At 70.6% G+C, this 46803-nt stretch carries 43 protein-coding genes, 1 tRNA gene and 3 pseudogenes; 30 read left to right on the top strand and 17 right to left on the bottom strand.

Translation table 11 applies throughout. The annotated features are described in order from the left end of the window. The 4 genes and pseudogenes from K2X24_RS19290 to K2X24_RS19275 form a co-directional block, all read left to right on the top strand. Positions 1-702: pseudogene (locus tag K2X24_RS19290) on the top strand (dimethylmenaquinone methyltransferase); the annotation flags it as partial. Positions 703-726: 24 nt separating this feature from the next. Further along, a complete protein-coding gene (locus K2X24_RS19285; RefSeq protein ID WP_292500124.1) occupies positions 727-1656 on the top strand; it encodes an alpha/beta hydrolase in 930 nt (309 codons plus the stop codon). A gap of 87 nt (positions 1657-1743) precedes the next feature. Beyond that, positions 1744-4020 (top strand): xanthine dehydrogenase family protein molybdopterin-binding subunit, encoded by a 2277-nt coding sequence (locus K2X24_RS19280; RefSeq protein ID WP_292500123.1) that lies wholly within the window; start codon positions 1744-1746, stop codon positions 4018-4020. 102 nt (positions 4021-4122) lie between these two features. Next, positions 4123-4653 carry a phosphate-starvation-inducible PsiE family protein gene (locus tag K2X24_RS19275; protein ID WP_292500121.1) on the top strand — a complete coding sequence of 177 codons (531 nt, stop codon included), beginning with the start codon at positions 4123-4125 and terminating at the stop codon, positions 4651-4653. A gap of 94 nt (positions 4654-4747) precedes the next feature. Here the strand turns inward: K2X24_RS19275 and K2X24_RS19270 are convergent, their stop codons facing one another. The 3 genes from K2X24_RS19270 to K2X24_RS19260 all read right to left on the bottom strand — a co-directional run bounded on the left by K2X24_RS19270 (position 4748) and on the right by K2X24_RS19260 (position 6954). Beyond that, positions 4748-5260, bottom strand: coding sequence for a winged helix DNA-binding protein (locus K2X24_RS19270; RefSeq protein WP_243915487.1), 513 nt, complete (start codon positions 5258-5260; stop codon positions 4748-4750). A gap of 165 nt (positions 5261-5425) precedes the next feature. Beyond that, on the bottom strand, positions 5426-5884 hold the full coding sequence (locus K2X24_RS19265; protein ID WP_292500119.1) for a DUF6163 family protein: 459 nt from the start codon (positions 5882-5884) through the stop codon (positions 5426-5428). 14 nt (positions 5885-5898) lie between these two features. Next, on the bottom strand, positions 5899-6954 hold the full coding sequence (locus K2X24_RS19260) for an enoyl-CoA hydratase/isomerase family protein (RefSeq protein ID WP_292500117.1): 1056 nt from the start codon (positions 6952-6954) through the stop codon (positions 5899-5901). Positions 6955-7180: 226 nt separating this feature from the next. On the opposite strand from K2X24_RS19260, the gene hemB reads away from it, so the two are divergent. The 4 genes from hemB (at position 7181) to K2X24_RS19240 (ending at position 10208) form a co-directional block, all read left to right on the top strand. Then, complete coding sequence (hemB, locus tag K2X24_RS19255; protein WP_292500115.1) at positions 7181-8239, top strand: porphobilinogen synthase; 1059 nt, start codon at positions 7181-7183, stop codon at positions 8237-8239. 11 nt (positions 8240-8250) lie between these two features. Next, positions 8251-8673 carry a hypothetical protein gene (locus K2X24_RS19250; protein WP_292500113.1) on the top strand — a complete coding sequence of 141 codons (423 nt, stop codon included), beginning with the start codon at positions 8251-8253 and terminating at the stop codon, positions 8671-8673. A 100-nt stretch (positions 8674-8773) separates the two neighbouring features. Beyond that, positions 8774-9262 (top strand): RDD family protein, encoded by a 489-nt coding sequence (locus K2X24_RS19245; RefSeq protein ID WP_292500112.1) that lies wholly within the window; start codon positions 8774-8776, stop codon positions 9260-9262. Between the two features lie 199 nt (positions 9263-9461). Then, positions 9462-10208 (top strand): arginyltransferase, encoded by a 747-nt coding sequence (locus K2X24_RS19240; protein ID WP_238282435.1) that lies wholly within the window; start codon positions 9462-9464, stop codon positions 10206-10208. 39 nt (positions 10209-10247) lie between these two features. Here the strand turns inward: K2X24_RS19240 and K2X24_RS19235 are convergent, their stop codons facing one another. Further along, entirely contained in the window at positions 10248-12389 is a 2142-nt protein-coding gene (locus tag K2X24_RS19235) for a TonB-dependent siderophore receptor (protein WP_292500110.1), read from the bottom strand. A 380-nt stretch (positions 12390-12769) separates the two neighbouring features. On the opposite strand from K2X24_RS19235, the gene purB reads away from it, so the two are divergent. The 5 genes from purB (at position 12770) to K2X24_RS19210 (ending at position 18627) form a co-directional block, all read left to right on the top strand. After that, a complete protein-coding gene (gene purB / locus K2X24_RS19230) occupies positions 12770-14071 on the top strand; it encodes an adenylosuccinate lyase (RefSeq protein ID WP_292500108.1) in 1302 nt (433 codons plus the stop codon). Between the two features lie 66 nt (positions 14072-14137). Continuing rightward, entirely contained in the window at positions 14138-14998 is an 861-nt protein-coding gene (locus tag K2X24_RS19225; RefSeq protein WP_292500107.1) for a D-amino-acid transaminase, read from the top strand. A 195-nt stretch (positions 14999-15193) separates the two neighbouring features. After that, on the top strand, positions 15194-15544 hold the full coding sequence (locus K2X24_RS19220) for a hypothetical protein (RefSeq protein WP_292500104.1): 351 nt from the start codon (positions 15194-15196) through the stop codon (positions 15542-15544). Between the two features lie 145 nt (positions 15545-15689). Next, positions 15690-16982, top strand: a complete 1293-nt coding sequence (locus K2X24_RS19215; RefSeq protein WP_292500102.1) for an adenylosuccinate synthase — start codon at positions 15690-15692, stop codon at positions 16980-16982. Between the two features lie 139 nt (positions 16983-17121). Then, positions 17122-18627, top strand: coding sequence for a histidine kinase (locus tag K2X24_RS19210; RefSeq protein WP_292500101.1), 1506 nt, complete (start codon positions 17122-17124; stop codon positions 18625-18627). 100 nt (positions 18628-18727) lie between these two features. Here K2X24_RS19210 and rpoH read toward each other — a convergent pair whose 3' ends face one another. Both rpoH and K2X24_RS19200 read right to left on the bottom strand, forming a co-directional pair. Continuing rightward, the gene (gene rpoH / locus K2X24_RS19205; RefSeq protein WP_238282426.1) at positions 18728-19618 is read right to left on the bottom strand and encodes an RNA polymerase sigma factor RpoH; all 891 of its coding nucleotides are present in this window, start codon (positions 19616-19618) and stop codon (positions 18728-18730) included. 231 nt (positions 19619-19849) lie between these two features. Next, a complete protein-coding gene (locus K2X24_RS19200; protein WP_292500126.1) occupies positions 19850-20827 on the bottom strand; it encodes an RluA family pseudouridine synthase in 978 nt (325 codons plus the stop codon). A gap of 197 nt (positions 20828-21024) precedes the next feature. Here K2X24_RS19200 and K2X24_RS19195 point away from each other — a divergent pair. Together K2X24_RS19195 and K2X24_RS19190 are read left to right on the top strand one after the other, a co-directional pair. After that, positions 21025-21099: transfer RNA gene (locus K2X24_RS19195), tRNA-Glu, on the top strand. 365 nt (positions 21100-21464) lie between these two features. After that, on the top strand, positions 21465-21617 hold the full coding sequence (locus tag K2X24_RS19190) for a hypothetical protein (protein WP_292500099.1): 153 nt from the start codon (positions 21465-21467) through the stop codon (positions 21615-21617). Between the two features lie 26 nt (positions 21618-21643). On the opposite strand, the gene K2X24_RS19185 is transcribed toward K2X24_RS19190, so the two are convergent. Beyond that, positions 21644-22543 (bottom strand): metallophosphoesterase, encoded by a 900-nt coding sequence (locus K2X24_RS19185; protein WP_292500097.1) that lies wholly within the window; start codon positions 22541-22543, stop codon positions 21644-21646. 90 nt (positions 22544-22633) lie between these two features. Further along, a pseudogene (locus K2X24_RS19180) lies at positions 22634-23116 on the bottom strand (VIT1/CCC1 transporter family protein); the annotation flags it as partial. A 356-nt stretch (positions 23117-23472) separates the two neighbouring features. Here K2X24_RS19180 and K2X24_RS19175 point away from each other — a divergent pair. The 3 genes from K2X24_RS19175 to lpxK are packed head-to-tail and all read left to right on the top strand — an operon-like array spanning position 23473 to position 26535. Continuing rightward, complete coding sequence (locus tag K2X24_RS19175; RefSeq protein WP_292500095.1) at positions 23473-24231, top strand: lysophospholipid acyltransferase family protein; 759 nt, start codon at positions 23473-23475, stop codon at positions 24229-24231. A gap of 5 nt (positions 24232-24236) precedes the next feature. Beyond that, complete coding sequence (locus K2X24_RS19170) at positions 24237-25544, top strand: 3-deoxy-D-manno-octulosonic acid transferase (RefSeq protein ID WP_292500093.1); 1308 nt, start codon at positions 24237-24239, stop codon at positions 25542-25544. Between the two features lie 10 nt (positions 25545-25554). Continuing rightward, on the top strand, positions 25555-26535 hold the full coding sequence (gene lpxK, locus K2X24_RS19165) for a tetraacyldisaccharide 4'-kinase (protein WP_292500091.1): 981 nt from the start codon (positions 25555-25557) through the stop codon (positions 26533-26535). On the opposite strand, the gene K2X24_RS19160 is transcribed toward lpxK, so the two are convergent. Next, positions 26532-26753, bottom strand: coding sequence for a DUF2093 domain-containing protein (locus K2X24_RS19160; protein WP_238277932.1), 222 nt, complete (start codon positions 26751-26753; stop codon positions 26532-26534). The two genes, lpxK and K2X24_RS19160, sit on opposite strands and share 4 nt — an antisense overlap. A 195-nt stretch (positions 26754-26948) precedes the next feature. On the opposite strand from K2X24_RS19160, the gene K2X24_RS19155 reads away from it, so the two are divergent. The 4 genes from K2X24_RS19155 (at position 26949) to deoA (ending at position 30404) form a co-directional block, all read left to right on the top strand. Further along, positions 26949-27359 carry a cytidine deaminase gene (locus tag K2X24_RS19155; RefSeq protein ID WP_292500089.1) on the top strand — a complete coding sequence of 137 codons (411 nt, stop codon included), beginning with the start codon at positions 26949-26951 and terminating at the stop codon, positions 27357-27359. Then, on the top strand, positions 27352-28221 hold the full coding sequence (locus K2X24_RS19150) for a purine-nucleoside phosphorylase (RefSeq protein ID WP_292500087.1): 870 nt from the start codon (positions 27352-27354) through the stop codon (positions 28219-28221). Before K2X24_RS19155 ends, K2X24_RS19150 begins: the two co-directional genes overlap by 8 nt. Before the next feature lie 78 nt (positions 28222-28299). Further along, positions 28300-29094, top strand: a complete 795-nt coding sequence (deoC, locus tag K2X24_RS19145) for a deoxyribose-phosphate aldolase (protein ID WP_292500125.1) — start codon at positions 28300-28302, stop codon at positions 29092-29094. After that, positions 29091-30404, top strand: a complete 1314-nt coding sequence (gene deoA, locus K2X24_RS19140) for a thymidine phosphorylase (protein WP_292500085.1) — start codon at positions 29091-29093, stop codon at positions 30402-30404. The genes deoC and deoA overlap by 4 nt, the downstream gene beginning before the upstream one ends. A 12-nt stretch (positions 30405-30416) precedes the next feature. Here deoA and K2X24_RS19135 read toward each other — a convergent pair whose 3' ends face one another. The 4 genes from K2X24_RS19135 to dnaK form a co-directional block, all read right to left on the bottom strand. Next, positions 30417-30776, bottom strand: coding sequence for a hypothetical protein (locus tag K2X24_RS19135; RefSeq protein ID WP_292500083.1), 360 nt, complete (start codon positions 30774-30776; stop codon positions 30417-30419). Positions 30777-30889: 113 nt separating this feature from the next. Continuing rightward, complete coding sequence (locus tag K2X24_RS19130; RefSeq protein ID WP_292500081.1) at positions 30890-31525, bottom strand: rRNA adenine N-6-methyltransferase family protein; 636 nt, start codon at positions 31523-31525, stop codon at positions 30890-30892. Between the two features lie 194 nt (positions 31526-31719). Beyond that, positions 31720-32880, bottom strand: coding sequence for a molecular chaperone DnaJ (dnaJ, locus tag K2X24_RS19125; RefSeq protein WP_292500080.1), 1161 nt, complete (start codon positions 32878-32880; stop codon positions 31720-31722). Positions 32881-33047: 167 nt separating this feature from the next. Beyond that, on the bottom strand, positions 33048-34961 hold the full coding sequence (gene dnaK / locus K2X24_RS19120) for a molecular chaperone DnaK (RefSeq protein WP_292500079.1): 1914 nt from the start codon (positions 34959-34961) through the stop codon (positions 33048-33050). Positions 34962-35397: 436 nt separating this feature from the next. On the opposite strand from dnaK, the gene K2X24_RS19115 reads away from it, so the two are divergent. Further along, a complete protein-coding gene (locus K2X24_RS19115) occupies positions 35398-36369 on the top strand; it encodes a hypothetical protein (protein ID WP_292500077.1) in 972 nt (323 codons plus the stop codon). Positions 36370-36400: 31 nt separating this feature from the next. Here the strand turns inward: K2X24_RS19115 and K2X24_RS19110 are convergent, their stop codons facing one another. Continuing rightward, on the bottom strand, positions 36401-37039 hold the full coding sequence (locus tag K2X24_RS19110; RefSeq protein WP_283205863.1) for a YqgE/AlgH family protein: 639 nt from the start codon (positions 37037-37039) through the stop codon (positions 36401-36403). A 172-nt stretch (positions 37040-37211) separates the two neighbouring features. Between K2X24_RS19110 and K2X24_RS19105 the strand changes: the two genes are divergently transcribed. Next, positions 37212-37694: a peroxiredoxin gene (locus tag K2X24_RS19105; RefSeq protein WP_238277539.1), complete on the top strand. Its 483-nt coding sequence runs from the start codon at positions 37212-37214 to the stop codon at positions 37692-37694. Positions 37695-37818: 124 nt separating this feature from the next. On the opposite strand, the gene thrB is transcribed toward K2X24_RS19105, so the two are convergent. From thrB to K2X24_RS19090, 3 genes are all read right to left on the bottom strand, one after another. Continuing rightward, complete coding sequence (thrB, locus tag K2X24_RS19100) at positions 37819-38784, bottom strand: homoserine kinase (protein ID WP_292500074.1); 966 nt, start codon at positions 38782-38784, stop codon at positions 37819-37821. 87 nt (positions 38785-38871) lie between these two features. Then, positions 38872-39888, bottom strand: a complete 1017-nt coding sequence (gene ispH / locus K2X24_RS19095; RefSeq protein ID WP_238277543.1) for a 4-hydroxy-3-methylbut-2-enyl diphosphate reductase — start codon at positions 39886-39888, stop codon at positions 38872-38874. Between the two features lie 157 nt (positions 39889-40045). After that, on the bottom strand, positions 40046-41461 hold the full coding sequence (locus tag K2X24_RS19090) for a PLP-dependent aminotransferase family protein (protein ID WP_292500072.1): 1416 nt from the start codon (positions 41459-41461) through the stop codon (positions 40046-40048). Positions 41462-41593: 132 nt separating this feature from the next. On the opposite strand from K2X24_RS19090, the gene K2X24_RS19085 reads away from it, so the two are divergent. The 6 genes and pseudogenes from K2X24_RS19085 to K2X24_RS19060 form a co-directional block, all read left to right on the top strand. Further along, entirely contained in the window at positions 41594-41911 is a 318-nt protein-coding gene (locus K2X24_RS19085) for a DUF1127 domain-containing protein (protein ID WP_292500070.1), read from the top strand. A 116-nt stretch (positions 41912-42027) separates the two neighbouring features. Further along, positions 42028-42273: a DUF4926 domain-containing protein gene (locus K2X24_RS19080; RefSeq protein ID WP_292500068.1), complete on the top strand. Its 246-nt coding sequence runs from the start codon at positions 42028-42030 to the stop codon at positions 42271-42273. Beyond that, complete coding sequence (locus tag K2X24_RS19075; protein WP_292500067.1) at positions 42270-42623, top strand: DUF6883 domain-containing protein; 354 nt, start codon at positions 42270-42272, stop codon at positions 42621-42623. The genes K2X24_RS19080 and K2X24_RS19075 overlap by 4 nt, the downstream gene beginning before the upstream one ends. Before the next feature lie 298 nt (positions 42624-42921). Continuing rightward, positions 42922-44841 (top strand): monovalent cation:proton antiporter-2 (CPA2) family protein, encoded by a 1920-nt coding sequence (locus K2X24_RS19070; RefSeq protein ID WP_292500065.1) that lies wholly within the window; start codon positions 42922-42924, stop codon positions 44839-44841. Next, on the top strand, positions 44834-46270 hold the full coding sequence (locus K2X24_RS19065; protein WP_292500064.1) for an MATE family efflux transporter: 1437 nt from the start codon (positions 44834-44836) through the stop codon (positions 46268-46270). The genes K2X24_RS19070 and K2X24_RS19065 overlap by 8 nt, the downstream gene beginning before the upstream one ends. A gap of 118 nt (positions 46271-46388) precedes the next feature. After that, positions 46389-46803 (top strand): annotated as a pseudogene (locus tag K2X24_RS19060) (hypothetical protein); the annotation flags it as partial.

The following is a 46803-nucleotide window of genomic DNA, read 5'->3' as shown; positions in this document are numbered from 1 at the left end:
GGCACCCGCGAAGCGGGCGAGGACCCGATCCTGGCGGCGCTGGTGACGGCGGTGGACGCCGTCGACCTCTGGCGCAAGGACCGCCCGGAATTCCGGGCGGGCCTGAGCCTCGACGAGATGTTCTGGGACAACGTCTCGAACCTCGTACCCATCGGCCATCCCTGGCACGACCGCTTCGTGAGCGACCTCCTCCTCGGCGTGGCGCGGCTCCTCGGCGACGGGGCCACGCCGGCGGGCATCGAGGGGCAGGTCGGCGCCCTGCGCACCGCCATCCTCGACCGCTACCTCGCCGACGATGCCGGCGACGACCGCACGCTCACCACCCGCATGCGGATCGCCCGCGTGCTCGCCCGCTCGGATCTGTTCCATCCCCTCTCCGACGGCACGCTGATGTCCTTCGGCCTCGATTCGGGCACCTTCCAGCGGGTCTCGGACCTCATCATGGAGAGCGGCCGGGCAAGCCGCGTCCTCAACGTGCAGCGGGCCGGCACCATGTCGTTCCGCTCCAACAACGAGACGGCCCTGGAGGGCGCCCGGCGCTTCCGGGGCGGCGGCCACAAGGATGCGGCCGGCGGCAAGCTGACCAGCGGCACCGCCTTCTCGCTGGCCGACGCCATCGCGCAGGTGGAGCCGGTCCTGAACCCGCCCGCCCCCGACCCCTCGGCGAGCCCGTTCGGGGCCCTGAAGAACTGGAAGGGCTGAGATTCCTCGCGAAGGCGCGTCCCGATGACGATCACCGAGCGCGGGCCGAGCCCGTTCCTGGCCGGCTTCACCCTGGCCGATATCGGCCTCGGCGACGTGACCCTGCGGGTGGCCCGCTCGCCCGGCGGTTCGGGCCTGCCGGTGCTTCTCCTGCACGGGCATCCGCAGACGCACGCCACCTGGCACGCGGTGGCGCCCGCCCTGGCGGCGGCCGGGCATCCGGTGTTCGCGCCGGACCTGCGCGGCTACGGCGATTCGGACCGGCCGGTCTCGGACGACGCGCACGCCCCCTATTCCAAGCGCGCCATGGCGGCCGACGCGGTGGCGCTGATGCGGGCCTGCGGTCACCCGCGCTTCGCCGTGGTCGGACACGATCGCGGCGGGCGGGTCGCCCACCGCATGGCCCTCGACCACCCGGAAGCGGTCGATCGCCTCGCCGTCCTCGACATCGCCCCGACCCTGACGATGTACGAGACCACGGACCGCGCCTTCGCCACCCGGTACTTCTGGTGGTTCTTCCTGATCCAGCCCGCCCCCCTGCCCGAGCGCATGATCGGCGCCGACCCGGAGGCCTACCTCCGGCACCACCTCGCCGGGCAGAGCCGGACGCGCGGCGTGCCGAGCGAGGCGATGGTGCAGGAATACCTGCGCTGCTACCGGGCCCCCGGCGGCATCCACGCGATCTGCGAGGATTACCGGGCGGCGGCCGGGATCGACCTCGACCACGACCGGGCCGACGCGGCGGCCGGCCGCCGGGTCACGGCCCCGCTCCTCGCGCTCTGGGGCGGCCTCAGCACCGTCGGCGCCCTCTACGACGTCACCGCCACCTGGCGCGCCAAGGCCGACGCGGTCACGGGGCAGGCCCTGCCCTGCGGGCACCTCCTGCAGGAAGAGGCCCCGGGCGCCGTGCTGGAGCACCTGTTGCCGTTCCTGCGTCGAGCGGCTCGAGACTGAGCGCCCCGAGACCGAGCGACCCTGCGTCGCGCCCGGATCGGGCGCGTCCGATCGCCGGTTGTCTCCACGAGGAACGAGGGACACCCCATGGCGATACCGGCTGACGCGCTCGCGCACCCGACCCGGCTCGGGCAGCCGCATCCGCGCGTGGAGGGGCCCGCGAAGGTGACGGGCGCGATTCGCTACGCCTCGGACGTCCCCCTGCCCGGTCTCGCGCATGCGGCCCTCGTCACCAGCACGATCCCGCGCGGGCGCATCGCGGGGTTCAGCCTGGAGGCCGCGCGGGCGGTACCGGGCGTGCTCGGCATCTTCACCCACCGGGAGTTCGCCGGTGCGATCCGCCCTGTGAAGCATCTCATGGCGGGGGGCTACGCCAATAGCGGGCACCTGCCCCTCGGATCGGACGCGGTGGCCTATGCGGGCCAGGTCGTCGCCCTGGTGGTGGCCGAGAGTCGAGAGGCGGCCCGGGCGGGGGCGGCCCGCGTCGGCGTGCGCTACGCCCCTACCTCCTTCGCGGACGGATTCGACGCGTCCGGCGCCGAAACGGTGCGGCTGGCCGACCTCAAGCCGAAGCATCACGACCCCGTCCGGGGCGACGCCGACGCGGCCCTGGCGCGGGCGAAGGTGACGGTCTCAGGCCGCTACCGCACGCCGATCCAGCACCACAACCCCATCGAGCTCTACACCACAACCTGCGCGTGGGACGGCCCCCGGCTCACGGTCCACGAGCCCTCGCGCTACATCGGCGCCGTGCGGCACGGGCTTGCGGCGCAGCTCGGCCTCGACCCCGCCGACATCCGCGTGGTGTCCGGGCCGATCGGCGGCCATTTCGGTGCCAAGCTGGCGCTGGCGCAGTACACGGCGCCGGTGGCGCTGGCGGCCCGCATCCTCGGCCGGCCCGTCTCCCTGGTGGCGAGCCGGCGCGACGGCTTCACCATCGCCAACTACCGGCCCGAGAGCCGGCACGACATCCGCCTCGGCGCGACCCGCGATGGGCGCTTCACCGCCCTGGTGCACGAAGCGGAGGTGATCGCCTCGCGCTTCGATCCCTTCGCCATGGAGGGCACCGACGTCACCGCGAGCCTCTACGCCTGCCCGGCCGTGCGCACCGACGAGCGCGCCGTGCGGGTCGACCGCAATACCCCGGGGCCGATGCGGGCGCCCCCCGAGGTGCCCTACCTCTTCGCCCTCGAGAGCGCGGTGGACGAGATGGCGCACGCGCTGCGCCTCGACCCCATCGAACTGCGCCGCCGCAACGACACCGCCACCGACCCGATCTCGGGCCGGCCGTTCTCCTCGCGTCCGCTGATGGCCTGCTTCGAGGCGGGCGCCGAGGCTTTCGGCTGGGCGGAGCGCGACCCGGAGCCGGGGCGGATGCAGGACGGCCCCTGGCGGATCGGCCTCGGCTGCGCCGCCTCGGCCCGGCCCGTGAAGATCTCGCCGGCCACCATGCGGGTCGCGCTCGCGGCCGGGGGCCGCGCCACCGTCGAGACCGCCCACCACGAGATCGGCAACGGCATCACGACGCTGCTCGCCCTCGGCGCCGCCGAGTGGCTCGGAATCGCCCCCGAATCGGTCACGGTCCGGCTCGGCGACACCGACCTCCCCGCGGCCGGCCTCTCGGGGGGCTCCGCCACCACCACGAGCCTGATCCACACCCTGGCGCAGGCCTGCGAGACCCTGCGGAGCCGCCTCGCCGGGGCCTCCGTCGCCGAGGGCGGCCCGCTTTCGGGGGCCGACCCGGCGACCTGCCGCCTCGCGGACGGGTCCCTCGTCGCCGCGGATGGGCGCCGCGCCCCCCTCGACCGCTGCCTCGCGCGGCTCGGTACGCAGGAGGTCGAGACGACGACCGCCTTCACCCCAGAGGGCGCGGAGCCGGACGCCCTGGCGGCCATCGAATCGGGCCGGATGGCCCTGGCCACCGGCGGCGAGTCCGTGTCCTGGGCCTTCGGAGCGCAGTTCGCCCGGGTGATGGTCCATGCGGAGACGGGCGAGATCCGGGTGCCGCGCCTCCTTGGCGCCTTCGCGGCCGGGCGGGTGCTCAACCCGCTGACGGCCCGGAGCCAACTCACCGGCGGCATGGTCTGGGGCCTCGGCTCGGCGCTCCTCGAGGAGACGATCCTCGACAGGGGGCATTACCGCAACGCGGATCTGGCCGAGTACCTCGTCGCCACCGCCGCCGACGTGCCCGGCATCGAAGCCCTGTTCGTCCCCGATCCGGACGCGGCCGTGAACCCCCTCGGTCTCAAGGGCCTGGGCGAGCTCGGCATCATCGGCGTCAACGCGGCCATCGCCAACGCGGTCTTCCACGCCACCGGCCGGCGCATCCGCAGGCTGCCGATCCGGGTGGAGGACCTGCTCTGACGCAGGCGTGATCGCGCAGGCGGGTCCGGTCCGGAAAAGCTGCGCTGGACGACCGCCCTGCGATCCTGTCTGATCGGGTCAATCAGAGGGGGGCAGCGCGTCATGTCCGACGACCGCGATGATCAGGGCCGGCTCACGCGCGCGGCGAGCTTCGTTTTCCTCCACACCGAACACGCGATCTACGCCGCGCTCGGGTTCCTCCTCGCGCTGACCGCCCTCGTCGCGCTGATCGACGCCTCAGCGCTAACCTGGGAAGCCTTGCGCCACCTCGGCGGGGCCGACCAGATCCTGGAGGTGGTGGACCGGCTGCTGTTCCTGCTGATGCTCATCGAGATCCTGCACACGGTGCGGGTCTCGATGCGGTCGGGCAAACTGACCTGCGAGCCCTTCCTCATCGTCGGGCTCATCGCCTCGATCCGGCGCGTCCTGGTGATCACCCTGCAATCGTCGGAGATCACCCACGCCAAGGACTGGTCGCCGGAGAAGCAGGCGCTGTTCCAGGCCTCGATGATCGAGCTCGGCGTCCTCGCCGGCCTGATCCTCACGATGGTGTTCGCGATCTTCATGCTCCACCGCGCCCGCGACGACGGCAAGCCGGCCGGCGAGGAATCCGCCGAGCACGCCGGCTCCTGACCGGCGCCGCGCCCGCGCCTCGAGGCCCTCGAACGCGAACAAGCCCGGCGAACCGGGCTTGCGCTTCTCAGGCAGGACTCGAGCGCCTCCCCACTCAGAGGCGGTAGCGGATCTGGTCGGTCCAGAAGCGCTCCAGCCGGCTCAGGGCCACGTTGAGGCGTCCGAAATCGTCGTCCGAGATGCCGCCGATCGGCTGGATGGTGCGGGCGTGCTTGTCGTAGAGGCTCTGGATGATGTCGTGGACCTGGCGGCCCTTGTCGGTGAGGCTGATGCGCACCGAGCGGCGATCCGTCTTCGAGCGGGCATGGTGCAGGTAACCGGCCTCGACGAGCTTCTTCACGTTGTAGGAGACGTTCGAGCCCAGGTAGTAGCCCTTGGTGCGCAGCTCGCTCGCGGTCAGCTCCTTGTCGCCGATGTTGTAGAGCAGCAGGGCCTGGACGCTGTTGACGTCCTCGCGCTCGCGGCGCTCGAACTCGTCCTTGATCACGTCGAGCAGGCGGCGGTGCAGGCGCTCGACGAGGTGCAGGGCCTCGAGATACGAGCCGTGCGCCGGAGCGGTCTCGGGAGCGTTGTCGGTCTTGCTAACCTTGGCAGCCTGGGACTTCATCATGGGCCTCGTCAGGTCTCTGTGCTTTGCGGGCCGGTGTTCTTCGCCACCGCTCATGAAGCCAACCTAGGAGTCGCAGATGAAAGACGGTTTAAGCGATAGGATGAATTTGCGATTTACCTCTCTCGGTAAATGCAAGATGAAGCGATCGACGTAACGCCGCGTTTACCGGCTTTCCCGGGCCGCGAGGAAGGACAAGATAAAATACAACGCAATAATTCCGGCTTGTGCTGCCAGGTAAGGTATCGTCATCGGCAGAAGTTGGGGGGTCAATACCGCGAGGGTCAGCGCGCTGGTGGCGGCGAGCAGCCAGACCACGCCGCCCCAGGCGCTGGTGAGCCACAAGCCCACCGCCGCCATAGCGTCGATCACCGCGAAGTAGACGATGACGCTCTGGCGCCCGATCGGCTCCGATTCGAAGGGCCGCGCCCCGGGCAGCACGTCGAGGATGCTGGCCCAGCTGGCCACGGCCTTGGCCAGCCAGAACAGGGCGGTGAGGCGCATGAACCAGATCAGCACCACGTCCCAGCCGGTCTGCGGGGCCTGCGGGCTCCGCTCGATCCGGTCGCTCCCGCCCGCGCCCCGCGCCTCGCGGGGGCCGCCCAGCTTGGTCAATCCACGCACCTTTTAGGCTCCCATCATGGATCGAATCGCGGTTCCGGCGCCGGACCCGGCGCGAAGGCGGCCGCGATGGTACCGGGCTCGACGCCGTCCAGGATGGCGGGGTTCCAGGCCGGCGCGCCATCCTTGTCGATGACGGCGGCGCGCACGCCCTCGAAGAAGTCGGGCCCGCGCATCAGGGCGCTGACCATTCGGTATTCCGTGAGCATCGCTTGTGGGAAGCTCAGGGTCGCGCCCCGGCGCATCTGCTCGCGCACCAAGGTCAGGCTGGTGGGCGAGCGCGTGCGCATCAGCGCGGCGGTCTCGGCCGCGAAAGTAGATCCGTCCGCGTCGAGGCGCGCCAGGATCTGCGCGACGGTGTCGGCGGAAAAGCAGGCATCGATGCGGGCGCGCTCGGCCACCAGCACGCCCGGCTCCGGTACCGGCCGGGCATGGTCCGCCAGTACCGCGTCGACGGCCGCTCCGTCCGCGAGGGCCTCGACGAGGGCGTCGAAATCGCCCGCCGGGACATGGTGGGTGGCCAGACCCACCGCGTGGGCGTCGCCCGGCCCGATCCGCGCGCCGGTCAGCGCCAGGTAGGTCCCCGTCAGACCGGGCAGGCGCGGCAGCACGTAGGTCATGCCGACATCGGGAAACAGGCCGATCCCGACCTCCGGCATCGCGAAGCTGTAGGTCTCCGACGAGACCCGGTGGCTGCCATGGACCGAGATGCCGTTGCCGCCGCCCATGACCAGGCCCTCGATCAGGCTGATGACGGGCTTCGCGAACCGCTTCACGCTGGCGTCGAGACCGTATTCGGCCCGCCAGAACGCATCGACGCCGGCATGATCGCCGGCCGTCGCGAGGGCGTGGATCTGCCGGATGTCGCCCCCGGCGCAGAAGGCGCGCCCGCCCCGCCCGCGCAGCACCACCCGCGTCACCGCGGCGTCGCCGGCCCAGGCGTCGAGCTGCGCCTGCATCGCCGTGAGCATCGCGAGCGTCAGGGCGTTGAGGGCGCGCGGCCGGTTCAGCGTCACGAGGCCCAAAGCCCCGCGCCGCTCGAACAGGATCTCCGCTTCGCCCGAATCCGCCATCGTCGTCCCCGCTAGGATCGCCCGCTTAGACGAGGTTTTGGCGCGCGGCGTCAATCGCAGCGGCCCGCGCGCATGCCGGCTCCGCCGTGACGGGGGGGCGGCCGTCCCTGCGTCGGCATCACGGGTTTCGAAGGCTTTTGCCGATGTGTTAGGCCCGTGCTCGCCCGCCCTGGCCCAGGCCCATATCTCTCATGGCCCGGGCCGAAAACCATCGAGTTCGAGCACGATGACCCACGAACCCGCCACCCCGCGTCCCCTGGCGGTCGAGACGGCCCAGGAGGCCGCCCGCCCGGCGGCCCTGGGGCTCACTCAGCGCCCCCGCCGCAACCGCAAGGCCGAGTGGTCCCGCCGTCTCGTGCGCGAGCATACCCTGACGGTGGACGACCTGATCTGGCCCCTCTTCGTCATCGAAGGCTCGGGCCGGCGCGAGCCCATCGCGTCGATGCCCGGCGTCGAGCGCTTGAGCGTCGACGAGGTCGTGCGCGACGCCGAGAAGGCCGCCCGCGCGGGTATCCCGGCGATCTCGTTCTTTCCCTACACCGAGCCCGGCTTGCGCGATCCCACCGGCTCGGAGTCGCTCAATCGCGAAAACCTCGTCTGCCGGGCGGTGCGCGCCGTGAAGAAGGCGGTGCCGGAACTCGGGATCATGACGGACGTCGCCCTCGATCCGTATACTAGCCACGGCCATGACGGCCTCCTGGAGGACGGGGCGATCCTCAACGACGAGACCGTGGCCCTCCTCGTGGAGCAGAGCCTGATCCAGGCCGAGGCCGGCACCGACATCATCGCGCCGTCCGACATGATGGACGGGCGCGTCGGCGCCATCCGGGCCGGGCTCGACCGGGCGGGGTTCCGCGACGTGCAGATCATGGCCTACGCGGCCAAGTACGCGAGCGCCTTCTACGGCCCGTTCCGGGACGCCATCGGCACCCAGGCGGCGCTGGTCGGCGACAAGCGCACCTACCAGATGGACCCGGGCAATTCCGACGAGGCCATCCGCGAGGTCGCCCTCGACATCGCCGAGGGCGCGGATTCCGTCATGGTGAAGCCCGGCCTGCCCTATCTCGACATCATCCGCCGGGTGAAGGACGAATTCGCGGTGCCGACCTTCGCCTACCAGGTCTCCGGCGAGTACGCGATGATCGAGGCCGCCGCCCGCAACGGCTGGCTCGACGGCGAGCGGGCCATGGTCGAGAGCCTGCTGGCCTTCAAGCGTGCCGGTGCCGACGGCGTGCTCACCTACTACGCGCTCCGGGTCGCCGAGCGGCTGCGCGCCGGCGCGTGAGCCTTCGGCGCGTGAGCCCTGGGCACGTCGCGCGCGGTCTCGTCGTCACCCTCGCGCTCGCTCCGGCCCTCCTCGGCCTCGGCGCCTGCGAGAGTTCCGTCGACCGCCAGCGCGCCATGATCTGCCGGCGGGCCGTCCCGGCCCTGGCGCCACCCGACGCCGAGGTCAGGCTCCTGCGCATCGGCGCGGGCGCGACGCCGGACGAGATCCGGGTCGATTACGCGGTGGCGGGCCGGTCCGGCCAGGCCGCGCGCCAGCGCTGGGTCAGCTGCCGCTTCGGCCCCGGGGCCGAACTGCTCGGCCTCGCCACGGAGGGCGGTCCGGTCAACGGCGCCCGCCTGTTCCTCCTGCGGCAATACTACCTCGACACCCCGGAGGCCGCGGCCGACGACCCGGGGAGCCGGGCGGCACCGGCCGACCGCACGGCGCGGTGAGGCGCCGGCGCGGCGATCTTGAGAGTCGCGCGGGCCGCGCCCATCTCTCGCGGGAGACGCCGGCCGCTCCCGTCCGCCGGCGTCATTCGAGGAGCGCCCCATGCGCGAGACGCAAAGCCCCTACGCCGATCGCTTCCAGACCGGCTACGCCCCCCAGTTCCCCGTGCCCTACGTCCGGGGCAGCCTCGGCGCGCGCTTCGTCGCCTACCTTCTCGACATCCTGTTCATCTTCGGCTTCACGGCCTTCCTCATGCTGGCGATCACGGTGATCGGCGTCCTGACCTTCGGCCTCGGCTGGACCCTGTTCGCGATCCTGCCGGCGAGCGGCATCCTCTACAGCGCCATCACGGTGGGCGGGTCCGGCCAGAGCACCTGGGGCATGCGGATGATGGGCCTGCGCGTCGTCACGCCCGAGACCGGCGCCCGGGTCGACTACCTCACCGCCGCGATCCACGCGCTGCTGTTCTACGTGGCGGTCGCCTCGGCCTTCCTGCTCTGGATGCTCGATGTCGGCATCGGCCTCGTGCGCGCCGACCGCCGCCTCGGCCACGACCTGCTCCTCGGCCTCGCGGTGGTCCGCGTCGCCTGAAGCGTCCGTGCTGAAGCGTCCGTGCTGAGATAGGACCGCTCCGGGCCTGGCCGGAGCGGCGCGGGGATGCGGCGGAGGACGGTCTCCGACGAAATCGTCGCGGAACCCTCACAGGGTGTTGAGCCGGCCCGCGTTGCGGATACACTCAAGTCTTGGGGTGCGCGGAGCGCGCGCTCCGCGCGGCGGGCGACAGACGAGCGTGACGAGCCATTCCCGGGACACCCCGCAATTCTACCTGACGGCGCCCTCCCCGTGCCCTTACCTGCCGGGCCAGGAGGAGCGGAAGGTCTTCACCCACCTCGTCGGCCGCCGGGCGCGGGACCTCAACGAGATCCTGACGCAGGGGGGCTTCCGCCGCTCGCAGACCATCGCCTACCGGCCGGCCTGCGAATCGTGTCGCGCCTGCATCTCGGTGCGGGTGGTGGTGGCCGATTTCCTGCCCTCCGGCAGCCAGCGCCGCATCCTCCAGCGCAACGCCGACCTCGTCGGCAACCCGGAGCCCAACCGCCCGGCCTCCGAGCAATACGCCCTGTTCCGGCGCTACCTCGATGCCCGCCACGGCGACGGCGGCATGGTCGACATGACCGTGCTCGACTACGCCATGATGATCGAGGACAGCCACGTGGACACCCACCTGGTGACCTATCGCCGGCGCGGCCCCGACACCGCGATCAACGGGCGCGGCACCGGGCCGATCGTCGCCCTGTGCCTGACCGACGTCCTCGCCGACGGCCTGTCGATGGTCTACTCGTTCTACGATCCGGCCGAGGCGCATCGCTCGCTCGGCACCTACATGATCCTCGACCACATCCGCCGCGCCGCCGATCTCGGCCTGCCCTACCTCTACCTCGGCTACTGGGTCGAGGGCTCGCGCAAGATGGACTACAAGGCCCGCTTCACCCCCCAGGAACGCCTGATGGGGCCGGGCTGGCAGCGGGTGGAATAGTCCACCCGCCCGGTGGAATAGGGCCACCCGCCCCCGCCGTCAGAACTTGGCGATGATCTGCGCCCGGATCGTGCGCGGCGCGCCCGGCGTGATGTTCTGGTTGTTGTCGGCCGTGTAGATGTAGCGCCGGTCGAACAGGTTCTCGATGTTGACCTGCGCCCGAACCGACTCGCTGACCTGATAGAACAGTCCGAGATCGACGCGGGTGTAGCCCGGCAGCCGCACGGTGTCGTCCGAGGTGGCGAAGGTGTGGGTCTGGTGGATCACCCCGATGCCGATGCCGAGTTCCGGCGTGATGTCGAACTTGTTCCAGAGCGAGACGCTGTTGAACGGCACCAGCCCGACGGTGTTGCCCTTCACGATGGTGGCCGACACCGCGCTGTCGATCCGCGCATCCGTGAAGGCGTAGCCGCCGGCGATCTGCCACCAGTCGGTGAGGTAGCCGTTGGCGCCGATCTCGGCGCCCTGCGTGTTGGTCCGCCCCGACAGGAGGAAGAAGCCCGCCCGGTTGGGATCGGGAAGGCGCTGGTTGGTGCGGTCGAGGTTGTAGAGGGCGCCGGTGACCTGGAAGGTCGGGGTGACGTCGTACTTCACGCCCACTTCCAGGTTCTGGAACCCCTCCGGCTTGGCGATGGCGAGGCCCGGCGTGAAGACGCCGATCTGGTCGCCCGAGGAGGGCAGGTAGGACACGCTGTAGCTGCCGTAAAAGGCGAGGTTGGCCAGCGGCTTGATCACGAGGCCGGCGCGCGGCGAGACGAGATTGTCGACGCGCTCGTTGGTCAGGCCCGTGACCCGGCCCCGCGAGGAGAAATCGAAGTAGTCGTAGCGCAGGCCGCCGACGATCTGGACGTACTCGTTCAGGTCGATCTGGTCCTGCGCATAGGCCGCGGCGAGACCGAGATCGTAGCGGAAATTGGCGTCCGTGGTGCCGTTGTTGCGGAAGGTGACCGGGGCCCGGGTGATCGGCGACATCGGGTTCACCACCACGCTGGTGACAAGGCTGTTGCCGGTTTGGAAGAACGCCGTCTGCCGGAAGGCCAGACCCTCCTGATAGCCGAGCTCGAAGCCGGCGAGCAGGGTGTGCTTCACGTCGCCGGTGAGGAACTTGTAGGTGAAGTCGTTCTGGCTGAAATAATTGGTCCGGTCAGTCTCGTTGCGGTAGCCCGAGATCGGCACCTGCGTGCCGGCGGCGTTGACCGGCGCGCCCGGCAGGGTGTTGGCGTAGAAGCGGTTGTAGTCGGCAAAGCGCAGCTGGTTGCGCATCTGCACGCCGGACTCGAAGACGTGGTCGAGGGTCGCCGTGGCGATGTTGGCGTCGACCCGGGTGGTGTTCACGTCCGGGTTGCCGAAGAAGGTGCGGATGTTGTTGCGGTAGTTGTAGGGCCGGCCGTTCTGCGAAGGGATGCCGCGATCGGGGAAGCGGTCGTCGTGGAAGTACTCGTAGGAGAGCTTCAGGGTCGTCGCCGGTCCGAGCAGGAACGTCATCGTCGGGTTGATGCCGTAGCGCTGCAGCTCCCCGAACTGGCGGTAGGTCTGGCTGTCCTCGAACACGCCGTTGAGGCGGAAGAACACGCTGTCGCTGATGCGGTCGCCGACATCGACCGCCACGCGCTTCTGGTTGAACTGGCCCACACCGGCCACGATCTGGCGCACGCGCAGGCCGTCCGCCTCCTTCAGGACGCGGTTGATGACGCCGCCGCCGCCGCCGCGTCCGAAGACCAGGGAATCGGGACCCTTCAGCACCTCGATCCGCTCGATATTGTAGAGATCGCGAAAATACTGAACGTCGTCCCGCACGCCGTTGACGAAGAAATCCGCGTTGGTCTTCTGCCCGCGGATGACGACCTCGTCACGGTTGCTCTCGCCTTGCGCCGGGATCACCCCGGGCACGTAGCGCAGCTGGTCGGTGAGGTTCTGGAAGTTCTGGTCCCGGATCTGCTCCTGACTGACGACGGTGACCGATTGCGGGGTGTCGAGGAGCGGGGTGTCGGTCTTCGTCGCGCTGCGGGTGGCGCGGGTCAGGTAGCCCACCGTGTTGCCCCGCACGCCCTCGACGCTGAGCTGGTCCAGCGTCACGTCCGTGCCGTCGGGCAGCCGCGCCGGCTGCGCCCAGGCGGACGTCGCCAGCGCGGTTCCACACAGGAGCGGTGCGAGGATCCACGAGGCTGCCCCAATGTTCATGATCGTATCGCCCGCTCAAGAGTTGGTGTCGTGTTGATTTTGCGCCCCAAATTCAGATCAGGGGCATGGCGGATCCCTTGAGGTGGGTCTATGAAACGATCAAGCGAGCGAGGCGGGCTTTCCTGATCTTTGTTTTACAGTGCTTCTAAGAAGCGCTCGAAACATCGCGCCAACGCCTTCGGAACGTTCGGCAAACCGGGTTCGGATTTTAATCCTGGAAACGTTCCAGATTGGGATGATCTTGGCCCGTGTGTTGCCGCGATGCCACGGTGCGGGATGGAGGGGGCGGGCACCGCCCGCGTTGAGCGCCATCGCCGCGCATGCTAGGCGCGCCTGACCCCGCTGCCCCTTTTTTCCGACGCGTAGACCGAGGCGCCCGCATGATCCCCCGCTACAGCCGCCCCGAGATGACCGCGATCTGGTCCCCCGAATCGCGCTTCCGGATCTGGTTCGAGATCGAGGCCCACGCCACGACGGCGCTCGCCGAACTCGGCGTCGTGCCCAAGGAGGCAGCCGACACGATCTGGGAGAAGGGCCGCGACGCGGTCTTCGACGTGGCGCGCATCGACGCCATCGAGGCGGTGACCAAGCACGACGTCATCGCGTTCCTGACGCATCTGGCCGAGATCGTCGGCCCCGAGGCGCGCTTCGTCCACCAGGGCATGACCTCGTCGGACGTGCTCGACACCTGCCTCAACGTGCAGCTCGTGCGCGCCGCCGACCTCCTGATCAAGGACGTCGACGCCCTGCTGGCCGCCCTCAAGCGCCGGGCCTTCGAGCACAGGATGACCCCGACCATCGGCCGCTCGCACGGCATCCATGCCGAGCCGGTGACCTTCGGCCTCAAGCTCGCCGGGGCCTACGCGGAGTTCGAGCGCGCCCGCGCCCGCCTCGTGGCGGCGCGGGAGGAGATCGCCACTTGCGCGATCTCGGGCGCCGTCGGCACCTTCGCCAACATCGACCCGCGGGTGGAGGAATACGTCGCCAAGGCCATGGGCCTGACCCCCGAGCCGGTCTCGACACAGGTCATCCCGCGCGACCGCCACGCCATGTTCTTCGCCATCCTGGGCGTGGTGGCCTCCTCGGTGGAGCGCCTCTCCATCGAGGTCCGCCACCTCCAGCGCACGGAAGTTCTGGAGGCGGAGGAATTCTTCTCGGAGGGCCAGAAAGGCTCCTCGGCGATGCCGCACAAGCGCAACCCCGTGCTCACCGAGAACCTGACGGGCCTCGCCCGCATGGTGCGCAGCTACGCCCTGCCCGCCATGGAGAACGTGGCCCTCTGGCACGAGCGCGACATCTCGCACTCCTCGGTGGAGCGCATGATCGGCCCCGACGCCACCGTGACCCTCGACTTCGCCCTCGCCCGCCTCACCGGCGTCATCGACAAGCTGCTGATCTATCCGGACAACATGCAGCGCAACCTCGACAAGCTCGGCGGCCTCGTCCACTCGCAGCGGGTGCTGCTGGCCCTGACCCAGGCCGGCGTCTCCCGCGAGGATTCCTACCGTCTCGTCCAGCGCAACGCGATGCCGGTCTGGCGCGGCGAGGGCGACTTCCTGAGCCTCCTCAAGGCCGACGCCGACGTCACCGCCGCGCTCACCCCGGAGCAGATCGAGGCCTGCTTCGATCTCGGCTACCACTTCAAGCACGTGGACACGATCTTCGCGCGGGTGTTCGGCTAAGGCCTGAGCCCGCGCACGAATCCTGCCTGACCCTACCCGACTCATCCGGCCCGAAGAGGTAAACCCGTGTCCCAGGCCCGCATCGTCTACCTGAACGGCGACTTCCTGCCCTTCGCCGAGGCGCGCGTGCCGATCATGGACCGGGGCTTCCTCTTCGCGGACGGGATCTACGAGGTCTCGGCGGTCCTCGACGGCCGCCTCGTCGACAACGAGGCGCATCTGGCCCGCCTCGACCGGTCGCTGGGCGAGATCGACATCGCCAACCCGCACACGATCCCGGAGTGGATCGGCCTGCAGACCGAGCTCGTCGCCCGCAACGGGCTGACCGAGGGGCTGGTCTACATGCAGGTGACGCGCGGCGTGTACGAGCGCGATTTCGCCTATCCGCCGGCCGGCACCGCCCCCACCGTGATGATGTTCACGCAGGCCAAGACGATCGCGGCCAATCCGCTGGCCGAGACCGGCGCCCGGATCATCACGGTGCCGGATCTCCGCTGGAAGCGCCGGGACATCAAGTCGGTGGCCCTGCTGGCCCAGGTGCTCGCCAAGCAGCAGGCCGCCGCGGCGGGCGTCGCCGAGGCCTGGATGGTGGAGGACGACGCGGTCACCGAGGGCTCGTCCTCGACGGCCTTCATCGTCACGAAGGGCGGCGCCCTCGTCACCCGTCCCCTGTCCACGGCGCTCCTGCCGGGCATCACCCGCAAGGCCGTCCTGCGCCTTGCCGAGGAGGCCGGCCTCGCCCTGGAGGAGCGGCTGTTCAGCGTCTCCGAGGCATTGGGGGCGGCCGAGGCCTTCTACACCAGCGCCTCGGCCTTCGTGATGCCGGTGGTCGCGATCGACGGCCGGACGGTCGGCGAGGGGCGCCCCGGCCCGCACACCCGGCGCCTGCGGGAACTCTATCTCGACATGGCGCGTGCCGGCGTCTGAAGCGGACGGACCGAACGAAACGGAGCCCCGCCTAGGCTTTCCCTCTCCCGCAAAGGGAGAGGGAAAAACCCGCGGCACGAGCCCCTGCCGGTTCCATCCCAGGACCATCGTCCCATCACAGGACCGATGGAACAGGAACGCTTCGGCCCCGGGGCTGTTCTCCCCCAAACCTCGCATCCGAGACAGGGAGACCCTATGCGCTCGATCCTCACCCTCGCGGTCGGCTTCGGCCTGATCGCCGGCGCGGCCTTTGCCCAGTCCCCCGACGCGCCCCTGAAGGGCCGGGACACCGACCCGGCCCTGCCGCCGCCGAACCAGACGATTCCCGACAAGATCCGCCCCTCCGAGGGAGCCGCCGACCAGGGCACGTCCTCGGACAAGGGCACCTTGAGCGACCGCCTCGAGAAGAGCGACGGTGTGATCAAGCCGCCGGGCATCACCGCGCCCGGCATGGTGGTGACGCCGCCCGACCCGAACCCGGGCGGCATGCCGGTGATCAAGCCCGGCGATCTTCCCGGCCGCCAGCCCGGCACCGAGGCCCGCTGAGGGGGCATACCCGCCCATCCGGGTCCGGATCGGCGCCTTGCTTGATTTCCGCGCACGGATCGCGGAAAGACCCGAAGACAGCGAGAGCGGTCCGCCCGACGGGTCGGGCCGTTTTCGCGCGGGTTACGGCACAGGTTTTCAGTGAATGGCAAACGTCGTCGTCGTAGGCGCCCAGTGGGGTGACGAAGGCAAGGGCAAGATCGTCGACTGGCTCTCCGAGCAGGCCGACGTGGTTGTCCGCTTCCAGGGCGGGCACAATGCCGGCCACACGCTGGTGATCGATGGCGTCACCTACAAGCTCGCGTTGCTGCCCTCCGGCGTTGTGCGCGGCGGCAAGCTCTCGGTCATCGGCAACGGCGTCGTCGTCGATCCCTGGCACCTCGTCGACGAGATCGCCCGGCTCCAGGCACAGGGCGTCGAGATCTCGCCCCGCACCCTGCGCATCGCCGACAACGCCACCCTGATCCTGCCCCTGCACCGGGAACTCGACCATTTCCGCGAGACCTCGAATGCGGGCCTCAAGATCGGCACGACGAAGCGGGGCATCGGCCCGGCCTACGAGGACAAGGTCGGCCGGCGTGCCATCCGGGTCGTGGATCTGGCCGACGAATCGACCCTCGAGGCCAAGATCGAGCGGGTGCTGACCCACCACAACGCGCTCCGCCGGGGCCTCGGCATCGCCGAAGTCGATGCCGGCGCGCTCCTCGCCGAGCTGAAGGCCATCGCGCCCACGATCCTGCCCTACGCCGACACGGTCTGGAAGCTCCTCGACGACGAGCGTCGCGCCGGCAAGCGCATCCTGTTCGAGGGCGCGCAGGGCGCGCTCCTCGACGTCGACCACGGCACCTACCCGTTCGTGACCTCGTCCAACATCGTGGCCGCCCAGGCGGCGACGGGCTCGGGCATGGGCCCCTCGGCCATCGGCTACGTGCTCGGCATCGCCAAGGCCTACACCACCCGCGTGGGCGAGGGGCCTTTCCCCACCGAACTCTTCGACGAGATCGGCGAGACCATCGGCGCCAAGGGGCGCGAGTTCGGCGTGAACACCGGGCGCAAGCGCCGCTGCGGCTGGTTCGACGCGGTTCTCGTGCGCCAGACCGTGCGGACCTCGGGCATCGACGGCATCGCGCTCACCAAGCTCGACATCCTCGACGGCTTCGAGACCATCAAGGTCTGCACGGGCTATCGCCTCGACGGACAGGTGGTGGACCACTTGCCCGCCAACCAGGCGGCGCAGGCCAAGGTCGAGCCGATCTACGAGACCATCGAGGGCTGGTCGGGCACCACGGCGGGCGCCCGCTCCTGGGCGGATCTGCCGGCCCAGGCGATCAAGTACGTGCGCCGGATCGAGGAGCTGATCGGTGCCCCCGTGGCGCTGCTCTCGACCTCGCCGGAGCGCAACGACACCATCCTCATGCACAACCCCTTTGAGGACTGACGCGATTTCTCCTTGATGGCGGCGCGGCCGCACGCGGACAATGCGACCGCGTTCACGATGGCCGCGCGGCTTCCCGTCCCGTGGATGGGCGGGACGGGGCGGCCGACCGGCCGCCGGGACGAGGCGGACCTGAGGCACGATGGCCGACTATTACCCACTGCTGGCACGGGCACTCGACGCGATGCCGGACCGCTCGCCGGCCCTGCGCCAGGCGGTCTACGAACGCGCGCGCGGCGCACTCATCGGGCAATTGCGCTCCCTCGACCCGCCCCTGTCGGAAGACGACATCGACCTGGAGCGCAACGCCCTCGAGGCCGCCATTTTGCGCCTCGAGCAGGATCACGGCGCGCCATCGGCACCTGAGCCTTCGCCCTTCGTCCCGAGCCCGGCCAACGACGTCGCCGACCCACCCGCGCCGCCGCCCGGTGTTCCCGAGGCGGCACCCGAGCCGTCGCCGCCCGAGCCGAGATCCTCGGCGGCCGATCTGCCGGAGCCGGGGCCGCCCGAGCCGGCCGCGGAGCCGGCGAACCTGCCGAAGGCGGATTTTTCCAAGGCAGACTTTTCCACGGCGGATTCGCCCGGCGAGCCGCTATCGCCGGCAGCACCCGTCCCTCCCGTCGTCCCGGAGCCCTCCTCCGATCTCGCGGCGGAGCCGGCCGTGCGGATCCAGGCGCGCAAGGGCAAGGCGCCTCCCTTCGTGGCGGTGAACGCGGAGGAGGCCGGCGCTCCGCAGGCCGAGCCGGTGGTTGAGAGCTCCGAGCCGCCGGTGCAGGACGGGAACGGCCAGCGCCAGCGCCCGCGCATCGACGTGGTGGCGCCCCGCGAGGGTCGTACCCGGCTGCTGCGCAACCTCTTCGTCGGCAGCATCCTCGTCGTGGTGATCGGGCTGATCGCCGTCGCGGCCTTCCTGCTCCGTGACAAGCCGGCCGACCTGCAGCCCGTCGCGACCGAGATGCAGGACGGCGGCCAGGACGGGACGGATTCGAAGTTCGCCGACCGGGTCGGCGGCGAGGCGGCGCCGGCCGAGCGCCCGGCTCAAGTCCGGCGCCCGGTGCCCATTCCGGCGGCTCCCACCGCGAGCGAACCGGACCTGACCGTCGCGCAGCGTGGCGTCCTCTACGAGGAGAACACCGCCGCCGGCGCCAATGCGGCGCCGAACGCCACGCAGGGGCGGGTACTGTGGCGCCTCGATACGGTGCCGGGCGAGCAGGGCCAGCAGCTCGAGACGGTGGTGCGCGCCACTGCTGACTTCCCCGATGCCGGGTTGGCGCTGGCCATGACCCTGCGCCGCAACCTCGACGCCACCCTGCCGGCCTCGCACACCATCGAACTCGTCTTCACGCCGAGCGGGCCGAACGCCGCCCGGCACGGCGTCCAGGACATCGGCCTGCTTCAGGGCAAGGACGAGGAGGGCGCGCGCGGCTCGCCGGTCTCCGGCCTGCCGGTGCGGGTCCGCGAGAACCTGTTCTTGATCGGGCTCTCGTCCCTGCCGAGCGACGTCGAGCGCAATACCGATATCCTGCTGCGCAAGAACTGGTTCGACGTGACGCTCAAGTTCAGCGCCGGGCAGCGCGGCATCGTCGCCTTCGAGAAGGGCAGCGCCGGTACGCAGGTGCTGCAGAAGGCCTTCGACCAGTGGCGCTGAGGGCCTGAATCCGCGCGTTGCTCATCTCGAACGGAGAACGGCCCCCGAGATTTCCCTCGGGGGCCGTTCTTGTTTCAGGTCGCGTGTGTTTCCCGGCGCCTCAGGCGTGCGCCTCGGCGCGCGGGGCCTCGCGGGTGGCTAGGTTGCGCTTGACCGCCTCCTGGATCTTCTCGAAGGCGCGGACCTCGATCTGGCGGACACGCTCGCGGGAGACGCCGAACTCGCCGGAGAGGTCCTCCAGGGTGATTGGGTCGTCAGCGAGACGCCGCGCCTCGAAGATCCGCCGCTCGCGCGGGTTGAGCACCGAGAGTGCGTCCCGCAGGGCGGAAAGGCGGTTCTGCCCCTCCTCCTCGCGGGCGAGCACGGTCTCCTGGCTCGGACTGTTGTCCACGAGCCAGTCCTGCCACTCGCCCTCGCCCTCCTCGCGCAGGGGCGCATTGAGGGAGGTGTCGCCCGAGAGGCGACGGTTCATGTCGATCACCTCCTGCTCGGGCACGCCGAGCTTGACGGCGATCTGCGCCACCTGGTCCGGCTTGAGGTCGCCCTCGTCCAGGGCAGAGATCCGTCCCTTGGCCTTGCGCAGGTTGAAGAACAGCTTTTTCTGGTTGGCGGTGGTGCCCATCTTCACGAGCGACCACGAACGCAGGATGTATTCCTGGATCGCGGCCTTGATCCACCACATGGCGTAGGTGGCCAGCCGGAAGCCCTTGTCCGGTTCGAAGCGCTTGACCGCCTGCATCAGGCCGACATTGCCCTCCGACACGACTTCGCCGATCGGCAGACCATAGCCGCGGTAGCCCATGGCGATCTTGGCCACGAGGCGCAGGTGGGACGTGACGAGTCGGTGGGCGGCGTTACGGTCACCCTTCTCGCGCCAGTCCTTCGCGAGCGTGAACTCCTCGTTCGGCTCCAGCATCGGAAACTTGCGGATCTCGTCGAGGTAGCGCGAGAGGCCACCTTCGGTGGCGAGCACTGGCAATGCGCCGGCCATGATCTTACCTCCTTGTAAGGACCCCCGAACGGGCGGTCGCAAGCGGACCGCCGCTCCCTTGAGCCGGCCGCCCGATTCCCCATCTTAGCGGGAAAGCGGGGGGCTCGGAAAGGCGACGCGCAGGACCAAGTGAGCGTCAACGCGCGGGATCTCGCTTGGCTCACTCATGACACGAAAAGCCGCATGCCGGCGTGTCCTGGCGCACGCATGGGCTTGACTGTGGCGCGCCCGCTACGGGCCGGCCCTCAGCTTCGCGATTAGATCGCGCATGTCCGGCGGCAACGGACTCTCGAAATGCAGCGTCTCCCCGGTGCGCGGATGCGCGAAGCCGAGCACGCTGGCGTGCAGGGCCTGCCGGCCCAAGGTATCGAGGGCACCGCGTGCGGCCTCCGACAGCCGGCTCGCCTTGGTCTTGAAGGCGCCGCCATAGACCGCGTCGCCGAGGAGCGGATGGCCGCGATGGCTCATGTGCACGCGGATCTGGTGCGTGCGCCCCGTCTCCAGGATGCAGCGGACCAGCGCGACGGTCCCTTCCTGTCCCAGCGCCGCCTCCGTCCGGTAATGCGTGATCGCGTGCCGGCCGGTCTCGCCGCGCACCACGGCGATCTTCTCGCGGTTGCGGATGCTGCGCGCGAGCTTCGCCTCGATCGTGCCGGTGCGCGGCTCCGGCACGCCCCAGACCAGGGCCAGATAGGCCCGTTCCAGGGGGCCGGTGCGGCCGTGATCGGCGAACTGCGCCGTCAGCCCCGCATGGGCGAGATCGTTCTTGGCCACCACCAGGAGGCCACTCGTGTCCTTGTCGAGGCGGTGGACGATGCCGGGCCGACGCACCCCGCCGATGCCCGACAGGCTGGCGCCGCAATGGGCGATGAGCCCGTTCACCAGTGTCCCGGAATCGTGGCCCGGGGCCGGGTGAACCACGAGCCCCGCCGGCTTGTCGATCACGATGAGGTCGTCGTCCTCATGGACGATCACGAGGTCCAGGCGTTCGGCCGCCGGCTCCGGCGCCACCGCCTCCGGCATCGCCACCGCGAGTTCGGCGCCGGGCCCCACCTTCACCGAGGGGTCCAGACTGACGATGCCGTTCCGGAGCACGTGCCCGGCCCGGATCAGGTCCTGCAGCCGCGAGCGCGAGACCTCCGGGAAGGCCCGGGCCAGGGCCCGGTCCAGGCGCTCCGTGACCGCGTCGTCGTCGAGGATCGCGTGCAGGGCCCGGGGCCCGTCCGCGTCCGTCAGCTCATCGTGCAGTCCCGGCAAGGAAGTGGTCCTTCGATTCAAAAATGTCGGTCGGGCGGCGATCCGGTCATTTCGGGTCTTGTGGCGCCGCGCGACCCTCGCTATACGATCGCCCATCGGCCGGGAAGCACTGATCGCAGCAGCGGTCGGCCAATGCTTCCCTCCGGTCCGCGCCCATCGTCTAGCGGTTAGGACAGGTCCCTCTCACGGATCAGACCGGGGTTCGATTCCCCGTGGGCGCGCCAAGCCTCCACCTGCAGGCTTAACTCCCGTCTCCTAATTGATTCAGTGCCGCGTGAAGTGTTCGCATCGCGCGTCTTCCCGTGTTCGGCATCATCGTGTTCCGCGATGGTGCGAAGCCGCCGGTCCGCGCGCCGGATGAAATCGCCCGGCATCCTCAGAAAATTATATTGCGGTGCAACCGGGTTGGTTCGTTGAAACTTCGGGCTATTCCCGTCGAACGCCCTGAAATACTGAATATAGCGCTGCGTTGCGGGACAAATTTGTCCTGCGTAGTCGGGCGAGGCACTTGCGTAGTCTGAAGACCGCGTTAAGGATTGGTCTCCGCCGAAACACTTCGCGTTTTAACCTTCTCGACAGGGTGACAGCCATGTCCAACGTGATTCGCGTGAAGCCGACCCATGACGGCACCTACACGGTCTATCGCGGCGAAGCCGTCCTCGTCAGCGGCCTGACGCGCCTTCAGGCCGAGCGTTACGAGGCGAGCCTGAGCTTGCGCCCCGGCATCCTCGCATACGCCTGACTGCTTACGAACTCGCCCGGCTCGGCTCAGGGCCGGGTGAGCTTGAGCGGACCCAGATCCGCGATGTTGCCGGTCTCCGTGAGACCGCGCTCAACACCCGCGACGGCGTATCCCGTCCCTTCGCGGGTGATAGTATAGAGGTGATAGCTCGCGCGGTGGTGCCGCGCGTCCCCCCGCGCCGAGGCGGAGGCGGCCCCGACCACCGGGATCGCCGCCCCGTCCGGCCCCGGCACGAAGGCCACGCTGCGCACGTGGTTGTGGCCGTGCAGGATCAACTCCGCCCCCACCCGTCCGATCATCGCCGTGAAGGTCCCCGCGTCCATGAGGGCGCGCGCCGGCGTCGTCCCGCCGGGATGCGATGGGTGGTGGATCATCACGACGCGGCAAGGCGGCTCCGGCTCCGCCGCCAGGGCGACGAGCAAGGCCTCGGCCGCCGCGATCTGTGCCGGTCCGAGTCGGCCGGTGGCCGCGAAGGGCTTGGTGGGAATCGCCGAGGACAGGCCGACCAGGGCCACGGGTCCGCGCCGGCGCAGATAGGGGAAATGGCCCTGGAGGCCGTCATCGCCGGAGGTCCAGGCACCGCAGGCATGGAGCAGGCCTTCCAGGGAGCCGCGCACGTAGGCATCGTGGTTGCCGGGCACGAAGCTGACGGTATCGGGCGCCCCCAGGGCCTCCAGAAAGACCTTCGCGGTGGACCATTCGCTGGGCAGGCCGATGTTGCAGAGGTCGCCCGTGCAGGCCACGTGGTCGTGTCCCTGGGCGCGCAGGTCCGCCACGAGGGCGGCGAGAACCTCCATGTCGTGCGCGTCCTTGCGGCCGCGCTGCCAGTTCACGTAGCCGGTGGCGCGCTTGCTGAGGAGCTGGCGCAGGCGCGGCCGCGTCAGGGGTCCCACATGCGGGTCTGTCAGATGGGCGAGGCGGAACATCGTCCTCCGGTTGGGGTCGGCGGGTGATCGGGCGCGTGGCGCCCGCCATCGCCCCTTCCGGGCCCGGGGGTCAACCCGCGGGCCCAATCCTCACGCGCTTCCGATGACGATGCCGGCCACCAGAACGAGGGCGCCCCCGAGCACCACCTGCAGGGTCGCGCGCCAGAACGGAGTGGCCATGTAGCGGGTCCGGATCGCCGAGATCGCGAGGAGTTCCACCACCACCACCAGCATGGCGAGCGCCGTCGCGAGCCAAAAGGCGTTCGGCCAGTGATCGGGGATCGCGTAGGGCAGCGTGTGCCCGAGGCCGCCGAGCGTGGTCATGATGCCGCAGACGAGCCCACGCATCCACGGCGTGCCCCGGCCCGTGATCGCCCCGTCGTCGGACAGGGCCTCGGTGAAGCCCATGCTGATGCCCGCGCCGATGGACGCCGCCAGGCCGACCAGGAAGGTCGCGCCGTTGCTGTGGGTGGCGAAGGCGGCGGCGAAGATGGGGGCCAGCGTCGAGACCGAGCCATCGATCAGCCCGGCAAGGCCCGGCTGCACGTAGCGCAGCACGAAGGCGCGCCGCGCCTCCGCATCGGGATGGGGCGATGGACCCGGGAGATCCGGGTGGGCCGGCAGATCCGGGGAGCCTGCGGAGGCGTGGGCGGGATGTCCGATCATAGTGGGGGCCTTCTTTGGAGCTATTCCAATCTACAGACTGGAATAGCTCCAAACAAGGGCCTGATGGCGACATGTAGGTCTTCCTGTCCGCGCCGGGCGCGGGGCGGCGTTGCGCCGGGTCCCGGATCGGAGATAGACAGCGCCCGACCGAAATCGGCGGCGGCCCGCGGGGGGCCGGGCGCCAGAAGGCCCCGCGGCCATCGCCGGAGTCCGGCCGCGACGGGGCCGGCACCCACGAGGGGCCGCGACGCGAAAGCGATGGCATGAGCCTCATCAAACGGATCGGCCGCTCAGCCGCGGTCCAGCAGGCCCTCGGTGTCGTGGCCGGCGGCTACCTGCGCCTCGTGCGCCGGACGAACCGCTTCACGGTGGAGCCGACCGACCCCGATCCCTGGCTCGACGGCCTCGGCCCGTTCATCGCCGGCATGTGGCACGGCCAGCACACGATGATCTCGTTCATGAAGCGACCGCACGACCGGATCGCCACGATCATCTCCCGGTCGGCCGACGGCAACGTAAATACCATTGCGCTGACCCGCATGGGCGTGCGCGTGATCCGGGCCTCGGGGGCTCGCGGACGCGTGGTCCGGGACGCGCGGGCCAAGGGCGGGGCCGAGGGCTTGCGCGCCATGCTGCGCGCGCTCAAGGACGGCGAGACCGTGGCCTTCAGCGCGGACGTGCCGAAGATCTCGCGCCGGGCGGATGCGGGCATCCTCACCCTCGCGCGCTTCTCCGGCCGGCCCATCGTTCCGGTCGCCGTGGTGACGAGCCGGCACTGGCGCTTCAATTCCTGGGATCGGGCCTGCCTCGGCCTGCCCTTCGGGCGGGGCGCGATGGTGTTCGGAACGCCGATCCGCGTCCCCCGCGACGTCGCGCCCGAGGCCTTCGAGGCCTTGCGCCAGCAACTCGAGGCCGAGATGAACCGGGTCCACGATCGCGCCTACACCCTGGTCGGCCGTCCCGACCGTGTCGGGAGCCCCGACCCGGTCCCCGGCCCCGACCGTGTGGGCAGCCCGGCGTGAAGACCATGCGCAAGGCTCCGCCCCTCACCACGATCCTGAGGACGTATCGCTACGGGCTCTATCTCGGGGAGCCGGCGCTGGCCGGCCTGCTCGCCTGGCGCTCTCGGCGGGGCAAGGAGGATCCGGGCCGCCTCGCCGAGCGCCGCGGCCTGCCCGGCCGAGCCCGTCCCTTCGGGCGCCTCGTCTGGATGCACGGGGCCAGCGTCGGCGAGGCGCTCTCCCTCGTCGGCCTCGTGGACGGGATGATCGCGCGGGGTTTCTCGGTCCTCGTCACCACGGGCACGCGCAGCGCCGCGGAGCTGATCGGCCGGCGCCTTCCGGCCGGGGCCGTGCACCAGTACATGCCCCTCGACGCGCCCCGCTGGATCGGGCGCTTCCTCGACCACTGGCGCCCGGACCTCGCCCTGGTGGCCGAATCCGAGATCTGGCCCAACACCGTGGTCTCGTTGCACGCGCGCGGCATCCCCATTCTCGTCGTCAACGCGCGGATGTCCGAGCGCTCGGCCCGGGGCTGGGCACGCGCGCCCCGCACCGCCGAGGCGCTGCTGGCGCGCATCACGATCTGCCTTGCCCAGACCGACGACGATGCCGACCGCTTCCGGCGCCTCGGGGCACCGCGTGTCAGCATCGCCGGCAACCTGAAATACGATTCCGAGGTGCCTCCGGCGGACGGCCAGCAATTGGCCCATCTGCGCGACCTCATCGGCGACCGCCCCGTCTGGGTGGCGGCGAGCACCCATCCGGGCGAGGACGCCATGGCCGCCCGCGCCCACGCCACCCTGCGGGCGCGCTGGCCGCGCCTGTTAACCATCGTGGTCCCGCGCCACCCCCATCGCGGCGGCGACGTCGCGGCCTGCGCCGCGCGGGAAAGGCTCGCGACCGCCCGCCGCTCGCAGGGCGGGCGTCCCCATGGCGGCGTCGATGTCTACGTGGCCGACACCCTGGGCGAGCTCGGCCTGTTCTACCGGCTCGGCCGCATCGTCTATCTCGGGGGCTCCCTGGTGCCCCATGGCGGCCAGAACCCGATCGAGCCGACCCGCCTGCGCGCGGCCGTGCTGCACGGGCCGCACATCCACAACTTCACCCAGGTCTACCGTGCCCTCGACGCGGCCGGCGGTGCCCTCTCGGTGGCCGATGCCGACGACCTCGCCGCGACCCTGAACGACCTGCTCGGGGATCGCCCCCGCATCGAGGCGATGAACCGGGCGGGCGCGGCCGCCCTCCGTCCCCTGGAGGGCGCGGTCGCCCGTACCTTCACGGTGCTCGATCCCTTCATCGCGCAGATGAATCTCCGGGCGATGGCGGCCTCGTGAGGCGGGCCTGATGCGCGCGCCCATCTTTTGGGACGGGCCGTCCGCTCACCCCCTCGCGCGCCTCCTCGGGCCCCTCGGCGCTCTCTACGGGCGCCACACCGCCGCGCGCATGGACCGGGCCGGTGCCCGGGGCCCCTGCCCCGTCCTCTGCGTGGGGAACTTCACCCTCGGCGGCGCCGGAAAGACCCCGACCGCCATCGCCCTCGCGGCCCTGCTGCGCGAACTCGGCGCGCGCCCTGCCTTCCTGACCCGCGGCTATGGCGGGCGCCTGTCCGGCCCCGTACCGGTCGATCCGGACCGGCACGGCGCGGACGAGGCCGGCGACGAGGCGCTGGTCCTGGCCCGGGCCGGCCCGACAGTCCTGTCCCGGGATCGTCCGGCCGGGGCCCGGCTCTGCGCGGAGCAGGGCGCCGACATCGTGGTGCTGGATGACGGCCTGCAGAACCCGAGCCTCGCCAAGGACCTCGCCTTCGCGGTGCTGGATGCCGGCGCCGGGATCGGCAACGGGCGGACCTTCCCCGCGGGACCCCTGCGGGCGCCCCTCGCCCGGCAATGGCGCCACGTCCACGGTCTCGTGCTCGTCGGCGACGGGCCGAAGGCCGAGCCCGTCGCGGAGGCGGCTCGCGCCCGGGGCCTGCCCGTCCACCGCGCGCGTCTCGTGCCCGGTGGCGATTTTAGCCAGCGGCGCGTCCTGGCCTTCGCGGGCATCGGCCGCCCGGAAAAATTCTTCGCGAGCCTGCGCGAGGCCGGGGCCGCGATCGTCGCCACCCGCGCCTTCCCGGATCACCACCCCTACACGACCCGCGACACCGACCGGCTCGCCCTCGAGGCACGGAGCCTGGGGGCCGATCTCGTCACCACGGCCAAGGACCATGTCCGCCTCGCCCGCCCCTTCGCGGAACGCGTAGCGGTGCTGCCCGTGCGCCTGGACTTCGCCGATCCGGCCGCCCTGCGCACGCAGCTCGGCGCGGTCCTGGGACGCTCCGTCTAGGCCGGGCGCCCGAACTCGGCGAGGCGCTTCATCACCGCCTCGGGGCTGACATAGGCTTCCTGCCGCGCCGCGCTCCAGTAGCGCAGGGCGTCGAGGGCGATCGGCTCGCCCGTCACCGCGCAGCGCACGAAGCTGCCGGGCTTGACCACCCGCATGGTGCCGTCACCGTACTCGACCACCGCCTCGCCGGAGGCTCCCCGCTCGAATCGTCCCAACATGATTCCCGTCGCCTCCCGCTCGGTCCCCTCCCCTCATATGGGTGCCACCGCCCGCTGTCGATCAGCGCGCGCGAGACCTTCGCGCAACACCCTCGACAGGTCCGGCGCTTGGTGCCTTAAGCTGCGGGATGCCGCAGCGTCGACACTCCGCATGATCCTGACCCGCATGATCCTGACCTGCATGAACCCGTCCGCATGAGCCCGGAACTCGCCCGGTTGTTCGAGGCCGCGCGCGTTGCGCAGGTGCGGGCCTACGCGCCCTATTCGGGCTTCCCGGTGGGGGCCGCCCTGCGCGACGCGGACGGCGCGGTCCATGCCGGCTGCAATGTCGAGAACGCGGCCTATCCGGTCGGAACCTGCGCCGAGGCCGGTGCCATCGCCGCCATGGCAGCGGCGGGCGGGCGGGGGATCGCCGAGATGCTGGTGCTCGGTCCGGGGCCCGGCCTGGTGACGCCCTGCGGCGCGTGCCGCCAGCGCATCCGCGAATTCGCCGGGCCCGACGTCATCATCCACGTCGCCGACGGCGCGGGTGTGCGCGCCGCCTTCACCCTCGCGACCCTGCTGCCGGAATCCTTCGGTCCGGAGAACCTCGGCCGTCATGTCTGAACCGGAGTCGCCCGAGCCCGATCTGCCCTCTTCGGGCCCACGCGCACCCGAGCCCGCCGTCGAGGCCGCGGCCGGACTCCTGCGGGCGCGGGGCCTCGGCAGCCCCTTCGCCTGCGCTGTCGTCACCGGCACCGGCCTCGGCGGGCTCGCGCGCCGGCTCGCGGAGACGGTCTCGGTGTCCTACGCGGAGATCCCCGGATTTCCGCGTCCCGGCGTCAGCGGCCATGGCGGCGCCCTGCATGCGGGACTGCTCGCCGGGCGGCGCGTCCTGGTTCTCGAAGGTCGGGCCCACGCCTACGAGGCCGGCGACGCCGCCGCGATGCGCGTGCCGGTCGGGGTCGTGCGTGCCCTCGGGGCGGAGGCCCTGCTCCTCACCAACGCCTCCGGCTCGCTGATGCCGGCCGCCGGGCCGGGCAGCCTCGTGGCTTTGAGCGACCACATCAACCTCTCAGGCCTCAACCCGCTCGTCGGCGAGGCCAGCGACGCCCGCTTCGTGCCGATGGTCGGGGCTTACGACCCCGCCTTGCGGGCGCATCTGGCCGCCGCCGCCGCCGAGGCGGGCATCCCGCTGCACGCGGGCGTCTATGCTTGGTTCTCCGGCCCGAGCTTCGAGACGCCCGCTGAGGTTCGCATGGCCGGGTGCCTCGGGGCTGACCTCGTCGGCATGTCGACGGTGCCGGAGGTGATCCTGGCCCGCTTCTACGGCCTGCGGGTCGCGGCCCTCTCGGTGGTGACCAATTTCGGGGCCGGCGTCGGCGAGGGCGATCCCCATCATGCGGAGACGAAGGCCGCGGCCGCCCGCGCGGGCGACGACCTCGCCCGCCTCGTGACCGCCTTCGTCGCCCGCCTGCCCGTGCGTTGAGCCCGGAAATCCCGAACCCAGAGATCCCGAGTCCAGGAATTCGATGACGGGGACGCCCACCACATGAAGACCGACGACATGACCCTGCCCGACGGGACCCCGCACGGCTCCGGCCCGGATGCCGCGACCGCCCGGCGTGCCCTGCCCCTCCTCGACCTCACCGATCTCGGCGAGGCCTGCTCCGAGGCCGCCATCGACACGCTCTGCCGCGCGGCCCGCGCCAGCGCCGTGGCGGCGGTCTGCGTCTGGCCGCGCTATGTCGGCCGCTCGGCCCGCCTCCTCGCGGGTACGCCCGTGCGAATCGCCACGGTGATCAATTTCCCCGACGGGGGCACGGACATCGAGCGGGCGGTGGAGGACACGACGGAGGCGATCGCGGACGGTGCCCACGAGATCGACCTCGTGCTGCCCTACCGGGCGTTCCTGGCGGGCGACATCGCCACGGCGCGCGCGATGGTGGCGGCGGTACGGGAGGCCTGCGACGGAGAGCGCCTCCTCAAGGTGATCCTGGAGACCGGAACCCTGGCGAGCCCGGACGCGATCACCGGCGCGAGCCGTCTCGCCATCGAGGCGGGGGCGGACTTCATCAAAACCTCCACCGGCAAGAGCCCGGTCTCGGCGACACCCGAGGCGGCCGAGGCGATGCTGCTCGCCATCCGTGACCACGCGGGCGAGCGCGGCGTGGGGCTCAAGGTCTCGGGCGGCCTGCGCGATGTGGCGGATGCGGCCCGCTACCTCGACCTCGCCGACCGCATCATGGGGCCGGACTGGGTCTCGCCCCGTACGTTCCGCCTCGGGGCGAGCAGCCTGCACGCCGCCCTGGTGGCGGCCGCCGGCCCGATGACGATCGCCGGCCCGAGGACGGCCCGGTGAGGCTGCCGCAGGAACTCATCCGGACCAAGCGCGACGGCGGCGAACTCGCGCCCGACGACATCGCGGCCTTCGTCGCCGGCTTGACCGAGGGCAGCGTCACCGAGGGTCAGGCGGCGGCCTTCGCCATGGCGGTGTTCTTCCGGGGCCTCTCGCTCGGCGAACGCGTGGCGCTGACCCGCGCCATGACCGATTCCGGCACCGTGCTGGCCTGGGACCTGCCCGGCCCCGTCCTCGACAAGCATTCCTCCGGCGGGGTCGGCGACGCGGTCAGCCTCGCGCTCGCCCCCATGGTGGCGGCCTGCGGCGGCTACGTCCCGATGATCTCGGGGCGCGGCCTCGGCCATACCGGCGGCACCCTGGACAAGCTCGGCAGCATCCCGGGCTACGACGCGACGCCGGATCTCGATCGGTTCCGGCGCGTCACGGCGCAGGTCGGCTGCGCCATCATCGGCCAGACCGCCGACCTCGCCCCGGCGGACCGGCGCCTCTACGCGATCCGCGACGTCACCGGCACGGTGGAGAGCCTCGACCTCATCACCGCCTCGATCCTTTCCAAGAAGCTCGCCGCCGGCCTCGATGGCCTGGTCATGGACGTGAAGACGGGCTCCGGCGCCTTCATGGCGCTGCGCGCGCAGGCGCGGGATCTCGCCACCAGCATCGTCGGCGTGGCGCAAGGCGCGGGCCTGCGCACGGTGGCGCTGATCACCGACATGGATTCCCCCCTCGCCTCGGCGGCCGGCAACGCCCTGGAGGTGGCCTACACCCTCGACTACCTCACGGGCCGCACCCGCGAGCCGGCCTTCCACGCCGTGACCCTGGCGCTCGCCGCCGAGATGCTGGTGGTGGGGGGGCTCTGTGCCGATGCCGCCGAGGCGGGCGCGCGCCTCGAAGCCGCGCTGGACTCCGGCCGGGCCACGGAGGTGTTCGCCCGTATGGTGGCGGCCCTCGGCGGACCGACGGATCTCGTGGAGCGATCAGGGCACCATTTGCCGGCGGCGCCCGTCATGCGGCCCGTGCCCGCGGAGGCGGACGGCTTCGTCGCGTCGGTGGCGACGCGGGACCTCGGCCTGGCGGTGATCGGTCTCGGCGGCGGCCGTACCCGGTCGCAGGATGCCATCGATCCGAGCGTCGGCCTCGCGGGCCTGCCCCGCGTCGGAGCCCGGATCGAACGGGGCCAGCCGCTTGCCACCATTCACGCCCGCGACGGAAATGCTGCCCTCCGGGCCGAGGCCGCCGTGCGGGCGGCCTACCGGATCGATGCGGTCGCACCGGCCGACATGCCCGCGATCCTGGAGCGGATCGCGGGGTAAGCGTCCGGTGCGTCAGTAGTCGTAGTGGCCGTGGCCGCGATGGTGGTGGTGGTGACCGTGATGACGGTGGCCCCAGCCATGGTCGCGATGGCCCCAGCCGCCATGGTGCCGGTGACCCCAGCCGTGGTCGCGTCCGTGGCCGTGGTGGCGGTGACCGTAGCCCCGGTCGTGGTGGTGATGGCGGTCATGGCCCCAGCCGCCACGATCGCCCCAGTACTGCACGGAGATGGCGCCGGCCCGTTCGGAGAACGTGGTCTGCGCGAAGGCCGGGGCAGCTTCTGCGATTGGGGCGGCGCCGACGCTGCCGGCGATCGCCAGGGCGGCGACCAGGGCGCGAAAGCCCCGTACCGATCCGATCCGTGACGTGGTCATGAGAACCTCCCTGTCCATGCGCGCGGGCGCCATGGCGCCCTTGTTCTTGGATGTAAGGCAGGTCCACTGAATGCGATCTGAGATCGCCCTTCATCTCAGGTTCGGATTCAGCCTCAGGGCCGGCGGTAGACCCAGACCCGGGCGGGCGGCAGGTTCAGCCAGACCCGGTTCGAGCGGCTCGCCGTGTAGGTGCCGGCATCGCAACGGGCCGGGATCGGCGGCACCACCGCGTAGGTGAACTGCACGAACGGCGCGCTCGGATGCATCATCGTGTGGGCGGTGTTCAGGAGGTCGAGCCGCTGCTCCAGGGGCTTGGTGAAGAGCGGCAGGCTCGACACCATGGCGGCGGCCTTCTCGACGAGCATCGTGCCGAGGGTCTCGCGGATGTTGTAGGCGTCGCCGCGCACGATGGTGGCGCGCGGGAAGCGCTTCTGCAGCAGCTTGCAGAAATCCGGATTGTACTCGACCAGGATCAGCCGCTCCTGCTCGACGCCGCGCCGGACCAGGGCCTCCGTCACCGGGCCCGTGCCGGGGCCGAGTTCGATCACCGGGCCGCTCACGCGCGGATCGACATAGGAGGCCATGGTGCGGGCGAGCATACGCCCGGACGGCGTGACCGCCCCGGTGACGAGGGGGCGCTCGAACCAGGAACGCAGGAAGCGCGCCTCGTCCTCCAGCGGGTCCCGTCGCGTACGGCTGGCACCGGCTGCGAGGTCGTCTTTGGCGCTGGAGCGGCGTAGCGGCGGCAAGACCCTATGTCCTCAGATCACGGGTTGGGAAGGAAAGGCTAGACGACGAACCTCTTCGGCAGTCAAGCTTGCATCCGCGGGACGCAGCCGACCGGCCGGCGAGATCGGGCGAGCGGTGCCGGACCGCCACATCATAGAACAGGCTCGGCCGTGTTTTGATCCCCGGGCCGATCGATGCCTGGGTGGAAAAGCCGTCACGTGCGCGCGGTGCCGCCGAAAGCCTCGAAGAAGTCCTTGACCTTCGAGAAAAAGCCGGCGCTCTCCGGGTGGTTCTCGTCGGAAGCAGACTGGTCGAATTCCTGCAGGAGTTCGCGCTGCCGCTTCGAGAGATTCTGCGGCGTCTCGACGAAGACCTGGATGTAGAGATCGCCGACGTCGCGCGAGCGCAGGACCGGCATGCCCTTGCCCTTGATGCGGAACTGCTTGGCGGTCTGCGTCCCGGCGGGGATGCGCACCTGCGTCTGCGAGCCGTCGATCACCGGCACGGTGATCTCGCCCGAGAGCGCCGCCGTCACCATGGAGATCGGCACGCGGCAGAACAGGTCGGCGCCGTCGCGCTGGAAGAATTCGTGCGGCTTGATCGAGAGGAAGACGTAGAGGTCGCCTGCCGGCCCGCCGCGCAGGCCGGTCTCGCCCTCGCCGGCCAGGCGGATACGCAGGCCGTCATCGACGCCCGCCGGCACGTTGATCGAGAGGGTGCGCTCGCGGGTGACCCGGCCGGCGCCGCTGCAGGCGCCGCAGGGGTCGTCGATCATCTCGCCGCGTCCGTGGCAGTTCGGGCAGGTGCGCTCGATGGCGAAGAACCCTTGCGCCGCCCGTACCCGGCCGTAGCCGCCACAGGTCTGACAGGGGCGCGGCTTCGAACCGGCCTTGGCGCCCGAGCCCGAGCAGACCTCGCAGGTGACCGAGGTCGCCATCTTGATGGTCTCGGCCTTGCCGGCGAACGCCTCCTCCAGGGAGATCTCGAGGTTATAGCGCAGATCCGCGCCGCGCTCGCGGCTCGGCCCGCCGCGCGCGCCGCCCCGTCCGCCGCCGGGAGCGGCCCGGCCGTCGCCGAAGAAGTTGTCGAAGATGTCCGACATGAAGTCGCCGAACTCGTTGCCGAAGCCCGGTCCGCCGCCTCCGCCCTGCTGGAAGGCGGCATGGCCGAAGCGGTCGTAGGCGGCACGCTTCTGGCCGTCCGAGAGGCACTGATAGGCCTCATTGATTTCCTTGAACTTGAGCTCGGCCTCCGCGTTCCCGGGATTGCGGTCCGGGTGGTAGCTCATGGCGAGCTTGCGGAAGGCGACCTTCATCTCGCCGTCGGTCGCGGTCTTGGAGACGCCCAGGATCTCGTAATAGTCCCGCTTCGACATTCCCGTCCTCAAAGTCCCCGGCGTCCCGATTCGTCGCGGTGGCGCCGTCCCCGATCAAATCCAGCGGTCCTGGCTCATTTGCCATGGACCGATCCCGCCGCGCCGCCGGCAGGCGCGAGACATGACACGGGGCCGGATCGCTCCGGCCCCGCGCTCAGATGAAGGCGTTATGCGCGCTTCTTCTGGTCCTTGTCATCGACTTCCTGGAAGTCGGCGTCGATGACGTCGTCCTTCTTGGCCTCGCCGGCGCCCGCCGCGGCATCCGTCTCACCGGCCTGGTTGGCGGCGTACATGGCCTCGCCGAGCTTCATCGAGGCCTGCATCACGTCGGTGGTGCGCGCCTTGATGACCTCCACGTCGTCCCCGTCCAGGGCCGTGCGGAGCGCCGTGATCGCGGTCTCGATGGCGCCCTTGTCGTCGGCCGAGACCTTGTCGCCGTACTCCTTGACCGACTTCTCGGTGGCGTGGACGAGGCTCTCGCCCTGGTTCTTCACCTCGACGAGCTCGCGGCGCTTCTTGTCCGCCTCGGCATTGGCCTCGGCATCCTTGACCATCTTCTCGATGTCGGCGTCGGACAGGCCGCCCGAGGCCTGGATGCGGATCTGGTGCTCCTTGTTCGTCGCCTTGTCCTTGGCCGTCACGTTGACGATGCCGTTGGCGTCGATGTCGAAGGTCACCTCGATCTGCGGCATGCCGCGCGGGGCCGGCGGGATGCCCATGAGGTCGAACTGGCCGAGCATCTTGTTGTCGGCCGCCATCTCGCGCTCACCCTGGAAGACCCGGATGGTGACCGCGTTCTGGTTGTCCTCGGCCGTCGAGAAGGTCTGGCTCTTCTTCGTCGGGATCGTGGTGTTTCGGTCGATCAGGCGGGTGAACACGCCGCCGAGGGTCTCGATGCCGAGCGACAGCGGAGTCACGTCGAGGAGCAGCACGTCCTTGACGTCGCCCTGGAGCACGCCGGCCTGGACCGCCGCGCCGATGGCCACGACCTCATCCGGGTTGACGCCCTTGTGGGGCTCCTTGCCGAAGAAGGACTTCACCACCTCCTGGATCTTCGGCATGCGGATCATGCCGCCGACCAGCACCACCTCGTCGATCTCGGAGGCCGAGACGCCGGCATCCTTGAGCGCCTTGCGGCAGGGCTCGATGGTGCGCTGCACGAGATCGTCCACGAGGGACTCGAACTTGGCGCGGCTGAGCTTGAGCGCGAGGTGCTTCGGGCCCGTGGCGTCGGCCGTGATGTAGGGCAGGTTGATCTCGGTCTGCGTGGCCGAAGACAGCTCGATCTTGGCCTTCTCTGCGGCTTCCTTGAGGCGCTGCAGAGCGAGCTTGTCCTTCGTCAGGTCGATGCCCTGCTCGCGCTTGAACTCGGAGGTCAGGTACTCGACCACCCGGTTGTCGAAGTCCTCGCCGCCCAGGAAGGTGTCGCCGTTCGTCGACTTCACCTCGAACACGCCGTCGCCGATCTCGAGGATCGAGACGTCGAAGGTGCCGCCGCCGAGGTCGTAGACCGCGATGGTGCCGGCCTTCTTCTTGTCGAGGCCGTAGGCGAGCGCCGCAGCGGTGGGCTCGTTGATGATGCGCAGCACCTCGAGGCCGGCGATCTTGCCGGCGTCCTTGGTGGCCTGACGCTGGGCGTCGTTGAAGTAGGCGGGCACCGTGATGACGGCCTGCGTCACGGGCTGGCCGAGATGCGCCTCAGCGGTCTCCTTCATCTTCTGCAGGGTGAAGGCGGAGATCTGCGAGGGCGAATACTTCTTGCCGTCCGCCTCGACCCAGGCGTCGCCGTTGTCGCCGCGCACGATCGCGTAGGGCACGAGGCCCTTGTCCTTCTGGGTCATCGGGTCGTCGTAGGTGCGACCGACGAGACGCTTGATGGCGAAGAAGGTGCGCTCGGGGTTCGTGACCGCCTGGCGCTTGGCCGGCTGGCCGACGAGCCGCTCGCCCTCGTCCGTGAAGGCGACGATGGACGGCGTGGTGCGCGCGCCTTCCGAATTCTCGACGACCTTGGGCTGCGTGCCTTCCATGACGGCCACGCAGGAATTGGTGGTGCCGAGGTCGATACCGATAACTTTACCCATGGTGGGATCCCTCTGTTGTCGTTTGGTCAAGCAGACCGCCGAGCCCCGAAGCAGCTCGGCCCATGGCTGTGCAAAACTGAGTGTGTGAGAACGGGGTTGGGCACCGGTTCGTACCCCGGATCGGTACGGAGCCGGGTCTTAATCCCGCGTCTCGGCCGATATAAGAAGGGTGTCGCGAGGCCGCAAGGCGATGGCACGCGGCGCCGCGCATCCGATCGTTCGGACCGGCGTTGACGCTCCGGTGCGCTCGCGGAGTCGCGCCGGGGCGCGGCGAGCGCACCCGGCGGAGCCACGCCAGAGAGCCGTGGACGAAGGGTTCGAGCGGGGCGTTCGCCTATTCGTGCCATGGCGCGGCTGTGCACACATGGTAAGTGTGTGGTGAAAGTGCTTGGCTGCGCATCCGTCCGCCTCCCCCGCCATAGGCCCGAAAGTCTCGATGCGTCTGTCCCGCGTGCTTCTTCTGCCACTCCTGCTCTCGCCAGTTCTGGCATCCGTCCCACAGCCGGCCGCCGCGCAGTCGTTCTTCGAGGAATTGTTCGGGATCGGGCGGGCCGCTAAGCCCCCGGTGCCCCCGCGCGGCGTGCCGAGCGCGCCCGTGGCGCCCCCTCCGGGCGAGGCCCCGCCCCCGGCGGCGGAGGTCCCGAAGGCGCCGCCGGTGCCGCGCCAGCCCGTCGTGCTGAAGGCGCCCGCGGAGGACAACGTGATGGGCCAGGACCTGCAGCTCAACGGGCTTACCGGGAGCCTGAAGCTGGAGAAGTCCGGCGCCGGCACTACCGCCCGGATCACGCTGCCGGGCAACAAGATCTCGCAGCCCGTGGAGGCCTGCAAGGTTCCCCTCAACGGCGGCGCGCCGGTGGCCGTGTCCGCGGAGGGGCGGCCCGAGGGCGTCGGCCGCTTCGAGGTGGCGGGCGGCGAGTGTCCCCTGCGCTTGGACGTGCTCGACGGGGCCGTGCTGGTGCGGGCGCTCTCGGGCTCCGTCTGCACCTTCGCGGCGGCCGATTGCGCCACCACGCCGACCGGACTGTGGGGACCGCCCGCCGCGAGCCTGATTCCGCGTGCCGGCGAGTTCGAAGGCGCGCGCGGCGGCGCCGACCGGGCGGTGCGCGAGAACTACAAGCTGATGAGCCAGCGTCTGAAGGGACAGGACCTGCGTCCCGTGGTGACCGAGCAGGCGGCGTTCTCCTCCGACCGCGAGCAGCTCTGCCGGACCTATGCCCGCGAGGGCGCCCACGGGTTCTGCAACCTGCGCTTCACCGAGGCGCGGGCCCTGGCGCTCGCCACCCGCCTCGGCGTCAACACCAGCACGGCGGCGCCGACCGCAGCGGCGACGACCCCGCGCCCGCGCCGCAAGCCGCCGGTGGAGGGCATGAACCCGGATGCCGGCGGTTCGCCCTTCGTGGAGCAGTAGCGCGATCGAGACGAATTCCGGCGCGCGGCCCTCAGCTGTGCCCGGCGCTCACCGACAGCATGGCCAGATCGATGCCGTTGTTGCGCAGCGTGCGCTCGTACTTGGCGTCCAGGGCCGTGTGAAAGATCATCTCCGGGTCGGCCGGGCAGATCAGCCAGCCATTGGCCAGGATCTCGTTCTCGAGCTGGCCCGCCTGCCAGCCGGCGTAGCCCAACGCCAGCACCGCGCTGGCGGGCCCGTCGCCGGAGGCGATGGCGCGCAGGATGTCCACCGTCGCGGTCAGGCAGATGCCGTCGTCGATGATCAGCGTGGACTGGTCGATGTGGAAATCGTCGGTGTGGAGCACGAAGCCGCGCTTGGCGTCCACCGGCCCGCCCATCAGCACCGGCATGTGGCCGACCCGCTCGCGCAGGCGGATCGCGTCCGTCTCGCTGGCGATGTCGAGCTGGATCAGCAGGTCCGGCATGTTGAGGTCCGAGACCGGCTTGTTCAAGATGATGCCCATCGCCCCGTCCGCCGAGTGGGCGCAGAGGTAGATCACCGAGCGGGCGAAACGGGAATCCGTGAGCCCCGGCATCGCCACCAGGAACTGACCGTCGAAATAGGCGGGATCGCCCCTATGAGGTCGAGAGGCTTCAGGCCGGGAAGCGCGGGGCCGGGAGGTCTGCATCCCCGCATGCTACGCGGGCCGGCGGCGTTGTCCAGGGCGCCGCGACGCGGGAGCCCCCGCGTCCGTTCGGGCAAACTCGACAGGTCCGGCCCCGCGAGCTAGACGCAACCGCACGAGGCCGCCCCACAGAGCGGGTGACGGGCGCGCCGGCGAGCGTTTCAGGAGACGACGGATGACGATCCAGGTTGGCGACCACCTTCCCCAGGTGACCTTCCGCGTGAGCGGCGCGAGCGGCCCCGAGGCCAAGACCACCGACGACCTCTTCAAGGGGCGCCGCGTCGTCCTCGTCGGCGTACCCGGCGCCTTCACGCCGAGTTGCCACCGCAACCACCTCCCCGGCTTCGTGGAGAAGCTGGCCGAGATCAAGGCGCGCGGCGTCGACGCCGTGGCGGTGACCTCCGTCAACGACGTCTTCGTGCTCGACGCCTGGCAGAAGGCCAGCGGCGCCGAGGGCATCGAATTCCTGGCCGACGGCAACGCCGAGTTCGCAAAGGCCGTCGGCCTCGACATGGACGGCGCCGGCTTCGGCCTCGGCCCGCGCTCGAAGCGCTACGCCATGCTGGTCGAGGACGGCGTTGTGCGGGTGCTCAACGTCGAGGATTCCCCGGCCAAGACCGAAGTCTCCGGGGCGGAAGCCCTGCTGAAGGTGATCTGAGCGATTCCAACTACGTTCGCGCATCGCTCGGTGCGCGTCCCCTCGCCCCGCGTGCGGGGATTAAGGGGGATGCGCTCCCCGGTTCCGTGCCCCACGGGCCGGACCCGGTGAGGCCGAGCCTCCCTTACCCGCCCCAGCCATAATCGGCCGCTTGCGTCGCCGTGCGGTGGAACGTCAGCCGGCGGTCGTATTCCAGAGGGTCCTTGGGCTGCACCAGGGCGCCGGGCGGCACGTCGAGCCAGTCCACGAGGCGCGTCAGCAGGAAGCGCAGGGCCGCCCCCCGGCACAGGATCGGCAGGGCCTCCACCTCGGCCGCGGTCAGACGGCGCACCGCTTCGTAGCCCGCGATGAGGGCCGCGCCCTTGTCCCGGTCGAAGGTGCCGTCGGCCTCGAAGCACCAGGCGTTGAGGCAGATCGCCAGATCGTACGCGAAGGCGTCGGTGCAGGCGAAGTAGAAGTCGATCAGCCCCGACAGGGCGTCGCCGATGAAGAACACGTTGTCGGTGAAGAGGTCGGCGTGGATCACGCCCGTGGGCAGGCCGGAGGGCCAGCCGGCCTGGAGCACGGCGAGATCGCCGCGCACGCGATCCGCGAGGCCGGGCGAGACCGTGTCGGCCTGGGCCTCGGCGCCGTGGAACAGCGGTCCCCAGGATTCCACGGAGAGATTGTTGTCCCGGCGCATGCCGAAATCGGCGCCCGCCGCGTGCAGGCCCGCGAGCGCGCCTCCCAGCGCCCGGCAATGGTCGATCCCGGGCCGCTTGACCGAGACGCCCTCCAGGAAGCTGACGATGACGGCTGGGCGGCCGCAGAGTTCGCTCAAGGACACGCCGGCCCGGTTGCGGATCGGCTGCGGACAGGCGAGCCCGCGCGCGGCGAGATGCTCCATCAGGTTCAGGAAGAACGGCAGGTCCCCGGCCCGCACCCGCTTCTCGTAGAGCGTGAGGATGTAGGAACCGGCGGTGGTGTGCAGGAAGAAGTTGGTGTTCTCGACGCCCTCGGCGATGCCCTTGTACGAGAGCAGCGTGCCGATCTCGTAGGCGGAGAGGAAGGCGGTCAGGGCCTCGTCGGAGACCTCGGTGTAGACGGCCACGGCGCTTCGCTTAACATCTCGGGGGCGGAAAAGGACAAGGGCGCCGAACGGCGCCCCTGCGGATGGTTTCGGCCGTGGGAACGGCCGTTATTCGGCGGCTTCGCTGCGCAGTTCGCGCGGCAGCGGGAAGGACATGTCCTCCACCACCGTCGAGACCGTGTCCACCGTCACGGTGTAGCGGGCGGCGAACGCGTCGATGATCTCTTCCACCAGCACCTCGGGCGCCGAGGCGCCGGCCGTGAGGCCGAGCTTGCGGATGCCCTCGAAGGCCGGCCAGTCGATCTCCTCGGCGCGCAGCACGAGGCGGGTGATCGGGCAGCCGACGCGCTCGGCGACCTCGCGCAGACGCTGCGAGTTCGAGGAGTTCGAGGAGCCGACCACGATGACCGCGTCGACAAGCGGAGCCACCTGCTTCACCGCTTCCTGGCGGTTGGTGGTGGCGTAGCAGATGTCGTCTTTGTGCGGCCCCGTGATGGTCGGGAACTTCTCCTTCAGTGCCGCTACGATGTGCCGGGTGTCGTCCACCGACAGGGTCGTCTGCGTCACCCAGGCGAGGTTGTCCCGGTTCTCGGGCTCCAGGGCGGCGATCTGCTCCAGGTCCTCCACCAGGGTGATCGAGCCCTTGGGCAGCTGGCCCATGGTGCCGACGACCTCGGGGTGGCCGGAATGGCCGACGAGCAGCACGTGGCGGCCGCGCTTGTGGTGGATCTCGGCCTCGCGGTGGACCTTAGTCACCAGCGGGCAGGTCGCGTCGATGGTGGTGAGGCCGCGCGAATCGGCGTTGTGCGGTACCGTCTTGGCGACGCCGTGGGCGGAGAAGATCACCGGGGCGGAGCCGTCCGGAACCTCGTCGAGCTCGCGCACGAACACCGCGCCCTTCCGCTTCAGGCTCTCGACCACGTACTTGTTGTGGACGATCTCGTGACGGACGTAGACCGGGGGTCCGTAGATGGCCAGCGCACGTTCCACCACGTCGATGGCCCGCACGACGCCGGCGCAGAAGCCGCGCGGCGCACAGAGCAGGATCTCCAGGGGGGGCTTGACCGAGGGCAGCTCGGCCACATCGCTGGAGACGGGGGAGGTCGTCGGATTCGCGTCGCTCATGATAGCCGGGATGTGGCGAGGCGGGGACGCCCCTGTCAACCTGTCATAGCGGAAAACTCCGGCACAGGCACCCTTGGGCCCGCGAAACCGGGTCCGCGTGACACGCAGGACCCGGCCGCTCTCCCGTAAATTCGCGTCGGGCCGCTTCGAGCGGACTTCAAGGCAGGGCCGAGGCCGCGCATTCGGCCAGCGCGGCCTCCAGCATCGGGATCATGCGCGGATCGGTGCACTGGGCCACGTTAAAGCGCAGGAAGCTGTCGCCCAGCGACGAGGGGCTGAAGGCACCTCCCGGCGCGAGCACGAGCCCGCGGGCCAGGGCGCGCCGGGCGACGTCCGCCGAATCCACGCCCGCGGGCAGGCGCATCCAGAGGAAGAAGCCGCCGGCCGGCTCCAGCCAGGCCGTCAGCCCGCAGGCCTCCAGCCGGCGCAAGGCCGGCGCCATGGCGCGCGCGAGCTTTTCTCGGACCTCCCCGAGGTGGCGGCGATAGGTTCCGTCCGTGAGGAGGCCGTGCATCAGGCTCGCCGACAGGTGGCTGTTACCGAGGCTCATGGCGAGCTTGAGGTCGATGAGGGGTTCCACCCAGTCCTCCCGCAGGGCGACGAACCCGCAGCGCACGGCCGCCGAGAGCGTCTTCGAGAAGCTGCCGACCTGGATCACCCGCTCCAGGCCGTCGAAGCCGGCCAGGCGCGGCGAGGGCTCGACCTCGAAATCCCCGAAGATGTCGTCCTCGATGATGAGGGTGTCGTGGGCCTCCGCGAGCTTGAGCACGCGATGGGCGGTCGCCGGGGCCAGGGTCGAGCCCGTGGGATTCTGAAGCGCGGAATTGATGAGGTAGAAGCGGGGCCTGTGCTCGGCCATGAGGGCGTCGAGGGCGGCGAGGTCCGGGCCGGATCGCGTCAGCGGCACCCCTACGATCCGCGCGCGGTGCGCCCGCAGCAGGGCGTGATAGTTGAAGTAGCAGGGGTCATCCACCAGCACGGCGTCGCCGGGCTCGAGGAGGAAGCGGCAGAGCAGGTCCACCGCCTGCGTCGCCGAATCCACCAGCACGACCTGATCCGCGCCCGCCTCCACGCCCTTCTCGGCCATGCGTCGGACGATCTGCGCCCGCAGGGGCGGGAAGCCGAGGGGCTGGTCGTGCGCGACGAGGTTGGCTTCCCCGCCGCGCGCCAGCTGCCGCAGGCCCCGCCGGATCGCCGCGTCCGGCATCCAGGCCGCCGGGAGCCAGCCGGAGCCCGGCATCACGAGGTCCGGCCCCGCCTGCATGGACTGGCGGGTGATCCAGAGCGGATCCACCGCCCGGTCGAGCTGCGGCCCCACGGTCTTCAGGCACAAGGGGCGCGTCTTGCCGGCCACGTAGAAGCCCGAGCCCCGGCGCGCCACGATGGCCCCCTCGGCCCCGAGCCGGTCATAGGCCTCGACCACGGTGGATTTCGACACGCCCATCGCCTCCGCGAAGGCGCGTACGGACGGCAGACGCGCGCCCGGCATGAGCTGGCGCCCCGCGATCCGTTCGGCGATCGAGGCCGCCACGGTCTCGACCAGGGTGGGGGCGGACAGGGGGGAGGCCTTCATCTGTCCTGCTCCTCGTACCGGACAATTCAGCCGAACCGTACTGGATTGTCCCTGTCGCGGCCAGTCCCCGGCCCGCATGGTCCCGGGATCGGCGCCCCCTTCGAGACCGGGCGCCGGCCAGGGGCATGCATCATGGACGGCATCACCAATCCAAGAATCGCTTCCACGTGCCGGAACTCGGCTGCACCCACCGGCGCCCAGGCGCGGCTCTTCGCGGGGGCGTGGTTCACCGGGCTGATGGCCCGTCTCGCCGCCGGCGTGTCGCGGGCGGCCATCAACCGCCGCGTGGTCGGTCAGCTTTCGCGGATGTCCGACCGCGAACTCCGGGACATCGGCCTCGTGCGGCAGGACGTGCGCGACTCCGAACTCCTGCTCCGGGAGGGCGACGCGTCGAGCTTCCTCGTCGGCCGCCGGAACGAGCGGTGGGGCGCGCGCCGTCGCAGTCCTTGACGAGCGCGGACCCGATGGAGGGTGGAGCCGACGGCCCGCAGAGACCTCGGCCTCTGTGCCGCGCGTTCGTTCCCGGGCGCCTTGCCAAAGCGGGGGCGCCCCGTATCCTGACTCACATGTCGATCGAGACGCATTTTCTGCTCCGCAAGGACCAGCCCGGACTTCGGGACCTGGATGATGTGCTGCTGCTCGGGCCCGCCGTCGCCATGACGGGTGAGGCCATCGCGGCGGGTACGGAAGGCACCGTGGTCGGTGTTCTTTCAGACGGCCTTGCCTATCTCGTTGAGTTTCCCCAGCCCATGGGCGCCATCGCGATGGTCAGAGCCGACATGTTGACGCTCGCGAGGGCGAGCGATCGTTGAGCGACGGGCCTCCTCTTCCCGGCAAACTGACGATCCCCAGTGACAAGATCTCCCGGTACCTGCTCAATTCCGAGCATCCGAAGGGCGGTGCGAAAGCGCGGTTCTTCCGCAGCTTCGGTTACGAGCCCGACACTGCGGAAGACTTCGCATCCGTCGTCTTCGCTCAGGCATTGGCTTCACGCAGGTGGGAGGTCGTCCCGACGGAGTTCGGCGCCCGGATCGTGACCTGCATCGGCCGTCTCGCGACACCTTCGGGTGAGACGCCATGGGTTCGAAGCGTCTGGATGGTCGGTCACGACGGCTCCGGGTCGCTCGTGACCGTCGTCCCTGACCACGACCCCGACCGCTGACGCGAGACGCGTCCGCGGATCACGACATTCGATAGACCGTTGCCAACGCATCATTCGATCGGGTTCTGGCTACAGCGATCCATCCCAAGTGCTGATTCGCACGGCGGGACGCCCTGGGAAGCGCCGTCGTGTGCCGCCGACGTGACGTGCGGTTCCCCGATGGTTAAGACGGACCGCTCGGCAGGCTCGTATCGGATCCCATCGCGTTCGGCATCTTCGGGCCGGGATACATCCTGCAGAACAAGATATTCCGTTCAAGACCTATTCCAGCGCAAGACCCTTCCAGCAGCGGAGTCCCATGGCGAGCGCCGCGACCCACGTCAGCTTCCTGCCGCCCGTGCTGACGTTCCTGTCGGCGGCGGTGATCGGCGTGCCGATCTTCCGCCTCATCGGGCAGAGCGCCGTGCTCGGCTACCTCGTGGCGGGCGTGGTGATCGGGCCGTTCGGCTTCTCGCTGATCGCCGAGCCCGAGACGGCGGCGAGCGTGGCCGAACTCGGCGTCGTGCTGCTGCTCTTCATCGTCGGCCTCGAACTCCAGATCTCCCGCCTCGTCTCCATGCGGCGCGACATCTTCGGGCTTGGCACCGCCCAGCTCCTCGTCTGCTCGGTGGCACTCGCCGGGGTCGGCATCCTGATGGGCGCCAAGCCTTCGGCGAGCCTCGTCATCGGCATCGCGCTGGCGCTCTCGGCCACGGCGGTCGCCCTGCAGCTCCTGGAAGAGCGCGGCGACATGGGCACGCCCTATGGCGGGCGCGCCTTCGCGGTGCTGCTGTTCCAGGACATCTCCGTCGTGGCGATCCTGGCCCTGATGCCGCTCTTCGCCGCGTCCGGCCCGAGCGGCGGCGACGGCTGGCTGCTCGCTGCCCTGCAATCCACCGGCACGGTGGGCGCGGCGATCCTCGCCGTGGTGCTGGTCGGGCGCTATGGCCTCAACCCGTTCTTCGGCCTGCTCGCCGCCAGCGGCGCCCGCGAGGTCATGACGGCGGCCGCTCTCCTGGTGGTGCTCGGCACCGCGATGCTGATGGAGCATGTCGGCCTGTCGATGGCGATGGGCGCCTTCCTGGCCGGCGTTCTGCTGGCCGAATCGAACTTCCGCCACCAGCTCGAGGCCGATATCGAGCCGTTCCGCGGCATGCTGCTCGGCCTGTTCTTCATGAGCGTCGGCATGTCGATCGACGGCGGCCTGCTCAAGGCCGAGTGGCCGACCCTGCTCGGCGCAACGGCGGGTGCGATCCTGCTCAAGGTCGCGCTGGTCGCCGGCCTGTTCCGCCTGTTCGGCTCGCCTTGGCTCGACGCGGTGCGGGGCGGCGCCATCCTGGCCCCGGCGGGTGAGTTCGCCTTCGTGCTGCTGCCGGCCGGCGGCGAACTCGGCCTGATCGATTCCGCGAGCACGCGCTTTGCCGTGGCGCTGGCGGCCCTGACCATGCTGGTCGGCCCGGTGGCCGCCAAGGCCCTCGACACCGTGCTCGCCCGGCGTCCCGACGGGCCCGAGGCCACGCCGGAGGCGATCGAGAGCACGGAGGCCCGCGTCCTCGTGATCGGCTTCGGGCGCTTCGGGCAGATCCTGACCCAGGTGCTGCTCGCGGAAGGCATCAGCGTCACGGTGATCGACAAGGACGTGGAGCAGATCCGGAGCGCCTCCCGTTTCGGCTTCCGCATCTATTACGGCGACGGCACCCGCCTCGACGTGCTGCGCGCCGCCGGCATCGGCCGGGCCGAACTCCTCTGCGTCTGCGTCGACGACGGCGAGGCGGCCCTCAAGATCGTCGACATCGTGCATGAGGAATTCGCCAGCGTGCGCACCTACGTCCGGGCCTACGACCGCATGCACGCCGTCGAACTCATGAATCGCGACGTGGATTTCCAGCTGCGCGAAACGGTCGAATCCGCCCTCGCCTTCGGGCGCGCCACCCTGGAGGGCCTCGGCCTCAGCGCCGAGGCGGCGACCGCCACCGCCGAGGACGTACGCAAGCGCGACATCGCCCGCCTCGTGCTGCAGCAGGCCGGCGCCGCGCCGGACGCCACGCTCTGGACGCGCGGTGTTTCGGAGATCAAGCCGGAGCCGTTGACGGAGCCGCAGCGTCCCTCCCGCGCCCTCAACGCCGAGACCCGCGGCATCATCGGCTCGAAGACGCGCGAGGCGGCCACGCGCACCCTCGAAGCGCCGGCCACCCAAACCCCGGCGCACGCCGCTCAGGACGCCCATTCGGATGCCTGAGGCGACACGAGACTCCGCGCGCTTCGTCCACGGCTCGATCTTGCGTCACGTGGTGACGATGAGCGCCACCGGCTCGGTGGGCCTGATGGCGATCTTCGTCGTCGACTTCCTGTCGCTGCTCTACGTCTCGAAGCTCGGCGACCCCAGCCTGACCGCGGCGGTGGGCTTCGCCACCATCGTCCAGTTCTTCGCCATCGCCATCAACATCGGCCTGATGATCGCGGCCGGTGCCCTGGTCTCGCGGGCGATCGGCGCCGGTGACGAGGCGGGTGCGCGGCGGCTCGCCACCTCCGGAACCATCCACGGCCTCGTGGTCTCCGGCGCCCTGATCCTCCTGATGCTGCCCTTCCTGCCGAGTTTCCTGGGCTGGATCGGCGCGGATGCCGAGACCATGCCGGTGGCGATCCGCTTCCTCTGGATCACCCTGCCCTCCAATCTCCTGATGGGGCCGGGCATGATGTTCTCCGGCCTGCTGCGCGCCGTCGGTGCCGCGCGTCAGGCCATGTACGTCACCCTCGGAGGCGCCATCGTCACCGCCGGCCTCGACCCGCTGCTGATCTTCGGGGCGGGCCTCGGCGTGGACGGGGCCGCCATCACCACCTGCTTTGCCCGCGCCACCTTCGCGGTGGTGGGCCTCTGGGGCGTGCGCCAGCACCGCCTCCTCGCCCGGCCCAGCCTCGCTCACGTGGTCGCGGACGCCCCCGTGATGATGCGCATCGCCCTGCCCGCCGTGCTCACCAACCTCGCGCCCTCCGTGGCCAGCGCCTTCATCGCGCACGCGCTCGCCAAGTTCGGCGCCGTGGCGGTTGCGGGCAACGTGGTGGTCGACCGCCTCACCCCCGTGGCCTTCGGTGGCCTGTTCGCGATGTCGGGCTCGATCGGCCCGATCCTCGGACAGAACTGGGGCGCGGGGCGCTTCGACCGGATGCGCGGCGTGCTGCGTGACGGCACCCTGGTCACGGCCGTCTACGTCCTCGTGGTCTGGGCCGCCCTGGCCCTCGGGGCCGCACCGCTGACGCGCCTGTTCGCCCTCCAGGGTCTGGCGGCCGAGCTCTTCACGTTCTTCTGCCTGGTCAGCGGCGGCGTCTGGTTCTTCACCGGACTGCTGTTCCTCGCCAACGCCTCGTTCAACAACCTCGGCTTCCCGTTCTACTCCACCGCCCTGAACTGGGGCCGCGCCACCCTGGGGACGGTGCCGCCCGCCCTCCTCGGCGCGCATCTCTACGGGCCGAAGGGCGTCATCGCGGGCGTCGGCCTCGGCTCGGTCCTGTTCGGTCTGGCCGGCATCGTCCTGGCCTTCCGCACCGTCGCCACCCTGGAGCGCCGCGCCGCGCCTGCGGCGGTGGAGCACGACGCCGCCGAGCCGCCCAATCCGGGTCCCGACGCCACCCGGGCGGCCGCGCCGGCGCAATCGGGCGCCCTGGTCTGATCCACCGGGCGCATTCCGCGCCCGCAAGGTTCGCTGAGGGCTGCGGGGGCCGAGCTTGACGCGGCCCCCGGTTTCGGTCGAGGCCTCCCGGCCACGCCGCGTCCGGAGCCTCACCTTGATGTCCGCGAGCCCCTGGGTTCACCTCGACAGCGCGCCCATCCCCGGGACGGGCACCATTCTCCACCTCCTGCGGCAGGACGAGGCCTTCTCGATCCAGGTGGGCAAGGCGGAGCTGATGACGAACCTGGACCGGCGCTCCGAGCAGGCGCTCGCGACGGTGGCCTGCGCCCGCCTGCACGATCGTCCGCGCGCCCGCATCCTCATCGGCGGCCTCGGCATGGGCTTCACCCTGCGCGCCGCCCTCGACGCCCTGGGGCCGGACGCCCGCGTGGTGGTCGCCGAACTCGTCCCGGCCGTCGTCGCCTGGGCGCGCGGCCCCCTCGCCCACCTGTTCGGAGACAGCCTCGACGATCCACGCGTCGAGATCGTTGAGGACGACGTGAACCGCGTGATCCAGTCGGGCCCCGAGCGAT

It is taken from the genome of Methylobacterium sp. (assembly GCF_019750675.1).
Classification (GTDB): domain Bacteria; phylum Pseudomonadota; class Alphaproteobacteria; order Rhizobiales; family Beijerinckiaceae; genus Methylobacterium.
The sequence above is the reverse complement of the archived record's forward strand: the minus strand, read 5'-3'. Positions and strand labels throughout refer to the sequence as shown.

Coding starts and splice junctions, on each gene's coding strand:
- K2X24_RS19285 (WP_292500124.1), top strand. CDS start 727: ATGACGATCACCGAGCGCGGGCCGAGCCCGTTCCTGGCCGGCTTCACC.
- K2X24_RS19280 (WP_292500123.1), top strand. CDS start 1,744: ATGGCGATACCGGCTGACGCGCTCGCGCACCCGACCCGGCTCGGGCAG.
- K2X24_RS19275 (WP_292500121.1), top strand. CDS start 4,123: ATGTCCGACGACCGCGATGATCAGGGCCGGCTCACGCGCGCGGCGAGC.
- K2X24_RS19270 (WP_243915487.1), bottom strand. CDS start 5,260: ATGAAGTCCCAGGCTGCCAAGGTTAGCAAGACCGACAACGCTCCCGAG.
- K2X24_RS19260 (WP_292500117.1), bottom strand. CDS start 6,954: ATGGCGGATTCGGGCGAAGCGGAGATCCTGTTCGAGCGGCGCGGGGCT.
- hemB (WP_292500115.1), top strand. CDS start 7,181: ATGACCCACGAACCCGCCACCCCGCGTCCCCTGGCGGTCGAGACGGCC.
- K2X24_RS19245 (WP_292500112.1), top strand. CDS start 8,774: ATGCGCGAGACGCAAAGCCCCTACGCCGATCGCTTCCAGACCGGCTAC.
- K2X24_RS19235 (WP_292500110.1), bottom strand. CDS start 12,389: ATGAACATTGGGGCAGCCTCGTGGATCCTCGCACCGCTCCTGTGTGGA.
- purB (WP_292500108.1), top strand. CDS start 12,770: ATGATCCCCCGCTACAGCCGCCCCGAGATGACCGCGATCTGGTCCCCC.
- K2X24_RS19220 (WP_292500104.1), top strand. CDS start 15,194: ATGCGCTCGATCCTCACCCTCGCGGTCGGCTTCGGCCTGATCGCCGGC.
- K2X24_RS19215 (WP_292500102.1), top strand. CDS start 15,690: ATGGCAAACGTCGTCGTCGTAGGCGCCCAGTGGGGTGACGAAGGCAAG.
- K2X24_RS19210 (WP_292500101.1), top strand. CDS start 17,122: ATGGCCGACTATTACCCACTGCTGGCACGGGCACTCGACGCGATGCCG.
- rpoH (WP_238282426.1), bottom strand. CDS start 19,618: ATGGCCGGCGCATTGCCAGTGCTCGCCACCGAAGGTGGCCTCTCGCGC.
- K2X24_RS19190 (WP_292500099.1), top strand. CDS start 21,465: ATGTCCAACGTGATTCGCGTGAAGCCGACCCATGACGGCACCTACACG.
- K2X24_RS19185 (WP_292500097.1), bottom strand. CDS start 22,543: ATGTTCCGCCTCGCCCATCTGACAGACCCGCATGTGGGACCCCTGACG.
- K2X24_RS19175 (WP_292500095.1), top strand. CDS start 23,473: ATGAGCCTCATCAAACGGATCGGCCGCTCAGCCGCGGTCCAGCAGGCC.
- K2X24_RS19170 (WP_292500093.1), top strand. CDS start 24,237: ATGCGCAAGGCTCCGCCCCTCACCACGATCCTGAGGACGTATCGCTAC.
- lpxK (WP_292500091.1), top strand. CDS start 25,555: ATGCGCGCGCCCATCTTTTGGGACGGGCCGTCCGCTCACCCCCTCGCG.
- K2X24_RS19160 (WP_238277932.1), bottom strand. CDS start 26,753: ATGTTGGGACGATTCGAGCGGGGAGCCTCCGGCGAGGCGGTGGTCGAG.
- K2X24_RS19155 (WP_292500089.1), top strand. CDS start 26,949: ATGAGCCCGGAACTCGCCCGGTTGTTCGAGGCCGCGCGCGTTGCGCAG.
- K2X24_RS19150 (WP_292500087.1), top strand. CDS start 27,352: ATGTCTGAACCGGAGTCGCCCGAGCCCGATCTGCCCTCTTCGGGCCCA.
- deoC (WP_292500125.1), top strand. CDS start 28,300: ATGACCCTGCCCGACGGGACCCCGCACGGCTCCGGCCCGGATGCCGCG.
- K2X24_RS19135 (WP_292500083.1), bottom strand. CDS start 30,776: ATGACCACGTCACGGATCGGATCGGTACGGGGCTTTCGCGCCCTGGTC.
- dnaJ (WP_292500080.1), bottom strand. CDS start 32,880: ATGTCGAAGCGGGACTATTACGAGATCCTGGGCGTCTCCAAGACCGCG.
- dnaK (WP_292500079.1), bottom strand. CDS start 34,961: ATGGGTAAAGTTATCGGTATCGACCTCGGCACCACCAATTCCTGCGTG.
- K2X24_RS19115 (WP_292500077.1), top strand. CDS start 35,398: ATGCGTCTGTCCCGCGTGCTTCTTCTGCCACTCCTGCTCTCGCCAGTT.
- K2X24_RS19110 (WP_283205863.1), bottom strand. CDS start 37,039: ATGCAGACCTCCCGGCCCCGCGCTTCCCGGCCTGAAGCCTCTCGACCT.
- K2X24_RS19105 (WP_238277539.1), top strand. CDS start 37,212: ATGACGATCCAGGTTGGCGACCACCTTCCCCAGGTGACCTTCCGCGTG.
- ispH (WP_238277543.1), bottom strand. CDS start 39,888: ATGAGCGACGCGAATCCGACGACCTCCCCCGTCTCCAGCGATGTGGCC.
- K2X24_RS19090 (WP_292500072.1), bottom strand. CDS start 41,461: ATGAAGGCCTCCCCCCTGTCCGCCCCCACCCTGGTCGAGACCGTGGCG.
- K2X24_RS19085 (WP_292500070.1), top strand. CDS start 41,594: ATGGACGGCATCACCAATCCAAGAATCGCTTCCACGTGCCGGAACTCG.
- K2X24_RS19080 (WP_292500068.1), top strand. CDS start 42,028: ATGTCGATCGAGACGCATTTTCTGCTCCGCAAGGACCAGCCCGGACTT.
- K2X24_RS19070 (WP_292500065.1), top strand. CDS start 42,922: ATGGCGAGCGCCGCGACCCACGTCAGCTTCCTGCCGCCCGTGCTGACG.
- K2X24_RS19065 (WP_292500064.1), top strand. CDS start 44,834: ATGCCTGAGGCGACACGAGACTCCGCGCGCTTCGTCCACGGCTCGATC.